This is a genomic window from Rhodococcus sp. MT28 (assembly GCF_058792695.1).
In genome coordinates this window covers 776,581-824,053 of the sequence record NZ_JBXAFD010000003.1, presented here as the reverse complement: position 1 = coordinate 824,053, position 47,473 = coordinate 776,581, and the positions used below count along the sequence as shown (strand labels likewise).

The window sequence follows — 47,473 nt, the reverse complement described above, 5'->3', positions numbered from 1 at the left end:
CGGTGACGCCAGTTATCGTGGAGTCGTTGTTGAAATACCACTCTGATCGAATTGGACCTCTAACCTCGGACCATGATCTGGTTCAGGGACAGTGCCTGGTGGGTAGTTTAACTGGGGCGGTTGCCTCCCAAAATGTAACGGAGGCGCCCAAAGGTTCCCTCAGCCTGGTTGGCAATCAGGTGTCGAGTGCAAGTGCACAAGGGAGCTTGACTGTGAGACTGACAGGTCGAGCAGGGACGAAAGTCGGGACTAGTGATCCGGCACCGGCAAGTGGAAGCGGTGTCGCTCAACGGATAAAAGGTACCCCGGGGATAACAGGCTGATCTTCCCCAAGAGTCCATATCGACGGGATGGTTTGGCACCTCGATGTCGGCTCGTCGCATCCTGGGGCTGGAGTAGGTCCCAAGGGTTGGGCTGTTCGCCCATTAAAGCGGCACGCGAGCTGGGTTTAGAACGTCGTGAGACAGTTCGGTCTCTATCCGCCGCGCGCGTTAGAAACTTGAGGAAGGCTGTCCCTAGTACGAGAGGACCGGGACGGACGAACCTCTGGTGTGCCAGTTGTTCCGCCAGGAGCACCGCTGGTTAGCTACGTTCGGAAGGGATAACCGCTGAAAGCATCTAAGCGGGAAGCCTGTTCCAAGATGAGGTTTCTCACCCCCTCGAGGGGGTAAGGCCCCCGGCAGACCACCGGGTTGATAGGCCAGAACTGGAAGTGCAGTAATGCATGCAGGTGACTGGTACTAATAGGCCGAGGACTTACCACAAAGAAGCTACGCGTCCACTGTGCGGTATCTGAAACAACACACAGATACTGATGAGAAACCCTGTTTTCTCCATCCCCCAACACCAGAAACTGGTGTTGACGGGTGGTGAAACCAGGTGATCAGAAGAAGGTTACTGTGACAGTTTCATAGAGTTACGGCGGTCATAGCGAAGGGGAAACGCCCGGTCCCATTCCGAACCCGGAAGCTAAGCCCTTCAGCGCCGATGGTACTGCACTCGACAGGGTGTGGGAGAGTAGGACACCGCCGAACACCCGTTAACCGAAAGGGGACCCAACATATTGGGTCCCCTTTCGTGCGTTGTATGAGAGGAATGACTGTGTCGGAGAATGGCGACGAGCGTCGGTCCTTCCGTGGGGGAGGAGCGCCTCGATCAGGTGGCCCCCGTCGTGACAACGACGGGCGTGGATCACGCGGCGCTGCAGGCGGAGACCGCCGCGGTGGTGCCGGAGACAACAACCGTGGCGGTGCTGGAAACAGTAACCGCGGCGGCGGATTCAACGGCGGACAGCGTCGCGGCGGCGAGGGTGGGTTCACCCCTCGTGGACGCGATGGCGACCGCAACCGTCAGCAAGCACGACCTGACGAACCGGATTTGCCCGACAACGTAGAGCCCACGGAGTTGGACCCGGCCGTTCGTCGGGATCTGCTCAGCCTCGACAAGGACAACGCCAACACGGTTGCGCGTCACCTCGTCATGGCGGGCAAGCTCGTCGACGAAGATCCGGAACTCGCACTGCTCCACGCTCGCGCTGCCCGTCAGCGCGCCGGCCGAATTGCGGTCGTTCGTGAAGCTGCCGGAATCACCGCGTACCACGCCGGTGAATGGGCTGAAGCTCTCTCCGAGCTTCGTGCTGCCCGTCGAATGGCTGGCGGACCGGGTCTGATCGCTGTCATGGCCGACTGCGAACGCGGTTTGGGTCGACCCGAACGCGCGATCGAGCTCGGCCGTAGCGACGAGGCTGCCCTGCTTTCGGGCGACGAGGCGTCTGAGTTGAGGATCGTCGTCGCGGGCGCCCGCATGGATCTCGGTCAGTTCGACCAGGCAGTTGTCACACTGCAGACCAAGGATCTGGACGCAGCGCGTACCGGTGAAGCTGCGGCTCGGCTGTTCTACGCCTACGCCGATGCCCTCGTTGCAGCTGGTCGTGTCGAAGACGGACTGAAATGGTTCCTCAACGCTGCAGCTGCTGACCTCGAGGGTGACACGGATGCTGAAGAACGGGTGGCCGAGTTGACCGGAGAAGATCAGTGACCGTGCTTCGTACTCAGTACGACGTACTTTTGCTCGATCTCGATGGCACTCTGTACGCCGGAGCTCATGCGATTCCCGGCACCCAGGCCGCTCTCGGTCAGGGCACGCAGGCCTTGTACTACGTGACCAACAATGCGAGTCGCTCGCCTTCGGCAGTGTCGGCGCATCTGACCGAACTCGGTTTCGATTCCGAAGACGATCGTGTCGTCACCAGTTCTCAGACGGCAGTGCGTCTGCTGTCGGAGCGTCTCGAACCCGGTGCCGCTGTGCTCGTCGTCGGTACCGACGCATTGGCCGACGAGGTGACGCGCGTCGGGTTGCTTCCGGTGCGCGAATTCGCGGATTCTCCGGTTGCTGTCGTTCAAGGACATTCGACGGAGACCAACTGGTCGATCCTTGCCGAGGCGTGCTTGGCGATCCGGGCCGGTGCGCTGTGGGTAGCGGCAAACCTGGACACAACACTGCCGTCGGAGCGGGGTTTGGTGCTGGGCAACGGCTCGATGGTGGCAGCTCTACGCGCTGCGACCAAGCAGGAACCGTTGGTGGCAGGTAAGCCTGCTGCACCGCTGATGGAGGACGCGCTCGCTCGCAGCGGGTGCTCGCGTCCACTGGTGGTCGGTGATCGTTTGGACACCGATATCGAAGGCGCACAAGCTGTTTCGATCGACTCGTTGTTGGTTCTCACCGGTGTGAGCACGCCGGGTGACGTACTGCGGGCTCCGGTTGAGCAGCGCCCCACCTACATTGCAGCAACTCTGGATTCGCTCAATCAGCCGGCCGTCGAATCGCTGGTCGGTGCGGACTCCAAGTGGTCTGTCTCCGTGAACGGGTCGGCGCTGGTTGTCGACGGCCCGGTTGTCGGGGACGAGATGTCGCTTCTACGCGCGGTTGCGCCTGTCGCATGGGCTAATCCGTCGTTCCGGACCCTGGAAGCGTCGGATGCCGGCGTGGCGGATCTGTTTGCATCCTGGCTCGTCTGATCTCTCGCAAATGTGTTCGACTCGCGGGGGTGCGGGTGTATGCGTAACCGAGAGTCATGCACTAACGTTGTGCCCGATGAGCACGCCGACACCGCACCCCGGAAACACGAGTAACGGATCTCCGTTGCCCGGGCCACGCCCTTCCGTCGATCCGGAACGCATACGTTCTGACGTCGACGGTTTGCTGGCGCGCCTCGGTGGCATCGAACAGGATCCGAACGATCAGCACGGAGCAGGTGTGATTCCGCAGAAGGCACATATTTTGGAACAGGCACACGAGGTGCTCGTCCAGGCACTCGCCTCTGTGGACAGGGCTTGACGTGGCACGTAGAGCACGGGTGGACGCCGAACTTGTCCGTCGCGGACTCGCACGGTCACGAGATCATGCGCAAGAACTGATTTCCGCCGGGCGAGTTCTCATCTCGGGAGCCGTTGCGACCAAGCCTGCGACGGCGATCGAAGCCGGAACGCCACTTCGGGTCGTCGAGGTGGAGCAGGAAGTTTCGTGGGCGTCGCGAGGTGCTCACAAACTGATCGGCGCACTCGACGCCTTCGGTGCCGAAGGATTGACGGTCGAAGGTCGCCGTTGCCTCGACGCCGGCGCATCCACCGGTGGGTTCACCGATGTTCTGCTGACGCGTGGTGCGAAGGAAGTTGTCGCAGTCGACGTCGGCTACGGACAACTGGTGTGGCGCCTGCAGTCCGATGACCGGGTGCACGTCATCGACCGAACCAATGTTCGTGCAATTGATGCAGAGACCATCGGCGGAACTGTCGATCTCGTTGTCGCGGACTTGTCGTTCATTTCTCTCAAACTTGTACTCGGGGCGTTTGTCGCCTGTACTGCTGACGGCGCGGACCTGGTTCCGATGGTCAAGCCTCAGTTCGAGGTGGGCAAGGACCGCGTCGGTGCCGGTGGCGTCGTACGAGATCCGGAATTGCGAATCTTGGCTGTGCTCGACGTGTCGGAGGCTGCTGCAAAGGTAGGTCTGCGGACGTTAGGTGTCGTGGCCAGCCCATTGCCCGGTCCGTCGGGAAATGTCGAGTATTTCCTGTGGCTTCGAAAGGCAGGTTCGCCCGGTGATCACGAGCCGGACACCGAGGGAATTCCTTCGGTGGAGGACATGATTCGCAAGGCTGTAGAGGAAGGGCCCCAGTGAACGCGGTCACGAACGGCGAGTCGCGCGAGATCCTTCTTGTCGCACACCCTGGTCGACGTGACATCACGGAAACCGCCAAGCGAGTCGGGAAGATTTTCGAACGGGCGGGAATCGGGCTGCGAGTCCTCGTCGACGAAGCAGACAGCTCGCGCATCGAAGCAATGACGGAACCCGCGGGCTTCTCTGCGCCGGGTCTCGACGTCACGGTTGTTCATCCCGGTGCTGATGCTGCCGTCGGATGCGAGTTGGTTCTGGTTCTCGGTGGTGACGGCACATTTCTGCGCGCCGCCGAACTCGCTCAAGAAGCGTCCATTCCGGTACTGGGCATCAACCTCGGACGGATCGGATTTCTGGCAGAGACCGAGGCGGAGCATCTCGACGAGGCTCTCGCGCAGGTAGTTCGCAAGGAATATCGCGTCGAGTCCCGTATGACACTCGACGTCGTGATTCGGGTGGACGACGAGATCATCGACCGCGGGTGGGCGCTCAACGAGGCCAGCATCGAGAACCGTTCGCGTTTGGGAGTTCTCGAAGTTGTCCTCGAGGTCGACGGCCGACCGGTGTCTGCCTTCGGTTGCGATGGTGTTCTCGTGTCCACTCCCACCGGCTCGACCGCTTATGCATTTTCCGCAGGCGGCCCCGTCGTGTGGCCCGAACTCGAAGCATTGCTCGTCGTACCCAGCAACGCGCATGCGCTGTTCGCGCGGCCGTTGGTCACCAGCCCGAATTCGATCATCGCGGTGGAGACCGTCGCCGGTAGCCACGACGGCCTGGTCTTCTGCGACGGGCGTCGTACGTTGGAACTGCCTGCCGGCGCTCGCGTCGAGATCGTTCGCGGCGCCACTCCCGTCAAGTGGGTCCGGTTGGACTCTGCGCCCTTCGCTGATCGGATGGTTCGCAAGTTCGAGCTTCCGGTTACCGGATGGCGAGGAAGGAAGCCTTAATCGTGCTCGCAGAGATCCGTATCGACAGTCTTGGTGTGATCTCCGAGGCCAGCGCCCAGTTCCACGAGGGCCTGACCGTCCTGACCGGTGAAACCGGCGCAGGTAAAACGATGGTCGTCACCAGCTTGCATCTCCTCAGCGGAGCGCGAGCCGATGCCGGTCGGGTGCGGTTGGGCGCGTCGCGAGCCGTCGTCGAAGGACGATTCATCGCCGACGACGTCTCACCGGCCACCGAGCGTGAGATCGTCCGAATCCTGGAATCGTCCGGCGCCGAGCGCGACGAGGACGGGACCATCATCGCCGTCCGGACAGTCGGCAGCGACGGCCGCTCACGGGCTCATCTCGGCGGACGAAGCGTGCCGGCGGGAGTTCTCTCCGAATTCACGGACCCACTTCTGACTGTCCACGGACAGAACGATCAGCTGCGATTGCTTCGTCCCGACCAGCAACGCAATGCGCTGGACCGCTTCGGGGACAAGGCAATCGGAACGCTGCTGACGAGGTACCGCAAACACCGTCGTGAATGGCTCGATGCTCGTTCGGAGTTGATCGAACGCACGTCGAAGGCTCGTGAACTGGCGCAAGAAGCAGATCAGTTGACCTTCGCGCTCAACGAAATCGACGGCGTGGCACCCGAGCCAGGCGAGGACACGGCGATAGTTGCCGAAGTTCGACGACTCAGTGAACTCGATTCGCTCCGCTCGGCTGCGGAAGAGGCGCACGCTGCGCTCGCCGGTAGTGACGACATGGCAAGCGGCGACGTCGGGGTCATGCCGGCGCTAGACCTGATGTCCGAAGCGCGGGCGCGTATCGAGTCGGTCACCGACGCAGATCTGGACGGCCTCGGTTCCCGGTTGGCCGACGCTATTGCCGTCGTCACCGATGTTGCCGGTGACCTGAACACCTATCTGTCCGGGCTGCCCGCAGACCCGGGTGCTCTGGACTCGCTGCTGTCGCGGCAATCGGAACTGAAGACTCTGACTCGCAAGTACGCCGCCGATGTCGACGGTGTTCTCGAATGGGCAGATACCGCTCGCGCTCGTCTGTCCAAACTCGACGTGTCGTCGGATGCGTTGTCGCTGTTGGCCAAGCAGGTCGAGGAGACGGCTGGCCTCACCGCGGAAGCCGCCACAAAGCTGAGCGCCGCGCGAGTCAAGGCAGCGGCAAAGCTCGCCAAAGCCGTCAGCGCGGAACTCGCCGGTCTGGCGATGGGACGTGCGGGTCTCGAGGTGACTGTGCGTTCGCAGCCTGCCGGCCCGCAGGACTCGGCGCCGCTCAGCGTCGGGGGAGTAGACCTTCATGCCGGGTCTGCCGGCGTCGACGAGGTGGAATTCCGTCTGTCTGCGCACAGCGGGGCACCGTCACTTCCGATCAGCAAGAGCGCTTCCGGTGGCGAGCTGTCACGCGTCATGCTGGCGCTCGAGGTTGTTCTCGCTGGTAGCGACACCGGCGCGACGATGGTTTTCGACGAAGTGGACGCGGGGGTCGGTGGTCGCGCTGCTGTCGAGATCGGCCGCCGATTGGCGAAACTTGCTCGTACGCATCAGGTTATCGTCGTCACCCACCTTCCGCAGGTTGCTGCGTTTGCCGACACCCACCTCGTGGTGGACAAGGTCGACGACAAAGGCGGCGTGGTGAGCAGTGGCGTGCGGACCTTGTCGGATTCGGATCGGGTGGTCGAATTGGCTCGTATGTTGGCAGGGCTGGACGACACCGAGACCGGTCGTGCGCACGCCGAAGAACTGCTCGAGATCGCGAATGCGGCCCGCGTCACAGATTGAAGGTTCTGTGGTGTTGGTGTGACTGATGTGGTAGTTGTCGGCGCGCCTCCACCGGTCAACGCGGTTTCAGGTTCATCATCGAAGCCATGAAGATGCCCGGATTGCTCTCACGTAACACCGAATCCTTGCCTGGGATCAGTGGCATCGCCAGGGCCGATCGGAACACGGCGAAGCTTCTACGCCGCGTCGGTCCTGGAGACATCGTGATCCTCGACGAAGTCGACATCGATCGCCGGACCGCCGATGCTCTGGTGAAAGCCGGAGTCATGGCCGTGGTCAACGCGTCGCCGTCGATTTCGGGGCGGTACCCCAACCTCGGACCGGAAGTGATCGTCGCCAACGACATCGTTCTGATCGATGCCGTAGACGGTGACGTCTTCAAGAACGTCAAGGACGGCAGCAAGATCCGCCTGCACGAGGGCGAGATCTTCAACGGCGAGAAGAGCCTCGTCAAGGGCGAAGAGCAGACCGAGGCCGAGATCTCCGATCGGATGATCGAGGCCAAGACCGGCCTGGTCGATCACCTGGAAGCGTTCTCGGGTAACACCATCGAGTTCATCCGCACCGAAAGTCCTTTGCTGATCGACGGAATCGGTGTTCCGGACATCGACATCGACTTGAAGGATCGCCACGTCGTGGTCGTCTCCGACGGACCCGAACACGAGGCCGATCTGAAGAACCTCAAGCCCTTCATCAAGGAGTATTCGCCGATCCTGATCGGTGTCGGTGCAGGTGCGGACGTGTTGAGCAAGGCCGGATACCGCCCCGATCTGATCGTGGGCGACCCGGAAGAGATCACCAGTTCCACCCTCAAGTCCGGCGCGGAAGTTGTTCTGCCCGCAGACCAGGACGGTCATGCGGCGGGGCTTTCCCGAATCCAGGATCTCGGGATCGGGGCGATGACGTTCCCGGCGACCTGCTCACCGACCGACCTTGCGTTGCTGCTCGCCGATCACCACGGAGCTTCACTGATCGTGACGGTCGGCAACGTGGTGTCCTTGGACGAGTTCTTCGACCGTGGGCGTCGTGAAAGCAATCCGTCGGCGTTCATGACACGGCTCAAGGTGGGACCGAAACTGGTCGACGCCAAGGCTGTGGCAACGCTGTATCGAAGTCGAGTGTCCGGCGGCGCGATTGCGCTCCTGGTGCTCGCCGCCCTGGTGGCAGTGATCGTCGCCCTGGTCGTGTCCAATGCCGGTAGTGAAGTTCTCGACTGGGCAATCGCAACGTGGAACAGCTTCGCGCTGTGGGTTCAGGGGCTCTTCAAGTGATTTCGATGCGTCAACATGCAATTTCCATAGCGGCAATCTTCCTGGCACTCGCGATCGGCGTGGTGCTCGGTTCCGGAATGCTGTCCAGTGGATTGCTTTCGGGTCTGCGCGACGACAAGGCGGACCTGCAGAACGAGATCGAAGACCTCAATCAACAGTCCAATCAGCTTCAGCAGCAACTCAATTCCGCGGACGGCTTCGATGCCGCTGTCGGCGGTCGCGTCGTGCGTGACAGTCTCGCTGGTCGCACCGTCGTCGTCATCACGGCACCGGACGCCGATCCCGGTGATCTCGACGGTGTCAACCGACTCGTCACTGCCGCCGGCGGTGCCGTGACCGGACGCGTCTCGCTCACCGATTCGTTTGTCGACGCCACCGGTGGTGACCGCTTGCGGACCGTCGTCACCAATGTCATCCCTGCGGGGATCACCCTCAAGACCGGTGCGGTCGATCAGGGCAGTCTCGCGGGTGATCTGCTCGGTTCGGTTCTGCTTCTCAACGGGCAGAACAGCGAGCCGCAGAGCACTCCGGACGAGATGAATCTCGCGCTCGACTCGCTGCGTAGCGCCGGTTTCATCAGCTACGACGACGGAGCGGTCAAGCCGGCTCAACTCGCCGTGGTTCTCACCGGCGACAACAAGAGTGAATCCGACGCAGCCACGGGTAACCGCGGCGCCGTCATCGCCCGGTTCGCCGGTGCTCTCGACGGACGCGGCGCAGGAACGATTCTCGCGGGCCGGCCTGGCTCGGCCGAGGGCAGTGGTCCGGTTGCCGTCGCTCGTGCGGACGCGGCGCTCTCAGCGGGCTTGACGACCATCGACAACATCGATCGGGAGTCGGGCAAGATCACCACGCCGTTGGCGCTGCAGGAACAGTTGAACGGCGGCGCCGGCCGCTACGGCACGGGACCGGGAGCGGCGGCGGTCACCGTCGGCGCACCCACCAACTGAACACCCCGGTATTGATACGCCGGTCACATCGGGGGCGGAAAGTCGGCGCGTTGTAGGCACCGACCCCCGATAGGTGTTACCGTGAAATCCCGTGGGTCGGCAGGCCCCAGCATGCTTCATCAGACCAAGCCCTGCACAGTCGTCACGGGAGCCCCTTTGCCACAGTCACGCACTAACACGCGTACCGCCACCAAGCACATCTTCGTCAGCGGAGGTGTAGCTTCCTCGCTCGGCAAAGGTTTGACCGCCTCGAGCCTGGGACAGTTGTTGACCGCGCGGGGAATGCGCGTGACCATGCAGAAGCTCGATCCCTATCTCAATGTGGATCCGGGCACCATGAACCCCTTCCAGCACGGCGAGGTCTTCGTCACCGAAGACGGTGCCGAGACCGACCTCGACGTCGGACACTACGAGCGGTTCCTCGACCGTGACCTCTCCGGCCAGGCGAACGTCACCACCGGCCAGGTGTACTCGACGGTCATCGCCAAGGAACGCCGCGGCGAGTACCTCGGCGACACCGTTCAGGTCATCCCGCACATCACCGACGAGATCAAGCGTCGCATCCTCGAGATGAGCGGTCCGGATCTGCAGGGACACCGCCCGGACGTCGTGATCACCGAAATCGGTGGCACCGTCGGCGACATCGAATCGCAGCCCTTCCTCGAAGCCGCTCGCCAGGTCCGCCACGACGTCGGCCGCGACAACGTCTTCTTCCTGCACGTCTCCCTCGTGCCGTACCTCGGCCCCTCCGGAGAACTCAAGACCAAGCCCACGCAGCACTCGGTTGCGTCGTTGCGCAGCATCGGCATTCAGCCCGACGCGCTGATCCTTCGTTGCGATCGTGACGTTCCGCAGGGCCTCAAGAACAAGATCGCCCTGATGTGCGACGTGGACGTCGACGCCTGCATCTCGACGCCCGACGCTCCCTCGATCTACGACATCCCGAAGGTTCTGCACCGTGAGGGCCTCGACGCTTACGTCGTTCGCCAGCTCGGACTCCCGTTCCGCGACGTCGACTGGACCGTGTGGGGCAACCTCCTCGATCGTGTTCACCAGCCGCGTGAGACGGTGCGCGTCGCATTGGTCGGCAAGTACGTCGACCTGCCCGACGCATACCTCTCCGTCACCGAGGCACTGCGCGCCGGTGGATTCGCGAACCGGTCCAAGGTCGAGATCTCCTGGGTCCCGTCGGACGCCTGTGAGACCGAAGCCGGAGCGCAGGCCGCTCTCGGTGACGTCGACGGTGTTCTGATCCCCGGTGGCTTCGGCATCCGCGGCATCGAAGGCAAGCTCGGCGCGATCCGTTTCGCACGTTCGCGCAAGCTGCCGTTGCTGGGTCTGTGCCTGGGTCTGCAGTGCGTCGTCATCGAAGCTGCTCGTAGCGTCGGCCTCGACGATGCCAACTCGGCCGAGTTCGAGCCGGACACCAAGCACCCGGTCATCTCCACGATGGCTGATCAGGAAGACGTCATCGCCGGTGACGCCGACCTCGGTGGCACCATGCGTCTGGGTGCATACCCGGCCGTGCTGACCAAGGGTTCCGTCGTCGCTCAGGCCTACGGAACCGAGGACGTCTCCGAGCGTCACCGTCACCGCTACGAGGTCAACAACACCTACCGCGACCGGATTGCCAAGTCCGGCTTGCAGTTCAGCGGAACCTCGCCGGACGGTCACCTGGTCGAGTTCGTCGAGTACCCGCGTGAGCAGCATCCGTTCTTCGTTGCCACCCAGGCACACCCGGAGCTCAAGAGCCGTCCGACGCGCCCGCACCCGCTGTTCGCGGCCTTCGTCGAAGCAGCGTTGACGTACAAGCTCGAAGAGCGCCTGCCCGTCGACGTCCACGGTGACGAGAAGATCGACACCGCTGCCACCGAGACGGCGCTCGACGCTGCAGTCGAGAACGTGGAAAAGGTCTAGCCACAGATGAGCGATCCCGGTCGGCACGAATTCGACACCCTCGGCTCCAAGACTGTCTACACCGGCGCGATCATCGCGTTGCGCGTCGACACCGTTGCGATGCCTGGTGGTCAGCGTGCCGATCGGGAAGTCGTCGAACACCACGGCGCCGTTGCCGTCGTGGCACTGGACGAGCACGACAACCTGGTGCTGATTCACCAGTACCGTCACCCGCTCGGGCACCGGTTGTGGGAAATCCCTGCCGGTCTGCTCGACGCTCCGGGGGAGAGCCCGGTCGAGGCTGCAGCGCGCGAGCTGGGCGAAGAAACCGGACTCGGCGCCGATCGATGGTCGGTGCTGGTCGATGTCGCTCTCTCACCCGGGTTCACGGACGAGGCGGTTCGCGTCTTCCTCGCCGAGGGGCTGCACGAGGTGGAGCGCGACGATCCCGAACACGAAGAAGCCGATCTCGAGATTTCGCGGGTTCCGCTCGCCGACGCCGTCGACATGGCGCTACGCGGCGACATCGTCAATGCCACAGCGGTATCGGGCATACTCGCGATCGCCACCGCACGCGCGACGGGCAAGCCGCTGCGCCCCGCCGACGCACCGTGGCCCGATCGTCCTCGCGCATTCGGAGAACGCAAGTCGCGAGCCTGAAGTGCTTGCCCGACAGGTGGACTCGTATCTCGACCATCTAGCGGTCGAGCGAGGATCTGCGCGCAATACTCTACTTTCCTATCGCCGCGACCTGAATCGGTACGCGGAGTACCTGCACGGACGCGGCATCGACGACGTCGCGGGCGTGACGGAGAACGACGTCACCGAATTCGTGACACATCTGCGCCTGGGCGACAAAGATGCCGGAGTCGTACCATTGGCGGCCAGTTCGGCAGCACGCACCCTGATCGCGGTCCGCGGATTCCACAAGTTTTCCGCCGCCGAAGGTCTGGTCAGCGTCGACGTGGCCCGAACGGTCAAGCCGCCGACGCCCGGACGCAAGCTGCCCAAGGCCCTGCCTCTCGACGACGTGATCGCCCTGCTCGACGCTTCGGGTGGCGGTGCGGCCGGTGACGGGCCCCGCGACCTGCGGGATCGCGCTCTGCTCGAGCTCCTGTACTCGACCGGAGCGCGAATCACCGAGGCGATCGATCTGGACGTCGACGACATCGATACCGAAACTCGTTCCGTGCTGCTCAAGGGCAAGGGCGGCAAGCAGCGGATCGTCCCCGTCGGCAGGCCGGCGATCGCCGCCGTCGACGCGTATCTCGTCCGCGGGCGCCCCAGCCTGGCGACGCGCGGTGTTCCTGCCCTCTTTCTCAACGCTCGCGGTGGACGCCTCTCGCGTCAGAGTGCATGGCAGATTCTTCAGGACGCGGCGGCGTCCGCCGGGATCAAGGCGGACGTCTCACCCCATACGCTCAGGCACTCGTTTGCCACACACCTGCTCGACGGCGGCGCGGACGTACGCGTCGTGCAGGAACTTCTCGGTCACGCTTCGGTAACCACGACGCAGATCTACACACTGGTCACCGTCACCGCGTTGCGCGAAGTGTGGGCTCAGGCACACCCGCGTGCCCGTTAGGGGTTGGTTGGCTCATGCGTGTCTGCGAGACCATTCGGTGATGTAAGCGGTAGCGTTCAAGGAGCGCGAGCGGCCTCCACCGCAGTTTCGGGGGTTTGCCGGCGCCGAGAGCAACCGCCGAAAGAGTAGGGGAGCATCGGACCGTGTCGACATCGCAGCCACCAGCGGCGGAGTCCGCGCCGCCGCATGTCAATGCCCAACTCTTCGAGCGCGTGAACGAATCAGCACCAGCTGTACCCTCCGAACCAGAGGCGATGTTCGAAATAGATACGACGCCAGTAGCCTCTCCACCTGCGGAAACCCTCACCGTTTCCGCGGAAGAACTCGGCCCGACAGGTCGACCGGTCCGCGAGGTACCCCAACCGACACCGTTGGCGCACCACGGACCCGCGATGATCATCGCGATGTGCAACCAGAAGGGCGGCGTCGGCAAGACGACGTCGACCATCAACCTGGGTGCATCGTTGGCTGAATACGGTCGTCGAGTGCTCCTGGTGGATCTCGATCCGCAAGGCGCGTTGTCTGCCGGACTGGGCGTTCAGCATCACGACCTCGAACTGACCGTCCATAACCTTCTGGTCGAACCACGTGTGTCCATCGACGACGTGCTGATGCGAACCCGGGTCGACGGCCTCGACCTGCTCCCCAGCAATATCGACCTTTCGGCCGCCGAGATCCAATTGGTCACCGAGGTCGGGCGTGAGCAGACCTTGGGACGCGTGTTGCACCCGGTTCTCGATCGGTACGACTACGTGCTCATCGACTGCCAGCCGTCGCTTGGCCTGCTCACCGTGAATGCGTTGGCCTGCGCCGATTCGGTCATCATTCCGATGGAATGCGAGTACTTCAGCCTGCGCGGCCTGGCACTGCTCAACGACACCGTCGAAAAGGTGCACGACCGTCTCAATCCGAAGCTCGAGTTGGCCGGCATCGTCGTCACGATGTTCGACGCTCGGACCCTGCACGCCCGTGAGGTGATGGCACGCGTCGTCGAGGTGTTCGGCGACGTCGTCTACGACACGGTGATCAACCGCACCGTTCGATTCCCCGAAACCAGCGTCGCCGGTGAGCCGATCACGACGTGGGCGCCGAAATCGGCTGGGGCCGAGGCATATAGAGCATTGGCCCGCGAGGTCATTCACCGGTCTGGTCGTTAGTGGAACTGATTGCATCGCAAGAAGATTCGGTCGAAGTCGAGCCGGATTCGATCGACCCGAACGTGCCGACCGACGCTCAGACCGCAGCCAAGGCTGCCGGTTTCCGAGTCACTCTCCGGAACTTCGAAGGCCCGTTCGATCTGCTGTTGAACCTGATCAATCAACGACAGCTCGATGTCACCGAAGTCGCGCTGCACACCGTCACTGACGATTTCATCGCATACACCAAGGAACTCGGCAGTGCGATGGGCCTCGATCAGACAACAGAGTTTCTGGTCGTCGCAGCCACTCTTCTGGACCTGAAAGCGGCAAGGCTGTTGCCCGCCGGGCAGGTCGAGGACGCGGAGGATCTGGCGCTTCTCGAAGCCCGCGACCTTCTCTTCGCGCGACTGCTGCAGTACCGGGCGTACAAACAAGTTGCGGCGCTGTTCGGTGAGTTGGAGGAAGCAGCGCTGCGGCGCTATCCGCGCTCGGTTGCCGTCGAGGTTCAGTTCACCGAACTCCTGCCCGAGGTGTTGTTGGGCGTCGATCCTCAGCGTTTTGCGGAGATCGCGGCGACGGTGTTCACACCGCGTCCGGTGCCGACGGTGGGCCTCGATCACCTCCATGTGTCCAATATCTCGATACCCGAGCAGGCTGAGCGAATTCTCGAGTTGCTGCGCGAGCGAGGCATAGGGGAGTGGACACCCTTCGGGGACCTCGTTGCCGAGTGTGAGATCACCGTCGAGATAGTCGCAAGATTTCTCGCGTTGCTCGAGTTGTATCGCAGGCAGGTCATTGTGTTCGAGCAACCCGAAGCACTCGGACCGCTGATGGTGAGTTGGACCGGAGACGACCCGGCCGCGCCGGTCACAGAGGAGGACTACGGATGAACGCCGAGCCGACGGAATCGGAATCTTCGCAGCTAGACGAGATGATCGAGCCTACCGAACACGCCTCGGAGTCCGAAGATTCCGCCCCCGATTTCGAACTCGACGACGATCAACTCGACGCAGTGCTGGAGTCGCTTCTGCTTGTCGTGGATTCGCCGGCCGAAGTGAACCAACTCGCATCTGTCACCGGAACCGCGCCGGAACGAGTCGAAGAACGCCTGACGTCGATGTCGGCCGCATTGACCGCTCGCGGCAGCGGAATGGACCTTCGCTACGCGGGCGAAGGATGGCGTCTGTACACGCGACAAGAGTTTGCCCCGTACGTGGAAAAGCTGCTATTGGACGGCGCACGCACCAAATTGACCAGGGCGGCATTGGAAACTTTGGCCGTAGTCGCATACCGTCAACCGTTGACTCGTGCGCGGATCAGTGCGGTACGAGGCGTCAACGTGGACGGGGTGGTACGCACCCTCCTTGCCCGCGGACTGATCGCGGAAGCCGGGCCTGACCCGGACACCAACGCGACACGGTACTCCACGACCGAACTGTTCCTCGAACGGCTCGGCCTGGCCTCGCTGAGCGAGCTCCCGGAGTTGGCCCCGCTCTTGCCTGATGTCGATCTCATCGACGACATCAGCGAAAGCCTGGAATCCGATCCGCGATTTGCGAGAATGAACAAGGCAGACGTGCCCGCTGACGTAGTGGACACCGAAGTCGACGACTGACCGGAATCCCGGCGCTCGTCAGCACCGAGAAAGACCCGACCACGCTCGGGAAACAGTAGAAAACTGACAGGAAAAAAGTGAACAATCCCGCTCGCCGAGATGGCACACCGGACCGTAACAACTCCCGCGACAACCGCGGCGCACGCAGCGATGCACCCCGTGGTGGTCGCAGCGACGCCCCCCGCGGCGCACGTAGCGAAGCGCCCCGTGGTGGACGCAGCAACACTTCCCGCAGTACCTCCGGATACGACCGCAACGCCGGATCCGACCGTCCCCGCACGGACGACCGTCGCGGTGGATTCAATGATGACCGTCGCCCGCCGCGCAGCGATGACCGTCGCCCGCCGCGCAGCGATGACCGTCGCCCCGCACGTACCGACGACCGTCGTGGTGGCTACAACGACGACCGTCGCGGACCGCGCACTGACGACCGCCGCGGACCCCGCAGCGATGACCGCCGTACCCCCCACGTCGACGCCCGTCGCGCACCGCGTGGCGGCGCTGACCGTCGTAGTGACGATCAGCGCGGCGCACGCCCCGACGCTCCTCGCGGCGGCGCATGGTCGAACGCACCTCGTGGGTCCAAGTTCGACGGACCTCCGCGCAAGCGCCCGGCAGCCCCGACACCGCCGGCGACCAACAAGCGTGGCAAGCCGAAGACCGAGAAGCCGCAGCGCGTCGTCTCTCAGAACCCGTTGGTCTCCAACGCCAAGCCGGCGCGTCATCAGCATGCCGAGATCACCAAGCACGACGGCCCGCCGAAGGGCGACGGCGTCCGCTTGCAGAAGGTGCTGGCTCAGGCCGGCGTCGCATCACGCCGCGCTGCTGAAGAACTGATCGATCAGGGTCGCGTCGAGGTCGACGGCCGCATCGTGGTCGAACAGGGTCTGCGTGTCGACCCCGAGAACGCAGTGGTTCGTGTCGACGGCGTCCGCGTCGTCGTGCAGAAGGACCTCGTCTACCTCGCGATGAACAAGCCGCGTGGCTGGCAGTGCACCATGTCCGACGATCTCGGTCGTCCGTGCGTCGGTGACATCGTCTCCGAGCGCGTTCAGTCGGGTCAGCGGCTCTTCCACGTCGGCCGTCTCGACGCCGACACCGAAGGCTTGCTTCTCTTCACCAACGACGGTGACTTGGCTCACCGCCTGATGCACCCGTCGTTCGAGGTTCCGAAGACGTACCTCGCCACGGTTCACGGCGTTGTCGAGCGCAGCACCGGCAAGCAGCTGCGTGACGGTGTCACTCTCGATGACGGTCCGGCCAAGGTGGACGCGTTCACCGTGCTCGAGATCAACGAGGGCAAGACGCTCGTCAAGCTCGTACTGCACGAGGGCCGTAAGCACATCGTGCGTCGCCTCCTCGATGCCGTCGGTCACCCCGTTGTCCGCCTGGTACGCACCAACGTCGGAGTTGTCGCTCTCGGCGATCAGCGTCCGGGAACGCAGCGCGTCCTCGGACGTAGCGAGGTCGGTGGACTGTACGAGGCGGTCGGCCTGTGACCGATTCGTCCATGCCGCTGGTAGTCGCTATGGACGGACCGTCCGGAACCGGCAAGTCCAGCGTCTCTCGCGCGTTGGCGCAGCGTTTGGGCGCTCGCTACCTCGACACCGGAGCCATCTACCGGATCGCGACCCTGCACGTGCTGCGTCAGGGAATCGATCTGGCGGATTCCGCCGCGATCACGGCTGCCGTTGCGGCGTTGCCATGGTCCATCGGTACCGATCCGAGCAGCGAGCAGGTGCATCTCGACGGCGCGGACGTCAGCGAGGAGATCCGCGGCGACGCGGTAACCAAGGCTGTCTCCGCAGTGTCGGCCGTACCCGAAGTTCGCGACCTGCTGGTCGCCACTCAGCGTGAGTTGGCGGCAAGCGCAGACCGGATCGTCGTGGAAGGTCGCGACATCGGAACCGTCGTACTCCCCGATGCAGACGTCAAGATCTTCTTGACCGCATCGGCGGAAACCCGTGCGGCACGGCGCAATACGCAGAACATCGGCCAAGGCCGTGAAGACAATTACGAAGCGGTGCTGGCTGATGTGCAGCGCCGTGACCATCTCGATTCGACTCGGGCAGTGTCGCCGTTGCGCCCTGCCGACGACTCCATTCTGGTGGATACGAGCGAATTGGGAATTGAAGATGTGATCGCCAAGTTGCTGTTGGTGGTCAGCGACAGAACTGGAGCAGTGCAGTGAGCGACGATCTGGTAACCGAATATGCCGGTGACGGAACTTGGTCCGAGGAATCGGAGTGGGATTACGCCGATCTCGAAGCGGACGGCGAAGGCGAAGCGCACATTGCCGTCCCGACCTTGGCTGTTGTCGGTCGACCGAACGTCGGCAAGTCGACGCTCGTCAACCGCATCATCGGCCGTCGTGAAGCGGTAGTCGAGGACATCCCCGGCGTTACCCGTGACCGCGTCTCCTACGAAGCGAACTGGGCCGGACGACGCTTCCTCGTCCAGGACACCGGCGGATGGGAGCCCGACGCAAAGGGTCTTCAGCAGGCCGTTGCCCGGCAGGCCGAGTTAGCCATGGGAACGGCTGACGCCATTCTCCTGGTCGTCGACGCCGTTGTCGGCGCTACGGCGACGGACGAAGCTGTGGCTCGGGTGCTTCGCCGCTCGAAGACTCCGGTCATCCTCGTTGCCAACAAGGTGGACGACGGACGCACCGAGTCCGAGGTTGCAGCGCTGTGGTCCTTGGGCCTCGGTCAGCCGTACTCCGTGAGTGCGACCCACGGCCGCGGCACCGGCGACCTGCTCGACGAGGTTCTCGAGAAGCTGCCGGAAACCCCGCGTGAAGGTATCCCCGGCGGCGGTCCGCGTCGTGTTGCTCTCGTCGGAAAGCCGAATGTCGGAAAGTCCAGCTTGCTCAACAAGCTGTCCGGTGACGAGCGGTCCGTCGTGCACAATGTTGCTGGCACCACCGTCGATCCCGTCGACTCCATCGTCGAACTCGGCGGGCGCCCTTGGCGTTTCGTCGACACGGCTGGTCTGCGCAAGCGTGTCAGCCATGCCAGCGGTGCCGAGTTCTATGCGTCGCTGCGTACGAAGAGCGCGATCGAGGCCGCTGAGGTCGCGATCCTGCTCATCGACGCACACGAGCCGATCACCGAGCAGGACCTGCGTGTTCTGAGCATGGTGGCCGACACGGGTCGTGCATTGGTGATCGCATTCAACAAGTGGGACCTCGTGGACGAGGACCGTCGACTCATGCTGGACAAGGAAGTGGACCGCGATCTGGTCCGCGTTCCGTGGGCTCAGCGAGTCAACATCTCCGCCCACACCGGTCGCGCCGTGGCGAAGCTCGTGCCGGCTCTCGACACGGCTCTCGAGTCCTGGGACAAGCGCATCCCCACGGGTCGCCTGAACACCTGGCTCAAGGAAGTTGTGGCAGCAACGCCGCCTCCGATGCGTGGTGGTCGCCTTCCTCGCATCATGTTCGCGACGCAGGCAAGCACACGCCCGCCGACATTCGTTCTCTTCACCACGGGCTTCCTCGAGGCCGGCTACCGCCGCTTCATCGAGCGGCGTCTGCGTGAAGAGTTCAACTTCGACGGCAGCCCGATCCGCGTATCCGTCCGAGTGCGCGAGAAGCGTGATCGTAAGGGCCGCTGATTCTGCGTCCAATTCGGTACTGAAACGGCTCTGACCAGCCGATTGGTACTTCGGCCCGTCCCTGATGTAATCTTTCCAAGCGCCCGAAACAAGGGCGTGGGACGGGCTGTGGCGCAGCTTGGTAGCGCACTTGACTGGGGGTCAAGTGGTCGCAGGTTCAAATCCTGTCAGCCCGACCGAAGTTAGATCAAAAAGGCAGTTTCTCAGAAATGAGAAACTGCCTTTTTGTTTGTGCCTTCAAAGTTTCGGCAACGGATCATGCGGGAAGTCCTGCGGTGACGTGATCTCCGCGTCGGCAGCGTTCACGACTGCAACATATTCTTCGTCGATCTCGTACGTTATGCCCGCCGCAGTGAAGTGCGGCGTGGACGCAGTATCGACCGGGCCGAGGACGGTCATTCTCGGAAACTGGGTGAGGATCGACCTCGGTACTTTTCTGGACCGAAAGCTCGTCGAGAAGACGGTGATCGCCTTTCGGCTCACCACGACAAACACACTCGGTTTCGCGCTCATCAGAACGTCTGCTGGAAACGCGTAGTGGATCTCGTCGTCTGGATGCAAGTGGGAGCGAAGGCGCGCACGGACACTCGCGGAAACCGGCATGCGCGGAAGGCTAGCTCAGGTTCGCTGACTGAGGCGAATATTGTGAACGGCAACGGTTACTCCGAAGAGCGCGATCAGAATGGCGGTAAAGATTGCTGCCAACCACCACGGCGCCGAACCTGCTGTATTCAGCCAGATGGTCAGTGCACCGAAAATTGTAGTCGGAATGCCGACAGCACGAGACAGGTCGACGTTCCTCGGATTGACCGGCGGTGTTCTCCACCAATGAAGGCGATGTCCTCGATTCTCACGCAGCATTCGCAGGATGGACCAGACAGTAAGCGGCAGACCAATCGCGAGGATGACCATCCCGCCAATGATCGCCAAAGTGCACCCGTCTCGGAAGTACGTCACGGCAACGCCCACAACACCTGCAAAACCGATGGCCGTGAATACTTTCCACGCCGGGGTTATGGACTGGCCATGCGGTTGTGTTGCCATGCAAGCACCCTTCCACAAAACATAATCGAAAACTTCAACCCTGTTGCGGCCGTCGATTGTGCATCATGGTGACAATCAAACTCGGTAGGCCGTTAACTACTCCGAGTACAGCGACTGCGATACCCGCACTCAAGAGAGGTGCTGTCTCCCAATAGTTGTCGACGATGGCAGATGCTCCGATCAAGCTCGATACCCAGCCCGTGAGTTGAGCACGTCGGACATGTTGTGCCGCTCGCGAGGAGGTCGGTCCTACCGAGAGAGGTAATCTCCGCCCGTAGTCGCCGTGAGTTGCGAGGCGAGCGCCATAGATATGGGCACCAGTGGCAAGCGCCAGTGCTCCCCATGCGATCAACATAGTTTGATCCATTCTTTGATTAGCGTTGACGGTATCGACCTTCCACGCAGTTCGAGTCGTAATTGCTTTCTTCTCCGGAGCGCAATTTCGCCTACTGGCATGATCTCTTCGTATGATTGGGATTCGGATCGCGTGGGTTGTATTGGCGGTCGCCACCGGGATTCTGGGATCCGCGACGGCACAGTGGCCGCTGTACGAGATCACCGATTGCGAAATAGGCCTCGGCCCGCTCAGTTCTGCCGATTGTTACCGCTCGATTCACGACTATTTCGGGCGGGAGCTCTTCTTGGTGCTGGCGTTGCCGGTGGCTCTGTGCGTTATTCCAGCCGTGATCCCACGACCATTAGTTTCCTGGATCGTCTCGGCGACAATGCTTTGCGCTGCAGTACTGGGTTTCTTTACCGCTTTCAGCTCTGATATGCCTTCTCTGCTGTCGATGGTGGGGAGCCTCCCTGCTGCAGTGCTGGCATTGGTACTTGCTGCGGTGCATCAGGGGATCGCATTGCGCAACAAGGGCGCCATTGCGCGTGCGCGCAGTGGGGTTCGCGATACGCAGCCGAGTGAGTGATCAGTCGGGGCTGAAGAACAGTTCCATCGAGATCCAGAACCACGCCACCATTGCCGCGACCGGCAGGAACGCGAGCACCAATGGCAATGCAAATTGCCGGCCGGTACGACTGGGAATAGTCATAAGTCCGAGCAAGACGAACACGGCGGCAGGCGCCGCCCAACTTATCCAGTAGGTGAGCGGTGGCGGGTTGGGCCCGAACGACGTGAACGAACGGTTCGGATACAGCTGCGGCTGCGGGACATCTGCGAAATGTTGCCACAGGAGTACCAACGGCAGATAGCCGAACAGCCAGAGCAGAAGGCCGACGACGAGTCCCGCGAAGATTCGCTCGCCCCTCATCTCGATGCGCCCGTCGGAATCAATCGTTCCACCGCCTATGCCACTTCTGGAAAGTCACGAGCCTGCATCCGTAGAGCCCACGCCCGGGCCGCAACGAACGTCACGGCCAATACGAGCACCACCAGCAGTACGACCGCGATCCAGGTGGGAGTGGTGGTGGAAAAGCCCAGCCTCCACGCAGTACCGACACCTACAGTCGTCGCCGCCAACGCCCCGACCGGAAGCATCGCCGCCACCGCTCGCGTGGTGCGAACAGTAAGTCGATCCCCGGCAGCGCGGAGGACTCCGAACACGGCGGCGACCGAAATGCCATACGCCAGGAGACCGCTGACGGCATAGACCAGGAGCGGGGACCATCCGATATCAACCGACCCGGTGAATGCCATGCCGATCAAGACCAACAGGGGCGTCAACCCAAGCGTGACGCCTGCGAGGCCTGCCACCACAGTTGGAACCATTCGATTGTCTTGGCCTCCGGAGATTCGCACGCCCGCGAGGCGGAGCACGAACCCGGTCAGCGCGCCCAGAAGGGCGCCGATCACCGCAGCCTCGATGGGCCAGGTCCATTGCGATTCACCCGCGAAGCCCGAGATTGTGGTGCCACCCGAAAAGAGGGTGATCGTGGCGGACGCCTGTGCCGATCCCTGTGTCAGCGCCGCCGTGACGATGGCAACGGTCGCACCGAACAAAGCAAACCCGAGTGCCTGTTTCCACATCTAGCCATCTTGACCCATCCCGCGGGAGAATTCGGCACAACGGCAGTCTCGTCCGGATGCCTTCTCTCTGTGCAGATTGGGGGGCGCAGCCGACTTCGGCGATAATTGTGTGAAGGGGCTGGTGGTGACACCCTCGTCGTATCACCACCAGCCACGTTCGACACTCACGACCTGCTGTCACGCACGCAATCGGCGACGTGCTGCCAGTGCTGCCGGAAATCCGAGATCTGCATCGATCACTTCACCGGAGAGACGTTCCGAGATTTCGATCAGTCGACTGCATCCGGTCTCTCCGATCGCCTCGTACGGGTACGACCCCAGCACATCGGTCTGATGCTCAACCCGCTTCCGGCGATCGCGACCCACCTCGTTCAGGTGAAGCTCGGGGCCGTCTTCGAGCCATCCACGCGCCCGCACACTTTCGACGCCTTCCGCCCACTGATCGTTGTCCCATGCCCGGCTCATTTGCAGAGCAGCAGCAGGAACATCACCGGTTGCGGCGTGGACTACCAACGCTTCGACACCGTTGAGTCCCTCGGCGTGAAGAAGTGCGACATGAGAATCTCCGCGAAACTCCCGGAGCAAGGATTGGGCATGCCACAACACGAGATGAGGCTCCTCAGGCCACGGCAATGATGCGTGCCCACCGAACAGGGGTCGCCCTTGTGGTCTGTTGCAGGCGCGTTCCGCGGCTCGACGTGCGAGTTCGGCAGCTTCGCGAACTTCGGTGCCGTCGACATGTTCTCCCCAGGCCTTGCGCAGCGAACGGTCGACAGCGTCGAGTCGAGCGGTGAGGATCTGTTCGGGGGTGGCGATTGTCCAGGCTTCCGGCAGCACCGCGTGTACCAGTTCGGGGTTGAAGTTGAAGAACGTAGCGATGGTGACTTCAGCCGCTACTGCGCCCATGGGCGCAGACCGCGAAGCGAAGTAGCCCATTCGAGGGTGTGTAAAGCCCAGTGCGGCATATGCTTCCGCGCCGAAAGGGGTGAAGTAGATCATGCCGTGTATTGGTTCGGCTCCACGGAAGACGCGGCGCGCGGTTTCTGGTGCGATCGAGGTCATCGATAGTCCTTCATGCTGGTGGTGTGGTCTTCGAACAGTCGAGTCGGATGGTTGTTCTACGCCGGCTATCTCCCTCTGACATACATGCGGTCCCGGACGGCATCACCCACTCGGTAGACGGCCAGGACGACCAATGAAATCAGAATGCCGGAGGGGAGAATCTGTTGTGGTGCACTCAAGATGTGCAGGTACGCATCGGATAAGTCACCGCCCCAACTCGGAGTGGGCGGCTGTATACCCAACCCGAGGAACGAGAGTGCCGCCTGCGCGAGAAAAGTCAGGCCGGTGAGCACGGTCACCTGAACGACAACCGGCCCGATTGCGTGCGGAAGAAGATGACGCAGGAGCACTACGTGCGGCGGGCATCCTGAGAGTCGCGCGCTCAGAACGAAGTCTCGGTTCCTCGTTTCGCTGACCCCGGCAGCCAGAATTCTTGCAATTGTGGGTGCATAGACGACTCCGAGCGCTGACATCGACGTGATCAGGCTCGGCCCCAGAACACCGGTAATAGCCACTGCGAGAACCAAACCTGGGAATGCCAGCAATGCGTCCGCCACCCGGAGGAGTGACGCGCCGATCCAGCGTGGCCAATATCCGGCGATCAACCCCCACGGAATTCCCAACAGCAGACTGACAGCGACAGCGATCGCGACGCCGAAGAAGGCGGAGCGTCCTCCCCAGATCAATCGACTGAGCACGTCACGACCGAAGCCGTCAGTGCCAAGCAGGTGCTGTGCACTCGGACCGGCGAACGTGTTGGTCAGGTTCTGACCGGTCGGACTGTGCGGAGCCACGAACGAGGCCAAGACGGACGCCGCTATCAGCGTTCCGAGAAAGCAGTAGCTGAGCCATAATCCGGGGTGCAGTCGAGGGAGAGCCCACTTGGAGCGGGTCTCGCCTGCGGTGGTAAGCGCGAGTTGGCTCACGAGATCGTTCCCTTCCTCAATTGTGGGCTGATCATGTTGTTGACGACGTCGACCAGGATGTTCACGAGAAGCACGATCACGACGAACAGCAACACAATGCCTTGAAGCATCGGATAATCTCGCGTGTCGATCGCAATGACGAGAGCGCTCCCGAGGCCCGGCAACACGAAGATCTGCTCGAGAATGACCGTCGCACCCAGCATCGCCACGGCGAGCAATCCATAGACAGTGACAATCGTGGGAACGATGTTTCGTAGCGCGTAGCGCCACACGATCTTCCGCTCGTCGATACCCATCGCACGCGCAGTTCGTACGTAGTCACTTGACAGTGTCTCGATCATCGCAGCCCTGGTCTGCCGAACCGCAATCGATGCTGCGCCGGCAGCGAGCGCCGTTGCTGGTAGGACCAAATGGCTCAGGTTGTCGATCACACTGTTCTCGAGAGGAACCCAGCCGAGCACCGGTAGAACTCCCAAACCGAGGGCGAAGACATCGACCAGCACGATAGCGAGGAAGAAGTCCGGTACCGCGAGTCCGATCCCCGAAACCGTGCGGGTCAGACCATCGCTGCGTCGTCCCTGCCGCGTCGCGGTCCACACACCGAGCGGTATAGCGACGACGGCGGACAGTAACAGTGCGAGTACAACGAGCTCGGCGCTCGCCGGCAGGCGCGCAAGGATCTGTGGGCCGACGGGGGCGCTGTTCTGTAGCGACGTTCCCAGATCTCCGTGCAGAGCCGACACCACCCAGTTCCAGTACTGGACCAGCAGAGGTTGATTCAATCCGAGGCGCTCGTTGAGTGCGGCGATCGATTCATCGCTGCCGTTCGGACCGAGAAGGGCCTCGGCTGGTCCACCGGGGATTATCCGGATAAGGGCAAAGGTTATGAAACTAGCGATGATCGCGGTAGGAATTATCTGTGCGAACCGGACGCCGATCATCCGTATGTAAGGATTCACCGGCGATCGGTGAGGGTTTCGGGTCGGAACGCTCTCAGGCTCGGGGGCCAACGAATTCTCTTGCGATACAACGGTCGTCGTCATGACTTCGAGAGGTACGTCAGATTGGGGGAGCCGTTCAGTGCAGGAACGGCCCCGTGGACGTTCTTCGTGTAGGCGACCACGTCGGGAGTGAAGTACAACGGTACGTACTCAGCGGACTTGATCACGACTTGATTGATCTGTTTGACGATGTCGAGCTGAGCGGTTTCGTCATACGTGTTGTTCAGCAGTGCGATCAGCTTCTCCAACTCCTCGTTGGGGACGGAATTCTGCCGGAAGTACGATCGCGAACCCAGAGAGGCTTCGAAATTGAGCGGTGCGGATGCTCGCGTGGGCCATCCCACGCTGAAGACGTCCGCGCTGTTGTGTGCGACGAACTCCGTAATCGCCTGAGGTCCACTCATTTCGACGAAGTCGACCTTGATGCCGACTTTCTCCCATTGTTCTCCGACAAGGACCGCGTTGGTCGAGTACGGCGGTAGGTTGCCTGCTAGTCCGCGCACGGTGACCCCATTCGGATACCCCGCCTCCGCTAGCAGCGATTTGGCCTTCTCCGGGTCGTACGGCCATGCATCTTCGGTTTCCTCGTCGTAGAACTGCGAACCGGGAGGATATTGACCGAACGCCGCAGTTCCTTCCGAGCTGTCCAGCGCGGCTCGCGCAATTGCCTTGCGGTCGAGCGCATACTGCATCGCCAGACGAACCCGGACGTCGTTAACCACAGGGTTCTTGTTGTTGATCACGACGAGCGCAACTCCGAGTCTCGGGTCGTGACTGACGTTCAGGTTGGGATTCCGTTCGAGGATCGGAGCACTCGACGGTGTGAGCCCGTATGCAAAATCCGCAGCGTTCGATGTCAGGGCATTTGTCAGCGCTGTGGGATTGGAGATCACCTGGATCTGGATCTTGGCGAGCTGGGGGCTGGGTGGACCTGCCGGTTTGTAATCGTCGAATCGACTGAATGTGTATGAACTGTTCGGGACTGCGCTGGTGAATGTGTACGGCCCTGCGCCTACAGGCTTGTTGGCGAAGTCTGCCCCTGCTGCTGCCAGCGCAGTGGGGGAGACCACCATTCCCAATCTGCCGTTGAGCCAGCCTGGTAAACCGGAGGTAGGTGAACTCAACGAGATCGTGACGTGATCTGGGGACGTTGCTTCGATGCTCTTGATCGTCGGGACGGAAACGATTCCGAGACTCAAGCAGTGTTCCATGCTTGCCTTGACGGCTGCTGCATCGACAGCTGTACCGTCGTGAAAGGTCAAGCCGTTCTGCAACGTCATCTCGAACGTCAGGTTGTCCGGTCCGGAGAAGCCCCACTCGCTGGCGATTCCGGGCCGCAACTTCTGGGTGGCAGGTTCCGCATCGATCAGTGGTGCATACATCAACTGTAAGTAGTCGATGTCGTATCCGATGTTTCCCGCACACGGGTCGAGCGAGGCGGGCACGTGCGATGTCGCGACCTTGAGTTCGGCGTTCGGATCGGCAGGTCCGGTATCGCCGGCGGTACCGGTGGCGCTGCTCGAACAGCCGCTGAGCACGAGAGCAGAAAGTGCAAACGCAGCTACCAGCACACGTGGGCCACTTTTCCCATGATTCTGGAAGCGTGTGATCGGATATCGGGATCGCAAAGACAGACGCGGATTCATATGGTGGACTTTCGCTTTGGTCTTCTCGGAAGGGGGAGACTGACGCGGCACGCATTTACTGCGGCGGGTTGGAGATTCCGATCGATGTGGCCGGGGACGATAGATGGCAGGCGGAGCTGTGTGCGGAATTCGAGGCCGCGCGAAGTGACGGCGCTTCCGACGCACAGCGATCCATCGCAAACGGGCAGCGGGTGCGGAATCGACAGCCCGAGGGTGGATTCCGTGGGTCGGGTAACTCGCCCCGCACCAATGCTTTCCGACGACTGCGCCGCTCGAGTTCGATGTGCGGGGCCGCGGCGAGAAGTGCCTGCGTGTAGGGGTGCGATGGAGTCCTCAGGACCGTGGCAACCGGTCCGATCTCGACGATTCGGCCGAGGTACATCACCGCGACGCGATCGGCGATCCGTGCCACCGAACCCAAATCGTGCGAAATGAAGATGTACGTGAGGTCATGTTCTTCTCGGAGATCGGCAAGAAGTTGCAACACCTCTTCCTGAAGCGAAACATCCAGGGAGGCAACAGGTTCGTCGCAGAGAATCAGTGGCGCCTTGGAGGCAAGTGCACGAGCGATGGTCACGCGTTGGCGTTGGCCACCGGAGAGCTGGGTCGGGAGGCGGTCGGCAAGCTCAGCGCCGAGACCGACCCGACGCAACAGCTCGACGGCTTTCGGCCGCAAGGACTGTGGGATGCGCAGACGCCCTGGCGCCATCGGCTCGGCTACGCAAGCCCATGAGGCCATCCGATTGTTCAAGGCCGACGTAGGGTTTTGAAAAATGAGATGGGAAGATCCACCCTTGCCGAACGCCGGGTCGTCGAGATTCATAGTGATGGAGCCTGCGGCCGTAGCCACCAGACCCGCGAGAGCGTGAGCCGTCGAGGATTTTCCCGATCCTGATTCACCGATTATCGCAAGGGTTTCGCCCCTCTGTACGGAGAAGCTGACGTCGTCGACCGCGCGAAGAGCTTTGCGTCCGCGTCCGTACTCGACTGCCAGATTCCTAACGTCGACGATGACGTCGGTGTTGCTCATCAGCTCACCAGTCCGAGCAACTCGAGTTCGTCGCTGCGGTGACATCTTGTTGCCGATTCCGGTGATCCGATCAGAAGTGGATGATCGGATATGCAGAGCTCCTCGGAGTAGTTGCACCGGGCGACGTATCGGCAACCCACGCCGTCAGCAGGGGCTTTGGTGGTGAAATCGCCTCGCGACTTGGGCGATTGGGGGGAGACTTCTTCGAATGTCGAGCGTGCCGCCTCGAGAAGGCTGAACGTGTAGGGATGCGCGGGCCGCCGAAGCAGCACGTCTCGTGGCGCGACGTCGACGATCTCGCCGCGAAACATGGTGATGACTCGATCCGCGACCTCGGCGACAACCGCGAGGTCGTGACTGATCAACAACACGGCAAGATCGCGCTGTTCGGCCAGTTCTCGAAGGAGATCGACAATCTGAGCTTGGATGGTGACGTCGAGCGCTGTTGTCGGTTCGTCCGCGATCAGCAACTTCGGACCGCATGCCAGGGCCATCGCGATCATCACCCGCTGACACATCCCGCCGGAAAGCTCGTACCCGAACGACTTCAAGGTTCTGCTCGGGTCGGCCAGACCGACCTGGTGGAGAAGATCTGTAGCCACGTCCTCCGCATCGACTTTCGTGATGTCGCGGTGGGCCTTCAACACATCGACGATCTGGCGACCGATGCTGACGGAGGGGTTGAGAGCCGAACTCGGGTCCTGGAAGACCATACTGACGTCGCGACCGCGTATTTTCCTCAACTCGGCGGCGGGCAGACCCACAAGTTCCTGTCCTTCCAAACGGATGCTTCCGCTGGTTGTTGCCGTACGGGGCAAGAGACCGAGCAGAGCGAGTCCGGTCAGTGTCTTTCCGCTCCCGCTCTCTCCTACGAGGCCGGTGATTTCGCCCGACCCCAACTCGAAGCTCACTCGGTCGAGGAGTCTGTTCGAAATCGATTCTGTCCCAATGTCAACCGTGAGGTCTCGTACTTGCAGAAGTGGGCTCATCGTCGGGTCGTCCACGTGTGATCGTTCATCGCATTCCTCCGTAAACAACTGAACTGTTGTGACTGGAATCACGTACCGGGGAACCATAAACACTCACCTGCAACAAAGTCAATGAATGTTGCAACGATTGCCGTCGATGGCGCCGTCTGATCGCCTCCGGCTACCGACCAGCACGTCGTCAGCGATACATTCACTCCATGGCCGAGACACGTGACATCCGCGCGGAAGCGTTGAGTGCCGCCCGACGACAGTTCGCAGCCGGAAAACCGCTCGATGTGAACGCTTTGGCCACCGAGTTGGGGGTGGATCGGACCACCTTGTTCCGGCGTGCAGGGAATCGCGACACAATTACCGGTGACGTGCTCGATTCGCTGGCGCGCCGAACGTGGCGAATGGGCCTCGAGGAGTGCGGTGGAAGCGGAGCGTCAAGGGTTGTCGACGTCCTCACTTACCATGCACGGGCGACAATCGAGACCGAATTCTTCCGGACGTATTTGACTCGGGAACCGCAAAAGGCGTTGTGCATACTCACAACTGGACTGGGGCCGATTCAGGGCACGATGGTCGAATCCGTGCGAAGGCTGATCGAAGCTGAAATACCGGAGCGGATTCGGCCAGACCTGCCCGTCGAGGACATGGCATATCTGCTGGTTCGCGTGGGTGAGTCGTTCATCTACAACGATTTGCTCACTGGTGGCACTCCGGATACGGAGAAGGCTCGCTTGGCGTTCCGGCTCATCCTCTCGCGTGACTAGTGTGCCGAGTTTCCGTTGTCTCAGTTTTCGTGAAAGCGCTTCGAATGCAAGCTATTTCATAGCTATGCCTGGTTGTATGACCCAATCAGGCTGGTGGGATCGGCACAAAGCTCCGCATCTCGTCCCGTCCGGGCCGGATGACGCCTGCGGCGGATTCGGGAACCTCGTTCCAGGCGCCGGGAAGGTCACGTAGAGGCTCGGAGACGACGATTCGGGTCTCCTCACTCAGATGGTGCAGGGCATCCACCTCAGGATGGAGCTTGCGCAACGTGGAAATCTCGGTGGAGAAGAACAACGACCTCGACTGGTGCTCGCTGGAATAGCGAAAGATCCAGGTGGAGATGCCATCCGACGTGGCGACGGTCATCTGAACCGGATTGTCGATTCCCTGCGAGCGGGCCGTGTGCTCGACGAATCCGACGGCCCTCGCGACACCTTCGAACGGATCGTCGGTCAGGCCGAACGTCAGCGCGAGGAAGAACAAGGTTTCCGAGTCCGTCGATCCTTCGAGATCCGGAAAGAGCGACGGATCAATGGCAGTCACCAATTCCCGTTTCATGTCGTGGAATCCGTGTAGTGAACCGTTGTGCATCCACAACCATTGCCGGTGCCGGAACGGGTGACAGTTGCTGCGCTGCACTGCAGTTCCCGTCGAGGCGCGGATGTGAGCGAACAGCAGAGGGGTGCGCAATTGGGAGGTGACTTCGCGCAGGTTCGAGTCGTTCCACGCGGGTTCGATGCTCTTGAAAACTGCCGGTTGGAGGCCTTCCCCGTACCAGCCGATTCCGAAGCCGTCGCCATTTGTCGTCGTGGCCCCGAGTTGAGAATGCAGGCTCTGGTCGATCAGCGAGTGCTGTGGCCTGAACAGCAAGTCATGGGCCAGTATCGGCTCTCCGGAATACGCCATCCACCTACACATACTTTCAACTCAAGCAGATCGAGTCGGCGTTGACGGTGCATGCGCAGCGGCATGCGTCGTCTGGGTGGGCTTCCATGTCGACACAGCCCAGATCACGACGATGTTCAGCGCGATGATGAGAGTCGACCACCAGGGGTAGTACGGCAGCCACAAGAAGTTCGCGATGATCGAGATCGCGCAGATCACCACTGCCGACACCCGCGCCCAGGCCGCTCCGGTGAACAGTGCAAGCCCGACGAGAGCGACGAGCGCGCCCAACACGAGATGGATCCAACCCCACGTCGTCAGGTCGAACTGATAGACGTAGTCGATCCCGACTACGAACACTTCGTTTTCGGCGACTGCAGCGAGTCCTTGGAAGAACTGCACGATGCCGACCGTCACCAAGATGACGGCTGCCCCGATCGATGTTCCTACCGCGAAACCCTGCTTGACTGATGTTGTATCCGACATGACGGTTTCCCTTGATTCGGTGGGGGGCGACCGGACACGTGCCCGGCACGCTCGTTGTAGTGATCGTTGTTCCACCGGCTGGCCGCTATGAAACGGAAATACCTGTCCAATGCGGTGAGAAATCAGTGCGATCTGCTCCGATGTGCGGGCGAAATGTAACTTCTGACCCCTGTTGATCCGATGGACCCCTTGCCGGAACGCGTGTGCGGAGAAATTGCTCGTAACCGAAGTTCACAGAAAACAAGAAGAATTCGGCACGGAATTCGACCTATTTGTCCAGCTGTACTGGTATTTTGACTGAATTGACCGGAAGCTACGGTCCGCGGAAAAAAGGTAGCGAGAGAATGACGATCTTCGGCAGGCGTACCGCGGGCATCACCGCGACGGCCTTCGTCTTGGCGACCGTTGTGTCGACAGCACTCCCCGCAGTGGGATCGGCTGCCCCCGTTTCGCTCACCCGCGCGTGCAACTCGGAAATCAACGAAAATTCGATGTCACTCGATCCGGCCGTGATCGACGGTTGGTACGACATCTCGACTGGATCGCCTGGAACGAAAATCAACTCGATCGAGGCGTGGCGGACAGTGCCGGGAGACATCCTCGAGTTCCGCGCATCGGTGACGATCAGAGCCCACGGAAGTCCCGTCCGAGGGACCCTTCGGATCGACGGCGCCGGCTTGACCGGAGATCAGGATTTGATCTCCAGAATGACGTTGACCCAAGATCTCGGCCGGTCAGGATCAACGGTCACCGACGCTGACGACGGTTCGGTCATCCCCGTACGTGCCAAGCTCGCCTTCGACGTCACAACTCCGGGCCAGGTAGCCCAGAATCGGACAGTCAACCTCTCTGCGGTCAAGATCGTTTTGAGCGGCGACACCACCGATCCGGGAGGTGAATGCCCCGGCCCCGGCCCCGGCCCCGGCCCGGGCCCCGGCGGCGGCGGGAATGGAAGCGGTGGCGGGAACGGCGGTGGTGACGGTTCCGGTGGGAACGGTGGGGATTCCGGTGACGCACTTCCCGGTCGTGACGTCGGAAACCGAGTACCAATTTCCCAGATTCCGTCCGGCCCGACTTCTCGTCCGTGACAGCGGCACCTGGATCCACGGCCAGCCGAACGTGGGCCGCTGCAGTAGTTGCGACAATGCTCTTGATCGGCGGATGTTCCGACGACGGTGACTCGCCGACCCGCGTCCTCGCGACCGGCCAACAAGATTTGCCGCCAGGAATTCGCGCGGTGGTCGACGGTCCGGATGTCCCGACCACGCTGCGCACAGGCAACAGCACCGCTGACATCCTGCCGATCAAGACGACGACGGACGGCTCGCTCATTCCGCCCGAGGATGTCAGTGAGATCGGATGGTGGGCAGATTCGGCATTTCCCGGCTCCGGCGCGGGCACCGTGGTGATCACCGGACACATCAACGACATCTATCAGGGTGACGGTTTCGGAAAGAAGTTCTCGACACTGGAAATCGGCTCGGTCGTGACCGTGGCGGGCGCCGGGGGACAGACCTGGAACTACCGTATCGATGCGGTCGATCACTACAGCAAGGACGGCGAGCTGCCGGTCGAGCGATTGAACAGCCTCGACGGACCCGAAACCCTCGCGCTGATCACCTGCGGCGGCGAGTTCGTCGGTCCGCCGTTCGGATACGAGGACAACGACGTCGCGTGGGGAACTCCGGTGCCCGCATAGCCGAAAACCAGACGTCGGAACGGTTGATAAACTGGGTCCCGCGTTCGTGGCCATCCACGCACGTTTCGAAAGTCCGAAGAAGGAGATTGTGCTGTGGTTGACCTCGCCTATGTCATCGCTGGGTCCGAAGCGACTGGCGGTGCCGGCCTGCAGGTCGACCTGAAGACGTTCCAGGCATTGGACGTCTACGGCGTAGCGACCACCACATGTATCGTCTCGTTCGATCCCAAGAACAACTGGGGTCATCGCTTCGTACCGATCGCTCCTGACGTGATCGCTGATCAGATCGAGGCTGCCACGGCGGCTCACGATCTGGACGTCGTCAAGATCGGCATGTTGGGCACGCCCGCCACCATCGAGGTTGTGGCAGAGGGCCTGCGTCGGCAGTCCTGGCGCCACGTCGTCCTCGACCCGGTCCTGATCTGCAAGGGCCAGGAGCCCGGTGCGGCTCTCGATACCGATACAGCACTTCGTGATTCGATCCTCCCGCTCGCCACCGTCGTCACACCCAACCTGTTCGAGGCACGCACCCTCGCCGGAATGGACAGCATCGAAAGCGTCGACGACCTCATCGAGGCCGCACGTCGTATCCATGACCTCGGACCCAAGTACGTGCTCGCAAAGGGCGGTGTCGAACTCGCCGGTGGCGACGCCGTCGACGTGTTGTTCGACGGGACCGACGTGACGGTTCTCTCCGCCCCCAAGGTCGGCGAAGAGCGCGTCTCGGGTGCCGGTTGCACGCTGGCCGCCGCAGTGACCGCCGAACTGGCAAAGGGCGCCGACGTGGGAGAAGCCGTCGCTCTGGCCAAGAAGTTCGTCACGGCGGGCATCGAAGGCCGCGTCTCGGCACACACGCCGTTCGACACCGTCTGGCAGGGCGCGTTCAAGGGATAGGCGCACGGCGGCTCACATCGCCGCGCGCGGCCTGGCAGGATCGAGTGCGTGAGTACTGCGAACCTGAATCGAAGCGAAGTCGCCGAACGATCTCGAGCCATCTCCGTCGCCGGTTACCGGGTGGAGTTGGATCTGCGATCGGCGGTCGACTCCGCCGTGAAGACCTTTTCGACGGTCACGACAATTGATCTGACGTCCTCGGTGGAGTCCACGTGGCTCGATTTCATCGGTGCTGCAGTCGATTCCGTGGACGTCGACGGTGCGTCGATTCCGGTGGAGTACGACGGATCCCGGATCGGGCTGCGCGGACTCGGCGGATCGAACGTCGTTCGGGTGGCAGCTCACGGCCACTACAGCCGTTCGGGCGAAGGGCTGCACCGATTTGTCGACGACGCTGACGATCAGACGTATCTGTACACGCAATACGAGCCTGCCGATGCCAGGCGTGTTTTCGCCTGCTTCGAGCAGCCGGACCTCAAGGCGCCCTTCACATTCGAGGTGACAGCACCTGACGGCTGGGAAGTCCTGTCGAATCAGCCCGCGACCCAGACTCTCTCCGTGGACGGTGCACAACGCGTCACTTTCGCCCCGACGCTGCCGATCTCGACCTACATCACCGCGATCGCGGCCGGGCCGTATCACCGCGTGGCGTCGTCGTGGAGTCGCGGCGAACTCACTGTCGAGTTGGGTGCGCTGTGCCGGGCGTCGTTGGCTCCACACCTTGATGCAGACAACGTTTTCGACATCACCCGTCAGGGGCTGGACTTCTACGCCGAGTACTTCGACTATCCGTATCCGTTCGGCAAGTACGACCAGATCTTTGTCCCCGAGTACAACCTCGGCGCCATGGAGAACCCGGGACTGGTGACCTTCACCGAGGCATACGTGTTCCGCGGCACCGCAACCGACGAGCAGCATCAGCGCCGCGCCAACACGATCCTGCACGAAATGGCGCACATGTGGTTCGGCGATCTCGTGACCATGGTCTGGTGGGACGACCTGTGGCTCAAAGAATCTTTTGCTGATTTCATGGGATCGCTGGTCAGCGCCGAAGCCACTCGCTTCACCGATGCCTGGGTGGCATTCGCCATCAAGCGAAAAGCGTGGGCGTACCTCCAAGATCAGCTGCCGACAACTCATCCCATCGTCGCCGACATCGTCGATCTCGAAGCTGCGAAGCTTAACTTCGACGGAATCACCTACGCCAAGGGCGCCAGTGTCCTCAAACAACTTGTGGCGTTCGTCGGCCGTGACGCGTTCTTCGAAGCGGCACGACGGTACTTCAAGGCCCACGCCTTCGGGAACACCACGCTGGTTGATCTGCTCGACGTGCTCGCGGAGACTTCCGGACGTGATGTGCGCGAATGGGCCCGAATCTGGTTGCAGACCACCGGAGTGTCCACGCTGTCGCTCGACGGAACAGACCTGGTCCAGACGGACCCGAGGCCGCATCGGCTCGCAGTCGGAATCTACGACTACAACGAGTCCGGAGACCTTGTTCGCACCGAACGCGTCGAACTCGACATCACCGAATCACGCACGTCGGTCGACCTTCCGCCCGGAGCACTCACACTGCTCAACGACGAAGACCTCACCTACGCCAAGGTGCGATTGGACGCGGAATCTCTGTCCACTGTCGAGGCATCCCTGGACCGCGTGAGCGATCCGCTTGCGCGCGGGGTGATCTGGTCGTCGCTGTGGAACTCGGTGCGTGATGCGCAGCTCTCGGTGTTCCGGTACCTCGACATGGTGGAACGATTCGCTCCCGCGGAGACAGATCTTGCGATTCTCAGCTCGATCCTGACCGATGCCCAATACGCGGTTCTTCACTACGTTCCGAAAAGCTTGCGGCCCAATGTAAGTGCAGGCTGGTTGGAAACGACCTGGAAGGCGGTGTTCGAAGCCGAACCGGAGTCCGGAAGGCAGCTGGCATGGGCACGGGCTCTGTCGGCCGCTGCAGCGGTCAACGATGCTCGCGCCGACGAGGTGCGGTCGATACTCGACGGCACCTGCCCGGGGCCGGTCGGACTGGCTCTCGATCCTGATCTGCGGTGGGCATTGTGGATCGCCCTGTCGGCGACCGGCCATGCGAGTGTGAGCGACTTCGATGGTGAGCTGAGCAAGGACAGCACGTCAGCGGGTCGAACGGCGTACGTCCGCGCCGCGGCGTCGATTCCCGATGCCGAGACCAAGGCGGCTGCCTGGGCGTCGGCGACCACTGACGGCTCACTCTCGAACGACCGCCTGGATGCGACGATCGCCGGATTCCGTTCGGGCACGGACCCGTCGTTGATCGAGGGATATGCGGCAGAGTACTTCTCGTCCCTGGGGAAGTGGTGGTCCGAACGCAGCATCGAGATCGCCCGACGGTTGGTGAACGGACTCTTCCCGGCAGCTGAAGACACCTCTGCTGTCGATTCCTGGATCCAGGCCAATGCGGAGGCGCCCGCGTCGCTGCGGAGGCTTGTTCTCGAGCGTCGGGATCACCTGGCCCGAGACCTACGTGCCCAGGCGTCGAACGCAGTGATCTGACGCCATCAGCTCCGAAATGTCCTGTTCTTGGATATTGTCTAAACAGGGCTGCGACGGGAGACGACGTGCACACGATCACGGATCTGTCGCTGGTCACGGGCCCGGTTCCGCCCGTGGTGACGGTGCTCGGAATTCTGGCACTTCTGTGGCTGATCTTCTCGAGATCGAGGCGTCACGTCCTGATCTCGATTCCGGTCTGCATCGTCGCGGCAATCGCGATCACTCTCGTGCTGTACTGGCTGATCGAGAAGGTGTGGCACCCGTTCCCCGATCCGATTGCCCGTCCGGTCTACGTGTGGATCGGGTTGGGCATTCTCGGCGTGCTGCTGGGTGTTTCGCGGGTATTTGCGGCGACGCGGATCGACGGTCGCGTGCTCACCGTGGTCTCCGTGCTCCTGGTGGTCGTGTCGAGCGCGGCTCACGTGAATCTGCAGTTCCAGTCGTATCCGACGTTGGGAACAGCGCTGGGACTCTCGGATGCGGAGAAGGTTTCACTCGCCGACCTGGACGACGGCAAGGACGGGGCGGTACCGGTTTCGCAATGGAAGGCTCCAGCGGACATGCCGTCGGCGGGCAAGGTCAGCACGGTCACGATTGCGGGGACGGTCTCCGGATTCAGCGCCCGCGACGCCGAGATCTACCTACCGCCCGCGTATTTCACCAACCCACGACCGGAGTTGCCGGTGTTGGTCCTGCTTGCCGGCCAACCAGGCGCGCCCGAGGACTGGCTACAGGGCGGACGTCTCGTCCAGACCATGGACACCTATGCCGCTGCGCATTCGGGCTTGGCTCCCGTTGTCGTCGTTGCTGACGGGACCGGGTCGGAACTGGCGAATCCGCTCTGCGTCGATTCTCAACTCGGGAACGTCGCAACGTACCTTTCGCGCGATGTTCCCGACTGGGTGCGCGGGAACCTCCAGGTGGATCCCGACCCGAGGAAGTGGGCGATCGGGGGACTTTCCTACGGCGGTACCTGCGCGTTCCAGATGGCAACGAACTTCCCCGCGGTGTATCCGACGTTCCTGGATCTGTCCGGTCAGATCGAACCCACACTCGGCGATCGCAAGCAGACGGTCGATGCAGCGTTCGGCGGCAATGACGCCGCGTTCGTGGCAGTGAATCCGCAGGATCTGCTCCGGGAGAAGAAGTTCCCCGACAGCGCCGGGGTGTTCGTGGTCGGCAAACAGGACAACGACTACCGCCCAGGTCTTCAAACGCTCTACGAAGCCGCAAAGGCCGCAGGGATGGACGTCCAGTACGCCGAGGTAGACGGTGGACACAGCTTCCAGGTGTGGTCGGCTGGATTGGCGAGTCAATTAGGTTGGCTGGGAACGCGACTCGGTCTGCCCGGATGAACGATCGTCCGGAAGTTCCGAAGACCCGATGATCAGCGGGTGAATTCTTCCGGTCGCCCCGGCTTCGGAGCCCAATCCCTGCGGATCCGCCACACTCGCGAGCCGAAGGTCGAGTGCGCCGGTCCATTCTCGGGTCAATTGCGCATCGAGTGCGTCGACGCGCTCGAGTAGCGGAGGGTGCTGGTCCGGCGGGCAGGCTTCGAGCAAGGTCGCGAATACCGCGCGTAGACGGCGCTGGACCTGCGCGGAATTGGTACTGAAGTGCCGGATCTCGTCGGTGGCGACGGACACGTAATCGGTCCAGGTGCGTTGCTGCCCTCTGATCAGCGTGAGATCCGAGGTTGATGTGTCGAAGCGGACCCGCGGGGCGAGAAGTACCAGAAGATCTTCGATGTGGTCGAGAGCCTGGACGGCTCGGCCCGGGTCGTTGATGGCGGGTGACAGTGCCTTGAGCGCGATGTCCACGATCGACTGAAGCGCTGCACCGGGGCTGACGACCGGGCTGTGCGTGTCACCGAAGATCAAGCACGACATCAAGGTGTCCGGGCGTACCTTCAGCGAGGGTCCGCGTACCTCGAAGAGGGGCGCGTTCTGGGCGACGAACTCGCCGATGCTGGGGACGACTTCGACCGAGACGTCCCAGCGGCCGGCCAACCGCTGCAGTCGTGCGAGATCGATCGCCAGCAGAATCCGGCCGTCGGGTGAGAGGTGGCGCAGGCGAATCACCAGTGCGTCGGCGCTCTCGGAGTTCTCGGACTCGCGCGGTTGGGGTAGGGGGAGCGGCTGACTGGGTTTCGGTGCGCCAGAGGGCAGGTCCTCGTACAGCGGATAGGCACGAATCGTCGCGCTCCGGCCCTGGGCCGCTATCCAACGCAGCAACCGACTGGAATTGAGAATCGACCCGACCTTCGCCACCAACGCGATGAACAGGATCGCACTGGCCAATGCCAGAAGCAGTGCGATCGCCGTGGAGATGGTCGGTGAGGAATTCTCCGAATCGAGCGCCAGATCGAGCGCAATGATCAAGGAGAAGACGAACGTGGCCAGAAACATGCCGATCGACCACCGCATCACTCGCTGCTGCGCAAGCATCGGGACCACCCGCACCGAAATCTGCGAGGCGCCGAACTGCATTGCGAGGGTGATGGCGGTGAACACCAGACCGGTGAGAGTGATCATCCCGCCGGCGATGACGCTGAGCAGCGTCGCGGTGGCCCCGGCGTCCACGCCCTCGGAAATGGTACCGACGTCGCCGTCGCTGACGAGATCTCCGTCGATCCCGACGAGGATGTTCGCGGTGACGACGGACAGGACGACGAGGATCACGGGGAGACGCCAGACGGGGACTGTTCGTAGTCGTCGGCGAGTTCGACGCCAGCGAATTCTGTCCGAGAGCCGCCGCGACAATCCGACCTTCGACGTGGGGGTTGTGGTGTCGACGACGGGGAGCGGTGGTGGGGGCGGGGGAGCGGAACCGAAACTTCCCGACACCGTTTCCTGAACGTAGATCTTCGCGTGGATCATCGGCTCGCGATAACGCTGTTCACGGGCCACTGCCCGGCTCATCTTCGCCGGCTTGTCGCGGTAACGCGAGCGCGCCCACGGCGCACCCGGGCGACTCAACCGAATTGCTCCGATCAACAGAAGTGGGGTGAAGAACAGCCCGATCAGGCCGGTCCAGAGTTTGCCCTTCATCAACGTGATCACGGCGAGTCCGAGTTGGATCACGATCGCGACGACAACGCCGATCAACGTCGCCAGGCTGCGGTCCTGCTCGTACGGGTCGAACTCTCCCGCGAACCCGATCGGGTGGACCCCGAGAAGGAAAAGGAACGAGATCGCGATGGCAACGAACACTGCGTCGATGGACGAGCGACCTTCCTCGGCCCAGTAGACATCGCGCAGATGCAACACGAGCGCGTACTCGTCGAGGACCAACGCGCTGCCGATGCCGAACACCGACGCGAGAACACAATTGGCGATCGGGGTGTGATAGTCGGCCAGAGCGATGAAGGCGAAGCCGGACACGAGCATCATCATCAAACCGAAAACCATGTGGTGGATGTGCATTCCACCGGGCGTGACATTGCCTGGCCACCACGAGACCTCGGCCCGGATCATCCGGACGCTGAAGCGGATGAACAGGAACGTCAGGACAAAGGCGAGTAGGAGGAAGAACAGCGGGAGCCTGCCGGTGTCGACGACCGTGTGCTCGAACCAGGACCGCACGGCGTCAACTCTTGCTGGTGGCGAGCTTGATCAGCTGAGGAGCCGTTGCGTCGGGCAGGTAGGCACGCGTCAGTGCGATTCCGATCCGAGGCAGGTCGGCCTCGTCGCGGAAACACAGGAAAACGGGTTCGTACCTCGGCTTGAACTTCTTCTTGAACGCGTGAAGAGACCGGAAGCCGTACAGCGGTTCCATCGCGGCTCCGAGCATGTCCAGCAGGCGGTCCATCGATGCGGCGTCGGCGCCGTCGTCGCTGCGGGCGAGCGGTGCTCCGGACAGTGAGACGAATTGGGCACCTTGTTCTTTGAACTCGAGGGCCGACGATGCGATGAGGAACTCGACCACCGGACGGAACCCGTCGGGACGTCGACGCATGACGTCGAGTGTCCAACCCTGAACCACGCCGCCTTCGCCGTACACCGGCAACCACGAGGTGACGCCGTGAATGCTTCCGGTCGGGTCGACGGCCAAGCCGACACGGACGTCGCGATCGAGCGCCTCCTCGACGCTTCCGAGGGTGAACCCCATCTCGGGTAGCCCCTTGTCGCCCACCCATTCCTCGGAGATGGCGCGCACCTGAGCCAATACGGAGAACGGCTCGTCGGCCAATGTTGTCATCCGGAAGGTGATGTCGTCCTTCTTGGCCTTGTTGAGCGCCGAGCGGATGTCCTGCCAGGATTTACCGGTGAACTGCAGTTCTGGTAGGTCGACGATCGTGTCTTCGGCGACCTGAACGGTGCGCCAGCCACGCCGGGTGGCGGCGTCGGCTGTCTCCTTCCCCACGGAGAACAAGCAGGGAGTGAGGCCGTTGGCTTCGGACATCGTCGTGAATTCGTCGACCGCTGCGGCAAGTCGGTCGGGGCTCGCTATCGGATCCGCCAGGACCACGACGACACCGACATGCCGTTGGAATGCAACGACGCTCTCACCCGACTCGCCGAAGTAGTAACTGTTGCCGTCCCACGTCGTCATCCACGACATGGTTCCGCCGCCGTGTCGTTTGAGCAGTTCCCGAGCGGCGGCGCGCGGATCGTTCCCGGACAACGGCCCGCCTCGAATCTTGCGCCGCATCGGTACGTGAAAAGCGTGGCGGCCCTTGATCAACAAGATGAGTTCGAGAAGCCAGAGCAGCGCGGTACCGACCGTGACGGCGCCGGCGCTCTCGTAGTCGAAGAAGATGACCGAGACGAGGACGAGGGCGGTGGCCAAAACCGTCAGTGAACCGAACACCACGGCAACCCACCAGGCCCAGCGGCGACCTCGTCGCAACTGGTCCGCGATCAGGGCAACGATGACCACGTCGATCAATGCCGTCCAGCCCGAACCGGTTTCGGCTTCCGTCGGCCCGAACGGTCCGCTTCCGGGGAACAGCCAGACGGCGATCTCGACCACGCCGATCAGGAGCAGGCCGATGAATCCGAGCAGGCGGATCTCGCGTCGCGTTCGGGGGATGAACCCGCGCTCTCCGTCGCCGAAGAACTTCTCGCCCACCGGCAGGAATATCGCGACCGCGATGAGGTGCTGCACGTCGGCGAGGCGGCCTTCGAAGAGGAACGCGATCGCAATGTACGCACACAGAATGGCGCGGACTCGCATTCGCCAGGGCGAGCGGAGTGTTGCTGTGGTCGCGGCGAGTGCGGCGATGATTGCGGTGGTGACACCGACGTCGCGGTGGGTGGCGAGGTTGCGAGCCCAATCCCAGTCGGTGTGGCTGCCCGCCCAGAGGAGGAGCGATGCACCGAGTTCGCCCGCCAACTGACCGCTGATCGTGACGATGGCCGCGTTCTTGGTTCCCAGGCGCCATTCGCACCAGCCGACCGCGAAGGCAAAAACGACGATGATCGAAACATACTGACCCGGCGTCAATCCGAAGAACCACCCCGTGACGAGAGTCCACCACTTGCCTTCCTGCAAGGCAGGAACTCCGTAGGCGATGTCGTTGAACCACGAGTAGGTACGGACGTGATTCCACAGGGCGCCCGTCGCGATCCCGACGACGGTGATGGTGAGCACGACGCTCGCGGTGAACGGCACACGCCGCAGGACGCTCAGCGTGTCGGAGGCAAAGCGAGAGGCCCGATTCGACGCGCCCGGCGCGCTCTGGTCGGTCTGCGGGGTGGGGGTCTGGGACTGCTCAGCCATCGAGGTTCTCTTCTCGCCATGCCGCACGGTGGATTCTGCCTGTTCAGCATGACAGGAATACAGACCGATAATCAGGCGAAGCGGCCAAAATGGACCAGACTGGCTGAGGGTCTCAGTCTCGTGGCGCTACTGTCGAGCCATGGTGAACGGAGATTTACTGAATCGGGACCACGTGGTCGCCTCACTTGCCGCTTTCGAACCTCGGTCGGTCGAATTGGACGGAAGGCGCTCGGCGTCGGTGGTCATCGTCGTCATGCGGACAGCGGACGGAACACCAGTGTTCCCGGTGACGAAGCGGCCGAGCAAGATGCGCGCCCACCCCGGTCAATTCGCGTTGCCGGGCGGAAGCGTCGACCCGGGCGAGTCGTCCGAACAGGCAGCGGTTCGGGAACTTTCCGAGGAGCTGGGTGTCGACGTTCCCGAGTCGAAGATCATCGGCCGGCTCGACGACTACGTCACTCGTTCGGGATTCGTGATCCGGCCGTTCGTCATGTGGTCGGGCGAGGACATCGGGGGACTGGTACCCAATCCCGACGAGGTGGCCCAGGTGTATGCCGTCACGTCGGAGGAGCTCGACGTGGACTCGCGCTTCGTCACCATCGAGGAGTCACCGAACCCGGTGATCCAATGGCCGTTCCGAACGAGCCTGATCCATGCGCCGACCGGAGCCGTCATCTATCAGTTCCGCGAAGTGCTGAACGGACGGCACACGCGCATCGACAAGCTCGAGCAGCCGGTGTTCGCCTGGAGATAAGGGCAGCTCGACACGCTCGGGACAGTTCAGGCTACGGCGCCTCGGCGAATAGTCCGTCGTGCTGTGGAAAGCTGGCCGCACGGCAATCGAACGACGCGAGGTGTGTGCAGTGAACTCTGGCGAACAAGAACCGATCCCCACGGATCGGATTCTCACTGTTCCCAACGTGCTCAGTATCGTGCGTCTACTCGCTCTGCCACTGTTCGCTTACCTGCTGCTCGTCACGCACTCGGACGGCTGGGCATTGGCGCTGCTGATGCTCAGCGGGTTCACCGACTGGCTCGACGGCAAGCTGGCCAGAGTGCTCGGACAGACCTCGCGTCTGGGAGCGCTTCTCGACCCGCTGGTCGATCGTCTGTACGTCGTGACGACACTGGTCACCTTCGTCGCCCGCGATTTCATTCCCTGGTGGGTCGCAGCGATACTCATCGGCCGTGATCTTCTGCTTGCGTTGACGCTGCCGATCTACCGCAGGCGTGGCCTGCCACCGCCCGAGGTGGTTTATCTCGGCAAGGCTGCGACCTTCCTACTGATGTTCGCGCTGCCGTTGATTCTTGCCGGGCACGGAGACTGGGCCATCGGACCGTTCACCCATGCCTTCGGTTTCGCTTTCCTGATCTGGGGAACCGTCCTGTACGTGTGGACTGCCGCGATCTACGTGCTCAAGGCCGTTGACGTTGCGCGAACCCACGAGGTCGTGCCCCGATGAAGTCGACCGGGGAGGACGTCCGTCGTAACCCGGTACCGTCGCTGCTTCGGTCACTCATGACCGAACATCTCGACCCGGGCTACGAGGCAACTGCATTCGAACGCCAGCACGAGCACACCAAGAACAGATCCTCGAAGACGGGGCCGTGGCTGGCCCTCGGCGCACTGTTGATCGGGTTCATCGTCACGGTCTCGGCTGTTCAGGCGACGAAGCAGGTGACCGGCACCGAAGAGGTTCGAAGCGAGTTGGTGGCGAAGGTCCGTGATGCGGAGGATCGAATCGATTCACTGGCCGCGTCCCGCGATTCACTCGGCGGCGCCGTCGACGCAGCGCGCGGCGTGGCGCTCGAAGGCGATGCACGCGGCAGCGCCGTCCTCGACCAACTGCGAGCGGTCGAATCCGGCGCAGGAGCCGAAGCTGTTCACGGGGAGGGACTGGTGGTGACGTTGACGGACCCGGCCGGACGCCCGAACCTCTCGGATGCGTCGCAACGGAGTGTCGGCGGTAAGACAGTTGTCCTCGATCGCGATCTGCAGACCGTCGTAAACGCCCTGTGGGCTGGGGGAGCGGAGGCGATCGCCGTCGGCGGCGTGCGAATCGGGCCGACGGTGACCATTCGTCAGGCGGGCGGCGCGATGCTCGTCGACAACCAACCTGTTTTCTCCCCGTACCTCGTCGAGGCGATCGGAGACACGCGAGCACTGCAGCGGAAATTCGTCGTCAGCGACGCCTACGTGAGAATGTCTAGCGTCTCGCAACTGTACGGAGTCGGTTTCGCGGTGGCCGAAGACGATTCGTTGACTCTGCCGCCTGCGGCGCCTCGCGCCGTCCGAGTGGCAACAGAACCCACAGAACCCAAGTGACAGAAGGAGTTCGATGAAGGCCGGTTCCGCCCTGTACGGACTCGCAGCACTGGTCGTCGGCATCGTCCTGGGCGTAGTTTTCAGCCCGCAGGTGCCCGACGTGATCCAGCCCTATCTTCCGATCGCTGTCGTTGCGGCGCTCGACGCCGTCTTCGGTGGACTACGCGCGTATCTGGACGAAATCTTCGACGCGAAGGTGTTCGTGGTTTCCTTCGTCTTCAACGTGCTTGTCGCGTCGTTGATCGTCTGGCTCGGTGATCAGTTGGGTGTCGGTACTCAACTCTCGACGGCGATCGTCGTCGTGTTGGGTATCCGGATCTTCGGCAACGCAGCGGCATTGCGACGCCGACTGTTCGGAGCGTGAGTCATGGCGGAACATTCCACGACCGAACCGGAAGAAGAACCTCCCGTCACCACTGCGGGTGAAGGTCGTCACGAGTTGCGTTCACCGTCCAAACACCGCACCAACGTCGTCTTCGCAATCCTCGCTGCTGTGCTGTTGAGCGTGCTCGGCGTTGCGATTGCCACACAGGTACGCAGCACAGTGGCCGGAGATTCACTCGACGCCGCGCGCCCTGCCGACCTCCTGGTGGTTCTCGACAATTTGAATCGGCGCGAAGCCGCGCTGAGGCAGGAAGTCGCGAATCTTCAGGAATCGCTTGCCACTTTGGAAGCCGGTGGCAACACGGGAGCAGCGCTGGACGAGGCGCGGGCGCGGCTGACCTCACTCTCCATTCAAGTGGGGACCGCTCCGGCCACTGGACCGGGTGTGACGATGACCCTGACAGATCCGGCGGGCGGCGTCGGATCGGAAGTGATTCTCGATCTCATCCAGGAACTGCGTGCTGCCGGTGCCGAAGCCATCTCGATCGCAGGTGCGAACGGCGAACCCATTCGTATCGGCGTGAACTCGTGGGTGAGTGGGCGCGGCGGCGAGATCGAATTGGACGGAACCCGGATCGAGCAGCCGTACACTGTGACCGCGATCGGAGATCCGCCGACATTGGCGGCAGCGTTGAACATTCCCGGAGGCGTCTTCGACAATGTCGCACGCAATGGCGGAACGTCGTCCGTCGAGCAATCGCAGCAGGTCACGATCTCCGTCTTGCGACAATTGAATCCGCGCCAATACGCTCAACCCGGAAATTGATCTTTTTGCGTCCGACTTTCGGACGGCCTGTGAAAGGAAGCCACTGTGAGTGAGCTCGATACACCTACCGATCTGCGCTACACCGCGGAGCACGAGTGGGTGAAGCGAACCGGCCCGACCTCAGTTCGAGTCGGTATCACCGACTTTGCTCAGTCGCAGCTCGGTGACGTCGTGTTCGTCCAGCTTCCCGCTGTCGACGAAGACGTGACCGCCGGTGAATCGCTCGGTGAGGTCGAGTCGACCAAGAGCGTCTCCGACATCTTTGCTCCGTTCACTGCGAAAGTTCTTGCAGCGAACGGTGAATTGGACGGACAGCCCGACCTCGTCAACACCGACCCGTACGACACGGGTTGGTTGGTCGAACTCGAGGTTGCCGACGAGGCCACACTCGACGCCGCACTCGCGGCAACTCTGGACGCGGAGGCATACAAGGGACTCACGTCCGAGTAGAAAACCTGCGCGTGGACCGGCCAACTCGTGTTGTGTCGCGGCCTGTCTCGCTGCACACGGCGGTCTGCGCAGGGTACGGTCGTTAGGTACGCATGTGCCGAGTCGGGGCGCAGGGCCGTATCGAACGTGACTGTGAAAGATGCTCGTGAAGAAAGTGCACTGCGTAGTCCAGTGATTCATGATCTGGATGATTGACCCAGGAGGAGAAACAGTGAGCGAGAACGGTAACGACGCGGGCTATGGGGAGTCGCCGGCGGAGACCACTTCGGTTTTCCGCGCGGACTTCCTCAATGAGCTCGACAACACCTCCTCTGCAGCACCGGCCGCCGAGCAGCCGGTTTCGGGCGTGGAAGGCCTTCCCGCCGGAGCCGCACTTCTGGTGGTCAAGCGGGGACCGAATGCAGGATCCCGCTTCTTGCTCGATCAGCCGACGACGTCGGCAGGTCGGCACCCGGACAGCGACATCTTCCTGGACGACGTGACCGTCAGCCGTCGTCACGCCGAGTTCCGTCAGGAAGATGCAGATTTCCACGTCGTCGACGTCGGAAGCCTCAACGGCACCTACGTCAACCGTGAGCCTGTCGATTCGGCAGTTCTCGCGAATGGTGACGAGGTTCAGATCGGCAAGTTCCGTCTGGTGTTCCTCACCGGCCCTCGTGCCGGCGGTTCGCAGGTCGGCGAGTCGTCAGCAGGTGCGGGTAGCTAATGACGGCAGTGCGGCAGCAGAGCCAGCCCGGAATGTCGATTGGTTCCGTGCTGGATCGGTTGCGTCCAGATTTTCCCGACGTGACGATTTCGAAGATCCGTTTCCTCGAGTCCGAGGGCTTGATCAGCCCGCAACGGACACCGTCGGGATACCGCAGATTCTCTGTCGAGGACTGCGAGCGTCTTCGCTTCGTGCTGACCGCTCAACGCGATCAGTACCTGCCGCTCAAAGTGATCAAAGAACAACTCGAAGCGATCGACAGTGGCGCAGCGACGGTGAGTGCAGAAGTTCCTGCGCCTCGTCGTGCTCGCGTCCTGTCGATCGCTACGGGCGATGTCTCACCCGAGGCGTTCCGGGTCGATCGCGAAGTTCGAGTCGGTCGTCAGGATCTTCTCGCGCGCGCTGACATCGACGATCGGTTTCTGACCGATCTGATCCGCACCGGTTTGGTCGTTCCCGGCGCGGCGGGCTTCTTCGACGAGGATGCCGTGACGTTGGCGCGCACCGCTAAGGCGATGTCCGAGTACGGCTTGGAGGTTCGCCATCTGCGCGCGTTCAAGTTGGCTGCTGATCGCGAAGCGGGACTGGTGACTCAGATCGCCGGACCGGTTGCCAAGGGTCGTGACGCCGGAGCACGTGATCGTGCCGAGGAAATGGTGCGGGAGCTGGCCGCTCTGTCACTGACTTTGCACACGTGTCTGGTCAAATCGGCAGTTCGGGGAAGTCTCGATCGCTGAGTTCCTCGATCAGCGGGGCACACTCGAATAGAATTTCAGTACGACCGCATCGGAGTCGGTCGGCTGGATCACGTCAGGTTGGAGGCAAGCTCGATGGGCGAAATGCGTGTGATCGGAGTTCGTGTCGAGCAGCCTCAGAATCAGCCGGTCCTGTTGCTGCGAGAGTCCGACGGCGATCGGTACCTGCCGATCTGGATCGGGCAAACCGAAGCTACCGCGATTGTTCTCGAACAACAGGGAGTCGAGCCGGCGCGGCCGCTGACTCACGACCTGATCAAGATCTTGATCGAATCTTTCGGTCGGAGCCTCAAGGAAGTTCGGATCGTGGACCTGCAAGAGGGCACTTTCTACGCGGATCTCGTCTTCGACGAGCAGACCACTGTCTCGGCACGTCCGTCGGACTCGATTGCATTGGCCCTGCGCATCGGCGTTCCGATCTTCGCGTCGGAGGCTGTTCTCGCCGAGGCCGGTCTGGT

The 47,473-nt window shown here is 62.3% G+C and carries 47 protein-coding genes, 1 tRNA gene and 2 rRNA genes (1 of these 50 cut by a window edge); 36 read left to right on the top strand and 14 right to left on the bottom strand.

Annotated features, from left to right (window positions below; genetic code table 11):
• From AC1Q6C_RS16425 to AC1Q6C_RS16330, 20 genes are all read left to right on the top strand, one after another.
• Positions 1-764 (top strand): 23S ribosomal RNA (locus AC1Q6C_RS16425); the annotation flags it as partial.
• 153 nt (positions 765-917) lie between these two features.
• A 5S ribosomal RNA gene (gene rrf / locus AC1Q6C_RS16420) occupies positions 918-1,034 on the top strand.
• A gap of 61 nt (positions 1,035-1,095) precedes the next feature.
• Positions 1,096-2,037 (top strand): tetratricopeptide repeat protein, encoded by a 942-nt coding sequence (locus AC1Q6C_RS16415; RefSeq protein WP_073513327.1) that lies wholly within the window; start codon positions 1,096-1,098, stop codon positions 2,035-2,037.
• Positions 2,034-3,017, top strand: a complete 984-nt coding sequence (locus tag AC1Q6C_RS16410) for an HAD-IIA family hydrolase (RefSeq protein WP_007731903.1) — start codon at positions 2,034-2,036, stop codon at positions 3,015-3,017. Before AC1Q6C_RS16415 ends, AC1Q6C_RS16410 begins: the two co-directional genes overlap by 4 nt.
• 76 nt (positions 3,018-3,093) lie before the next feature.
• Positions 3,094-3,336, top strand: a complete 243-nt coding sequence (locus AC1Q6C_RS16405) for a hypothetical protein (protein ID WP_003946140.1) — start codon at positions 3,094-3,096, stop codon at positions 3,334-3,336.
• Position 3,337: 1 nt separating this feature from the next.
• Complete coding sequence (locus AC1Q6C_RS16400; RefSeq protein WP_492666707.1) at positions 3,338-4,177, top strand: TlyA family RNA methyltransferase; 840 nt, start codon at positions 3,338-3,340, stop codon at positions 4,175-4,177.
• A complete protein-coding gene (locus AC1Q6C_RS16395) occupies positions 4,174-5,121 on the top strand; it encodes an NAD kinase (protein ID WP_047270483.1) in 948 nt (315 codons plus the stop codon). The genes AC1Q6C_RS16400 and AC1Q6C_RS16395 overlap by 4 nt, the downstream gene beginning before the upstream one ends.
• A gap of 2 nt (positions 5,122-5,123) precedes the next feature.
• Positions 5,124-6,902, top strand: a complete 1,779-nt coding sequence (gene recN, locus AC1Q6C_RS16390) for a DNA repair protein RecN (RefSeq protein ID WP_003946143.1) — start codon at positions 5,124-5,126, stop codon at positions 6,900-6,902.
• Positions 6,903-6,988: 86 nt separating this feature from the next.
• Entirely contained in the window at positions 6,989-8,173 is a 1,185-nt protein-coding gene (steA, locus tag AC1Q6C_RS16385) for a putative cytokinetic ring protein SteA (RefSeq protein ID WP_007731902.1), read from the top strand.
• Positions 8,170-9,123 carry a copper transporter gene (locus tag AC1Q6C_RS16380; RefSeq protein ID WP_007731900.1) on the top strand — a complete coding sequence of 318 codons (954 nt, stop codon included), beginning with the start codon at positions 8,170-8,172 and terminating at the stop codon, positions 9,121-9,123. Before steA ends, AC1Q6C_RS16380 begins: the two co-directional genes overlap by 4 nt.
• Positions 9,124-9,279: 156 nt before the next feature.
• On the top strand, positions 9,280-11,040 hold the full coding sequence (gene pyrG, locus AC1Q6C_RS16375) for a CTP synthase (RefSeq protein ID WP_003946139.1): 1,761 nt from the start codon (positions 9,280-9,282) through the stop codon (positions 11,038-11,040).
• Between the two features lie 6 nt (positions 11,041-11,046).
• Positions 11,047-11,679 carry an NUDIX domain-containing protein gene (locus tag AC1Q6C_RS16370; protein ID WP_047270484.1) on the top strand — a complete coding sequence of 211 codons (633 nt, stop codon included), beginning with the start codon at positions 11,047-11,049 and terminating at the stop codon, positions 11,677-11,679.
• A 1-nt stretch (position 11,680) separates the two neighbouring features.
• A complete protein-coding gene (gene xerD, locus AC1Q6C_RS16365) occupies positions 11,681-12,604 on the top strand; it encodes a site-specific tyrosine recombinase XerD (RefSeq protein WP_047270485.1) in 924 nt (307 codons plus the stop codon).
• A 143-nt stretch (positions 12,605-12,747) separates the two neighbouring features.
• Positions 12,748-13,761: a ParA family protein gene (locus AC1Q6C_RS16360; RefSeq protein ID WP_003946138.1), complete on the top strand. Its 1,014-nt coding sequence runs from the start codon at positions 12,748-12,750 to the stop codon at positions 13,759-13,761.
• Positions 13,762-13,811: 50 nt separating this feature from the next.
• Positions 13,812-14,633: a segregation and condensation protein A gene (locus tag AC1Q6C_RS16355; RefSeq protein ID WP_492666713.1), complete on the top strand. Its 822-nt coding sequence runs from the start codon at positions 13,812-13,814 to the stop codon at positions 14,631-14,633.
• 41 nt (positions 14,634-14,674) lie between these two features.
• Complete coding sequence (scpB, locus tag AC1Q6C_RS16350; protein ID WP_492666712.1) at positions 14,675-15,358, top strand: SMC-Scp complex subunit ScpB; 684 nt, start codon at positions 14,675-14,677, stop codon at positions 15,356-15,358.
• Positions 15,359-15,435: 77 nt separating this feature from the next.
• Positions 15,436-16,857: a pseudouridine synthase gene (locus AC1Q6C_RS16345; protein ID WP_019748584.1), complete on the top strand. Its 1,422-nt coding sequence runs from the start codon at positions 15,436-15,438 to the stop codon at positions 16,855-16,857.
• A gap of 11 nt (positions 16,858-16,868) precedes the next feature.
• On the top strand, positions 16,869-17,549 hold the full coding sequence (cmk, locus tag AC1Q6C_RS16340; protein WP_182261235.1) for a (d)CMP kinase: 681 nt from the start codon (positions 16,869-16,871) through the stop codon (positions 17,547-17,549).
• On the top strand, positions 17,546-18,973 hold the full coding sequence (gene der / locus AC1Q6C_RS16335) for a ribosome biogenesis GTPase Der (protein WP_003946199.1): 1,428 nt from the start codon (positions 17,546-17,548) through the stop codon (positions 18,971-18,973). Before cmk ends, der begins: the two co-directional genes overlap by 4 nt.
• Positions 18,974-19,075: 102 nt before the next feature.
• Positions 19,076-19,149: transfer RNA gene (locus AC1Q6C_RS16330), tRNA-Pro, on the top strand.
• 61 nt (positions 19,150-19,210) lie between these two features.
• Here the strand turns inward: AC1Q6C_RS16330 and AC1Q6C_RS16325 are convergent.
• A complete protein-coding gene (locus AC1Q6C_RS16325) occupies positions 19,211-19,576 on the bottom strand; it encodes a hypothetical protein (RefSeq protein WP_058038830.1) in 366 nt (121 codons plus the stop codon).
• A 15-nt stretch (positions 19,577-19,591) separates the two neighbouring features.
• The gene (locus AC1Q6C_RS16320) at positions 19,592-20,017 is read right to left on the bottom strand and encodes a hypothetical protein (RefSeq protein WP_030537502.1); all 426 of its coding nucleotides are present in this window, start codon (positions 20,015-20,017) and stop codon (positions 19,592-19,594) included.
• A gap of 467 nt (positions 20,018-20,484) precedes the next feature.
• On the opposite strand from AC1Q6C_RS16320, the gene AC1Q6C_RS16315 reads away from it, so the two are divergent.
• Positions 20,485-20,940: a hypothetical protein gene (locus AC1Q6C_RS16315; RefSeq protein WP_030537503.1), complete on the top strand. Its 456-nt coding sequence runs from the start codon at positions 20,485-20,487 to the stop codon at positions 20,938-20,940.
• Here the strand turns inward: AC1Q6C_RS16315 and AC1Q6C_RS16310 are convergent, their stop codons facing one another.
• The 8 genes from AC1Q6C_RS16310 to AC1Q6C_RS16275 all read right to left on the bottom strand — a co-directional run bounded on the left by AC1Q6C_RS16310 (position 20,941) and on the right by AC1Q6C_RS16275 (position 28,574).
• Positions 20,941-21,282: a hypothetical protein gene (locus AC1Q6C_RS16310; RefSeq protein WP_030537504.1), complete on the bottom strand. Its 342-nt coding sequence runs from the start codon at positions 21,280-21,282 to the stop codon at positions 20,941-20,943. It abuts the gene before it with no gap.
• A gap of 35 nt (positions 21,283-21,317) precedes the next feature.
• A complete protein-coding gene (locus AC1Q6C_RS16305) occupies positions 21,318-21,998 on the bottom strand; it encodes a hypothetical protein (protein WP_030537505.1) in 681 nt (226 codons plus the stop codon).
• A gap of 177 nt (positions 21,999-22,175) precedes the next feature.
• Entirely contained in the window at positions 22,176-23,060 is an 885-nt protein-coding gene (locus AC1Q6C_RS16300) for an SCO6745 family protein (protein ID WP_030537506.1), read from the bottom strand.
• A 65-nt stretch (positions 23,061-23,125) separates the two neighbouring features.
• Positions 23,126-23,986 carry an ABC transporter permease gene (locus AC1Q6C_RS16295; protein ID WP_492666706.1) on the bottom strand — a complete coding sequence of 287 codons (861 nt, stop codon included), beginning with the start codon at positions 23,984-23,986 and terminating at the stop codon, positions 23,126-23,128.
• A complete protein-coding gene (locus AC1Q6C_RS16290; protein WP_158171306.1) occupies positions 23,983-24,945 on the bottom strand; it encodes an ABC transporter permease in 963 nt (320 codons plus the stop codon). Before AC1Q6C_RS16290 ends, AC1Q6C_RS16295 begins: the two co-directional genes overlap by 4 nt.
• A gap of 80 nt (positions 24,946-25,025) precedes the next feature.
• Positions 25,026-26,558 (bottom strand): ABC transporter substrate-binding protein, encoded by a 1,533-nt coding sequence (locus tag AC1Q6C_RS16285; protein ID WP_064074346.1) that lies wholly within the window; start codon positions 26,556-26,558, stop codon positions 25,026-25,028.
• Between the two features lie 130 nt (positions 26,559-26,688).
• Positions 26,689-27,663 (bottom strand): oligopeptide/dipeptide ABC transporter ATP-binding protein, encoded by a 975-nt coding sequence (locus AC1Q6C_RS16280; protein WP_007731960.1) that lies wholly within the window; start codon positions 27,661-27,663, stop codon positions 26,689-26,691.
• Positions 27,663-28,574, bottom strand: coding sequence for an ABC transporter ATP-binding protein (locus AC1Q6C_RS16275; protein WP_230587654.1), 912 nt, complete (start codon positions 28,572-28,574; stop codon positions 27,663-27,665). Before AC1Q6C_RS16275 ends, AC1Q6C_RS16280 begins: the two co-directional genes overlap by 1 nt.
• A gap of 275 nt (positions 28,575-28,849) precedes the next feature.
• Here AC1Q6C_RS16275 and AC1Q6C_RS16270 point away from each other — a divergent pair, with 275 nt between their 5' ends.
• Entirely contained in the window at positions 28,850-29,407 is a 558-nt protein-coding gene (locus tag AC1Q6C_RS16270; RefSeq protein WP_492666705.1) for a QsdR family transcriptional regulator, read from the top strand.
• An 85-nt stretch (positions 29,408-29,492) separates the two neighbouring features.
• Here AC1Q6C_RS16270 and AC1Q6C_RS16265 read toward each other — a convergent pair whose 3' ends face one another.
• Positions 29,493-30,314 carry a class II glutamine amidotransferase gene (locus AC1Q6C_RS16265; RefSeq protein WP_322943171.1) on the bottom strand — a complete coding sequence of 274 codons (822 nt, stop codon included), beginning with the start codon at positions 30,312-30,314 and terminating at the stop codon, positions 29,493-29,495.
• A gap of 21 nt (positions 30,315-30,335) precedes the next feature.
• Positions 30,336-30,779: a DUF7144 family membrane protein gene (locus AC1Q6C_RS16260; RefSeq protein WP_030537512.1), complete on the bottom strand. Its 444-nt coding sequence runs from the start codon at positions 30,777-30,779 to the stop codon at positions 30,336-30,338.
• 344 nt (positions 30,780-31,123) lie between these two features.
• Between AC1Q6C_RS16260 and AC1Q6C_RS16255 the strand changes: the two genes are divergently transcribed.
• The 5 genes from AC1Q6C_RS16255 to AC1Q6C_RS16235 all read left to right on the top strand — a co-directional run bounded on the left by AC1Q6C_RS16255 (position 31,124) and on the right by AC1Q6C_RS16235 (position 37,259).
• Positions 31,124-31,867 carry a hypothetical protein gene (locus AC1Q6C_RS16255; RefSeq protein ID WP_054187372.1) on the top strand — a complete coding sequence of 248 codons (744 nt, stop codon included), beginning with the start codon at positions 31,124-31,126 and terminating at the stop codon, positions 31,865-31,867.
• Positions 31,864-32,478, top strand: coding sequence for a class F sortase (locus AC1Q6C_RS16250; RefSeq protein ID WP_231915802.1), 615 nt, complete (start codon positions 31,864-31,866; stop codon positions 32,476-32,478). Before AC1Q6C_RS16255 ends, AC1Q6C_RS16250 begins: the two co-directional genes overlap by 4 nt.
• Before the next feature lie 93 nt (positions 32,479-32,571).
• A complete protein-coding gene (thiD, locus tag AC1Q6C_RS16245; RefSeq protein ID WP_003946192.1) occupies positions 32,572-33,372 on the top strand; it encodes a bifunctional hydroxymethylpyrimidine kinase/phosphomethylpyrimidine kinase in 801 nt (266 codons plus the stop codon).
• Between the two features lie 48 nt (positions 33,373-33,420).
• Positions 33,421-35,904: an aminopeptidase N gene (pepN, locus tag AC1Q6C_RS16240; protein WP_030537514.1), complete on the top strand. Its 2,484-nt coding sequence runs from the start codon at positions 33,421-33,423 to the stop codon at positions 35,902-35,904.
• A gap of 65 nt (positions 35,905-35,969) precedes the next feature.
• The gene (locus AC1Q6C_RS16235; protein WP_003946153.1) at positions 35,970-37,259 is read left to right on the top strand and encodes an alpha/beta hydrolase; all 1,290 of its coding nucleotides are present in this window, start codon (positions 35,970-35,972) and stop codon (positions 37,257-37,259) included.
• Here AC1Q6C_RS16235 and AC1Q6C_RS16230 read toward each other — a convergent pair.
• Both AC1Q6C_RS16230 and AC1Q6C_RS16225 read right to left on the bottom strand, forming a co-directional pair.
• Positions 37,221-39,488, bottom strand: coding sequence for a DUF2254 family protein (locus AC1Q6C_RS16230; protein ID WP_218749274.1), 2,268 nt, complete (start codon positions 39,486-39,488; stop codon positions 37,221-37,223). The two genes, AC1Q6C_RS16235 and AC1Q6C_RS16230, sit on opposite strands and share 39 nt — an antisense overlap.
• 4 nt (positions 39,489-39,492) lie before the next feature.
• Positions 39,493-41,628, bottom strand: coding sequence for a bifunctional lysylphosphatidylglycerol flippase/synthetase MprF (locus tag AC1Q6C_RS16225; RefSeq protein WP_047270497.1), 2,136 nt, complete (start codon positions 41,626-41,628; stop codon positions 39,493-39,495).
• Between the two features lie 139 nt (positions 41,629-41,767).
• Here AC1Q6C_RS16225 and AC1Q6C_RS16220 point away from each other — a divergent pair, with 139 nt between their 5' ends.
• From AC1Q6C_RS16220 to AC1Q6C_RS16180, 9 genes are all read left to right on the top strand, one after another.
• The gene (locus AC1Q6C_RS16220) at positions 41,768-42,382 is read left to right on the top strand and encodes an NUDIX hydrolase (protein ID WP_003946186.1); all 615 of its coding nucleotides are present in this window, start codon (positions 41,768-41,770) and stop codon (positions 42,380-42,382) included.
• A gap of 109 nt (positions 42,383-42,491) precedes the next feature.
• Positions 42,492-43,091, top strand: a complete 600-nt coding sequence (locus tag AC1Q6C_RS16215; protein WP_030537518.1) for a CDP-alcohol phosphatidyltransferase family protein — start codon at positions 42,492-42,494, stop codon at positions 43,089-43,091.
• A complete protein-coding gene (locus AC1Q6C_RS16210) occupies positions 43,088-43,954 on the top strand; it encodes a DUF881 domain-containing protein (protein WP_003946177.1) in 867 nt (288 codons plus the stop codon). The genes AC1Q6C_RS16215 and AC1Q6C_RS16210 overlap by 4 nt, the downstream gene beginning before the upstream one ends.
• Before the next feature lie 13 nt (positions 43,955-43,967).
• Positions 43,968-44,318, top strand: coding sequence for a small basic family protein (locus tag AC1Q6C_RS16205; protein WP_003946178.1), 351 nt, complete (start codon positions 43,968-43,970; stop codon positions 44,316-44,318).
• 3 nt (positions 44,319-44,321) lie between these two features.
• Positions 44,322-45,104: a DUF881 domain-containing protein gene (locus tag AC1Q6C_RS16200; RefSeq protein ID WP_047270499.1), complete on the top strand. Its 783-nt coding sequence runs from the start codon at positions 44,322-44,324 to the stop codon at positions 45,102-45,104.
• A gap of 45 nt (positions 45,105-45,149) precedes the next feature.
• Positions 45,150-45,554: a glycine cleavage system protein GcvH gene (gcvH, locus tag AC1Q6C_RS16195; RefSeq protein ID WP_003946160.1), complete on the top strand. Its 405-nt coding sequence runs from the start codon at positions 45,150-45,152 to the stop codon at positions 45,552-45,554.
• Positions 45,555-45,765: 211 nt separating this feature from the next.
• Complete coding sequence (garA, locus tag AC1Q6C_RS16190; protein WP_003946166.1) at positions 45,766-46,260, top strand: glycogen accumulation regulator GarA; 495 nt, start codon at positions 45,766-45,768, stop codon at positions 46,258-46,260.
• A complete protein-coding gene (gene ftsR / locus AC1Q6C_RS16185) occupies positions 46,260-46,997 on the top strand; it encodes a transcriptional regulator FtsR (RefSeq protein ID WP_003946161.1) in 738 nt (245 codons plus the stop codon). Before garA ends, ftsR begins: the two co-directional genes overlap by 1 nt.
• A 93-nt stretch (positions 46,998-47,090) precedes the next feature.
• Positions 47,091-47,473, top strand: the 5' portion of a protein-coding gene (locus AC1Q6C_RS16180) for a bifunctional nuclease family protein (protein WP_003946194.1). The gene runs 91 nt beyond the window's last position; only the first 383 of its 474 coding nucleotides appear in the window; its start codon is at positions 47,091-47,093; the stop codon falls past the right edge of the window.

Coding starts and splice junctions, on each gene's coding strand:
- AC1Q6C_RS16415 (WP_073513327.1), top strand. CDS start 1,096: ATGACTGTGTCGGAGAATGGCGACGAGCGTCGGTCCTTCCGTGGGGGA.
- AC1Q6C_RS16405 (WP_003946140.1), top strand. CDS start 3,094: ATGAGCACGCCGACACCGCACCCCGGAAACACGAGTAACGGATCTCCG.
- steA (WP_007731902.1), top strand. CDS start 6,989: ATGAAGATGCCCGGATTGCTCTCACGTAACACCGAATCCTTGCCTGGG.
- AC1Q6C_RS16370 (WP_047270484.1), top strand. CDS start 11,047: ATGAGCGATCCCGGTCGGCACGAATTCGACACCCTCGGCTCCAAGACT.
- scpB (WP_492666712.1), top strand. CDS start 14,675: ATGATCGAGCCTACCGAACACGCCTCGGAGTCCGAAGATTCCGCCCCC.
- cmk (WP_182261235.1), top strand. CDS start 16,869: ATGCCGCTGGTAGTCGCTATGGACGGACCGTCCGGAACCGGCAAGTCC.
- AC1Q6C_RS16325 (WP_058038830.1), bottom strand. CDS start 19,576: ATGCCGGTTTCCGCGAGTGTCCGTGCGCGCCTTCGCTCCCACTTGCAT.
- AC1Q6C_RS16320 (WP_030537502.1), bottom strand. CDS start 20,017: ATGGCAACACAACCGCATGGCCAGTCCATAACCCCGGCGTGGAAAGTA.
- AC1Q6C_RS16315 (WP_030537503.1), top strand. CDS start 20,485: ATGATTGGGATTCGGATCGCGTGGGTTGTATTGGCGGTCGCCACCGGG.
- AC1Q6C_RS16310 (WP_030537504.1), bottom strand. CDS start 21,282: ATGAGGGGCGAGCGAATCTTCGCGGGACTCGTCGTCGGCCTTCTGCTC.
- AC1Q6C_RS16305 (WP_030537505.1), bottom strand. CDS start 21,998: ATGTGGAAACAGGCACTCGGGTTTGCTTTGTTCGGTGCGACCGTTGCC.
- AC1Q6C_RS16300 (WP_030537506.1), bottom strand. CDS start 23,060: ATGACCTCGATCGCACCAGAAACCGCGCGCCGCGTCTTCCGTGGAGCC.
- AC1Q6C_RS16280 (WP_007731960.1), bottom strand. CDS start 27,663: ATGAGCAACACCGACGTCATCGTCGACGTTAGGAATCTGGCAGTCGAG.
- AC1Q6C_RS16270 (WP_492666705.1), top strand. CDS start 28,850: ATGGCCGAGACACGTGACATCCGCGCGGAAGCGTTGAGTGCCGCCCGA.
- AC1Q6C_RS16265 (WP_322943171.1), bottom strand. CDS start 30,314: ATGGCGTATTCCGGAGAGCCGATACTGGCCCATGACTTGCTGTTCAGG.
- AC1Q6C_RS16260 (WP_030537512.1), bottom strand. CDS start 30,779: ATGTCGGATACAACATCAGTCAAGCAGGGTTTCGCGGTAGGAACATCG.
- AC1Q6C_RS16255 (WP_054187372.1), top strand. CDS start 31,124: ATGACGATCTTCGGCAGGCGTACCGCGGGCATCACCGCGACGGCCTTC.
- AC1Q6C_RS16225 (WP_047270497.1), bottom strand. CDS start 41,628: ATGGCTGAGCAGTCCCAGACCCCCACCCCGCAGACCGACCAGAGCGCG.
- AC1Q6C_RS16220 (WP_003946186.1), top strand. CDS start 41,768: ATGGTGAACGGAGATTTACTGAATCGGGACCACGTGGTCGCCTCACTT.
- AC1Q6C_RS16210 (WP_003946177.1), top strand. CDS start 43,088: ATGAAGTCGACCGGGGAGGACGTCCGTCGTAACCCGGTACCGTCGCTG.
- AC1Q6C_RS16205 (WP_003946178.1), top strand. CDS start 43,968: ATGAAGGCCGGTTCCGCCCTGTACGGACTCGCAGCACTGGTCGTCGGC.
- AC1Q6C_RS16200 (WP_047270499.1), top strand. CDS start 44,322: ATGGCGGAACATTCCACGACCGAACCGGAAGAAGAACCTCCCGTCACC.
- ftsR (WP_003946161.1), top strand. CDS start 46,260: ATGACGGCAGTGCGGCAGCAGAGCCAGCCCGGAATGTCGATTGGTTCC.